Raw genomic sequence first — 54862 nt, 5'->3', positions numbered from 1 at the left:
CCCTTCGCCGCCGGAGCTCCGGCGGCGAAGGGCAGCAGCGCGTGATGTCCCGCTCGCATGTTCGGCCTCATGCCCGGCGGCCCGCCTCACGCCCGTACGGCACGGAAGCGGAACCTGCCCTTTCCGACGGTGATGTCGGCCGGGCCGAACCCGGCGGCACGCAGCCGCCCCGGCAGGGTTTCCGGCGGTACGGGTACGTACGTGTCGCCCAGGTGCAGCAGACGGAAGGCCGGCCCCGCGCAGCCGTCGCAGCCCGCGAAGACACCGCCGGGGCGCAGTACCCGGCGGGCCTCCGCGAAGAGGCGGTCCTGCTGTGCCGGGGACGGCACGTGATGCAGCATGGTGAAGCACACGACGGCGTCGAAACCGCCGTCCGGGAACGGCATCGACGTCCCGTCGCCGTGCACGACGTCGACCCGTCCCGCGTACACGTCCTGAAGGTTCTTGGCGAACTCCGCGTCGACTTCGAGGACACTGAGACGACCCGGCGCGCGCCGGGCGAGTACGCGCGTGGTGGCACCGTAGCCGGGGCCGATCTCCAGGGTCTCGGGGCCGAGTTCGACCCCGTCGAGGGCCCAGGGGAGCAGCTTCTGCTCGACTCCCCGCGCCCACTTGTCGGAACTGCAGATCCACTGGTGCAAGCGATTCATGGAGGCCATGTCGCGATGCTAGGAAGCGGGACAGGTGTCCACCACGAGGTCACGGGACACATCTTGTCGCAATACGGACACCTGGCTCCTCGGAGCGCGTACCCGCAAGCCGCGGTCGTCGTCGGCACCTTCGCGCTCGGCAAGGGCCAGTGGTTCGGGCGGCACCTGCACGCGACGCACCAACTGGCCTGGGCGGCGGAGGGCGTTCTCGCCGTACGCGCCCACGGGAACACCTGGGTGCTGCCGCCCTCCATGGCGCTCTGGATACCGGCCGGCACCGAGCACGCCGCGGGGGCGTCCGGCCCGGCGCTGTTCCGGAGCCTGTACTACGTGCCCGACCGCTGCCCGGTGGACTGGCCGGCGCCCACCGTCGTGCGGGTCTCGCCCCTGTTGCGCGAGCTGATCGGATATCTCGCGGGCGACGACCTCCCGACGGACGCCCGGGAGCGTGCGGAGGCCGTCCTGCTCGACCAGTTGCGCCCGGTGTCGGTGACGACGGTGCTGGCGCCGTTCCCCCGGGACGACCGGGCGTGCCGCGTGGCGCGCGCCCTGCGCGCACACCCGGCGGACGACCGGACGCTGGCGGAGTGGGGCCGGGAGGTGGGCGCGAGCGCGCGGACGCTGGCCCGCGCGTTCGCCGCGGAGACGGGGATGCCGTTCGGGCAGTGGCGCACCCGGGTACGCCTCCAGGCCGCGATGCCGCTGCTGGCGGGCGGCGCGACGGTGGCGGCGGTGGCCGCGCGGGTCGGGTACGCGTCACCGAGCGCGTTCGTGGCGGCGTTCCGGCGCGTGGTCGGGGTGCCGCCGGGGACGTACTTCTCGCCGTGAGGGTGAGGCAGCGGGAGCGGTTCGGTATTCGGGGCGGACGGCGTTCGCCCCAAATACCGGGCGACGCCGCCCGCGCGCGAAACGGCGACGCCGCCGCGCCCCTCACTCCCGCGGCACCGGACGGAACGCGAGCAGGGCGATGTCGTCGGCGCTGTCGGCGCTCAGGGCGATGAGCAGTTCGTCGCAGAAGACGTCGAGGGGTTCGCGTGCCAGGGCGGCGGCGTGCCGTCGGAGCCGGTCCATGGCGTGGTCGAGGGGTTCGTCGCGACGCTCGATGAGGCCGTCGGTGTACAGCAAAACGGTCGCGTGGGCCGGGATCGGGTCGGCGGCACTGGGCCGGGGCATGTCCGGTTCCATGCCGAGCAGGAGCCCGGAACCGTTCTCCAGATAGCGCGCGTCGCCTTCCTTCGTCGTCAGCAGCGGCGGCAGGTGTCCGGCCGAGGAGTGCTTCAGCTCCCAGGGGCCCTGCTCGGAGCCCGTGACCAGGCCGTAGATGCAGGTGGCGGTGGCCTCGTGCGACAGGCTGTGGTTCGCGATGTCCAGGCGGCGCAGCACCTCTTCGGGCGGTTCCTGGCGGTCGATGGCGATACCGCGCAACATGCTGCGCAGCTGGCTCATGGCGACGGCCGCCTCCAGGTCGTGACCGGTGACGTCGCCGATGACCACGGCGGTCCGCCCGTTGGGGACGACGAAGCTGTCGTACCAGTCGCCGCCGATCTGCGCGGTGGTGGAGGACGGCGCGTAGCGGGCGGCCATCAGCAGGTGTTCGATGTCGGGCAGTACGGGCAGCAGGGAGCGCTGGAGACGCTCGGCGATGTGCCGGGTCTCCTGGTACAGGCGGGCGTGCTCCACGCCCAGGGCGAGGCTGCGGACCAGGTCGCCGATCAGGGGCAGCGATGCCTCGGTGAACGGCCGCTCCTTGCCCGTACGGATCAGGGTCAGGGCGCCGAAGACCGCTCCGCGGGTGCGCAGCGGAGCGATGACGGCGCTGTTCGCCTCCACCCGTTCGAACAGTTCGCGGTCGTGGGCGTCGAGTGAGCTCCTGACCTGGTTCGACGGCGTGCCCTCGGTGAGCAGCAGCGGTCCGGCGCCGCGCAGCACCCGGGCCAGGGGCCCCCGCGCGGCCCCGGTCACCGGCGGGAGCCGGCCCGCGTACGCTTCGGCGGGCAGTTCCGAGGAGCTGTGGTGCGCGACGCAGAACCGCTCCAGCTGCTCGGTGTCGTCGAGCAGGTCCACCACGCACCAGTCGGCCAGTCGCTGCGTGAGGATCTTGCAGACCCGCTGCAGGCCCTCGTCCAGGTTCGGGGTGCTGCTCAGCGACTCCCCGATGTCGGCCAGCAGCCGACGCTCCCGTGCCGACCCGTCCGTGTCGTCGCCGCCCGCGCCCGTCACGCGCTCCGGATCGTCGCCTCCCTCGCCCGTGGCGCGTCCCGGATCGCCGCCTCCCGCGCCCGTGACCCGCTCCGGGTCGTCGGGCAGCTCCGGTCCGCCGGGCCGCTGCGGCGAGACGGCCCGGCTGTCTCCGGGCGGAATCGGCGCGGGTACAGGCGGGGCGGTCCTGGGGGCGAGCTGGGCGACGAAGACGGTACGGCCGTCCGACGTCACCTGGGTCTGGATGAACAGCCGGACGGGCACCAGCCGGCCGTCCCGGTGCAGCGCCGGAAGCGGAACCGAACGCCCCAGGATGCGGGGCTCGCCGGAGAGCAGGAGGCGGGTGAACGCCGCCGAGTGACGGTCCCGCAGGTGTTCCGGGATCAGTACGGTGAGGCGTCGGCCGACCAGCTCGCCCGTCTGCCAGCCGAGCATGTCCGCGGCCGGTCCGTTCGCCACGACGATGCGGTTCCCGTCGTCGGCGGCGATGGTGGGCACCCTGCTGGCCCACACGTGGCTGGCGTCCCAGGGCACCAGCTCCGAGGGACTGGCGCTCGGCTCGCGGGGGACCATGGTCCAGGCGGTGGGTGATCTGCCGGTGATCTGGCCGGTGATCTGGCCGAACAGCCACCTACGGAAGACGCGGTTCTGCGGCAGCGACGGCCAGGTGAGCAGGCGTTCGTCCCGGGCCGCCTCCTCGGCCACGTCGAGTACGTGGTCCAAGGTCCGTACCGCCCGTGCGACGTCCGCGGGCAGGGACACGCTCAGCGAGTGGACCTGGGCCGCCGAGGGCTGTCCCTCCAGCGCCGCCGACACACCGTCACTGATCATGTTGTGCACGTCGTGTGCGGCGGTCAGGTCGTCCGGGTGTACGCCGGTGTCGTTCCCGGCGAACGCGGCGAGGGTCAGTTCGCGCAGCAGGGCGTGCTGGTGCTGCTGGGAGGCCGCGTACAGCGTGCTCGGCAGGTCGACCAGCGTCACCGTACGGGCCGGGTCACAAGGCGGCGCGGCGGTCGGCCATCCGGAGGGCGGGGGCGGCCGCCCGTCGAGCCACAGCTCGAACCACACCGCCTTGCGGTCGTCCCCGGTGTCGACCCCGTACCGGGAGGCCAGCTGCTCGACGACGGCCAGTCCCTGTTCCGGACCCGCGTGCGGAACGGGTCCCCGCGGCACCAGCCGGCGGCACGGCCGGCGATCACCGACCCGTACGTGGACCTTGTGGTCAAATGCCCGGGCCCACACCTCGACCTCCGTGCGCGCGTGCAGCACCGCGTTGGTCACCAGCTCACTGACCAGCAGCTCGGCGGTCTCCACCAGGTCCGGAGCCCGGTCGGCCAACGTGGTCCGCACAAAGCGCCGGGCCTGCGCCACGCTGCCGGGCCGCGGCGGGAACCTCCGTGAGGGCGCCGCCCCCGGCTGACTGATGTGGTCCATGCCGTCAGTGTGCTGCACACGCCTTCCCGCGGCTCAGTGCTCGCAAGGTGTCTCGCCGACGCGCTCACCGGAATCGGCCAACCGGGTGAGGGGCGCGCGGTGGGGAGCTTCGCTCCGGGCCGTGCTTCACCTACCTGCCGCTGCCCGCGCCCCGGCAGCCCCACCCCGAAACCGCGTCAGCACCCCTTCGGCCTGGCCCATCATCTCCTGGATGATCTCCCGGGCCGGCCGGATGCCGTGGACAAGGCCCACGCCCTGCCCCATCAGCCAGGGCATCTCCTCCCAGTCGGCCTCGGTCTCGGGCACCGGCGGCAGCACGCCGAACTTGCGCAGGACGGTTTCCTCTCCCTCGAAGACCGTCGTGCCGACCTGTTCGAGCGCGTCCCGCTCGGCCGGTACGTCGCCGAGGCGGTCGTGCCACTCGGACACCACACGGTCGCGCTGCACCCGCATCGGGTTGAACCGCGGCCACTCGGGACCGAAGACCGACGTGAGCACCGTGTCCTCCCCCTGGGAGGAGATCAGCCGACGGTGGTGCTCAGGATGCACCCGGGCCTCCCGCGAGGCGACCAGCCGGGTTCCCACCCACACGCCGTCGGCCCCCAGGCACAGAGCCGCGGCGACCTGACGTCCGTCGGTGATCCCGCCCGCGGCGAGGACCAACGCGCGGTCCCCCACCGCGTCCACGACGGAGGGCACGCCGACCATGGTGGGCAGTCCCCCGTAGTTGTGCCCGCCCGCCTCCCAGCCCTGGGCGACGACGACCTCCACGCCGTCGTCGACGGCCCGCCCGGCCGCCGCTGCCGAGCCGACCTGCTCCCACACCGACACCCCGGCCTCGCGCAGGCACTTGAGCTGGTCGGCCGGCGGATGACCCCAGTGGAAGGAGACGATCGGCACCCGCTCTTCGGCACAGACGCGGACGTGTTCGGCGGTGTCGAAGTACGTGATCAGGTTGATGTTGAACGGCGCCGCTCCGACACCTTCCCGGACCTCCCGGACGACCTGCCGGAGCCGGTCGGCGGGCATGAGCGCGGCCCCCACCGCGCCGATGCCGCCCGCGTTGCCGACGGCCACCGCCAGTGCGGGGGTCCCGCCCACGATGCCCATGCCGGCACCGGCGAACGGGTACGGGACGGCGAACCTCTCGGTGAGCCTGGTGGACAGCACGCTCATGACGGCTCCCTCCTGAGCGTGGGCGGGTTTGCGGAGGTTTTCGGGAGTGCGGGTGTGCGGGAGGGGGTGTGGGCGTGCGGGACGGTGGTCCCGCCTTCCGGCAGGCCGGTCCGGCGACGGACGGCTTCTCGCCCCTTCCGCAGGTTCCCACCGGACGGCCGTACGCGGCCAGGGTCCGGCGTGGATACACACTGGGCTGACGGTACGGGGTACCAGGGACGCCATCTGCCCTGCACCGCCGGAGCACTTCGCCCGGGCTGCCGCCCCGGTTCTCTAACGGGTGCTACACCACTCGCTCCCCCGTACCGGCAGCACCGACAGCACCGGCCTGGACGGCGGCCGCGCCCGGCTCCGCCGGGGGCGCCTGACGCTCCGGGGACGCCTGACGCTCCGGGACCGCTGACGTCTCCGGTGCCGCCTTCGCCTTGGCGACCGCGGCCCCCAACTGCCCCTGCACCGCCTCGGGCAGCGCGGCCCCCTGGACGCTGTTCACCAGGTCCTGGGCCAGGCGGTGGAGCTTGGTGTTGGTGTTCTGGGAGGCCGTGACCAGTACGGCCCAGGCGGCCTCGGGGCTCAGGCTGAAAGTGGCCATCAGGATGCCGCGGGCCAGGTCGATGGCCGGGCGGGTCTGCATGGCGCGGCGCAGTTGGGCGATTTCGGTGGGCAGGTCCTGACGGGTGCTCTCGTGCGGGGCCGGGCCGTTGGCGGTGGAGAGCGCATCGTGCCCGCTTCCCGGGTCCGGGAAGATGAACAATTTTCGCGCCTCGGTCAGGCCCAACAGCCGCTCGACCGCACGGCCGCAGGAGCGGACGACGACGGTCTTGCCCTGTGCGAAGGCCCGTTGCCGCAGCCTCAGCAGCATGTTGAGGCAGGCACAGTCGCAGAACGACACCGCGTCCAGGTACAGATCGACTCCCCAAGTCGAGCAGCGCAGGGCTTCGTCGAGCTCGTGCTCGATCCGCTCGCAGGCGTCCAGGTCCAGTTCGCCCCGTACGGCCACGCCCGTCCGGCCGCCGTCCCGGGCGGCGATCCACGACAGGTACGGCGTGGGCCCGTCCGGCGCGCCGCCGTTCGCGTTGCTCTCGGCGGCGCTCCCGGGGAGAGCCGAGGTCCAGCGCACAGCTTCCGGCATGGCCATCCTCTCCCGTCGTGGGCTCGCCCGCCTCATATCTCAGGCTTGCCCATCGGCAGACACACGTCAACCAATACACGAAACCGGTTACGTGTATCGGGACACGGGAATGCCAGGTCGTTAGAGTTGGAGCATGGATGGACTGCCCGAGCCGCACAGCGGGGTTCCCGAGCCCCACACCGGATGGACATTTGTGACCAACCACGCCAGGGTGCTGGCGGCCATCGCCGACAACCACAACGCCCGCATCCGCGACATCGCCGCGCACTGCCGGCTGACCGAGCGCGCCGTCCAGAAGATCATCTCGGATCTGGAGCACGACGGTTACCTCTCCCACACCCGCGAGGGGCGGACCAACACCTACCGGATCGACCCCGGCAAGGTGCTGCGTCACCCGGCCGAGGCCGGTCTGACCGTGGCGTCGCTGCTCTCCCTGCTCGTCCAGGACGAAGCGGACCGCACCACGCTCCCCGGCGACGGACGCCGGCACAGCACGGCTTGAGCGCGGGACGCTCGGACGCCGCGGTTGGTTGTACGGAAATCGGCTGATTGCCCAGGGCGTAAGAGGCCTCTTGGATGAGCGGGCTCCGTAGGACGGGGTGAACGTGACGCGCGCTTCGAGAGGGAACCATGGGACGGCTCTTACGCACGAGACGCACAGGGCACGCAGGGCACGCAGAACGCTCAGGACGCACAAGGCACGCCGGGCACACAGGACGCACAGAGCCCACAGGACGCGGGGGACGTACGAAACGTACATCCTCCGCGAAGCGCATGGCCGTTGTCGCCGCCATCGCCACCGCGTGCGCCGCCGCCGTACTGCCGCCGGTTACGGCGCAGGCGCGATCCGCACCGGGCGCGGCGAGCACGGTACGGGTGAGCACCACTTCGGACGGGACGCAGGCCGACGGCCTGTCCGACGGGGCGTCGATCAGCGCCGACGGGCAGTACGTCGCCTTCTGGTCGGCCGCGCCGAACCTGGGCGCGGACCACTTCCGCGCACTGCTGATCAAGGACTTGGCGTCCGGTCAGGTCACGCGGGTGCCGGGCGCCAGGACATACGGCGGCAGCTATACGGCGATCAGCGCCGACGGCCGGTACGTCGGCTACGCGTCGGGCACCCGCTACCCGTCGGCCTACGTCTACGACCGCCTCACCGGCCGGAGCAGCGAGGCCAGTCGCTCCGAGCTGAGCAGCGTGGACTCGCTCAGCGCCGACGGCCGGTTCGCCGCCGTCACCGTCGGCAACCGCAACCCGAGCCGGCCCGCCCAACTGCGCGTACGGGACCTGGTGGACGGCACCGACGAGCAGATCGACCCGCAGCAGACCCCGACGGGCCATCCGTCCGTCGGCAACGGTTCGCTCAGCGGCGACGGCCGGCTGCTGGCCTTCGCCACCGGCCCGCGCAGCGGTGCGTACGACATCTTCGTCAAGGACCGGACGAGCGGGGCCGTCCAGCAGGTGGATGTGCCGCTCGACGGGGTGCAGGACGAGAAGCGGAGTTCGCTGGTGGCCATCAGCCGCGACGGCCGCTATGTGCTCTTCCAGTCCGAATCCGCGAACCTGGTCCCCGGAACCACCGGGCCCGGCCTGCACAGTTACCTCCGCGACCTGCGTACCGGCAGCACCGTGCGGCTCGCCCCGGCCGGCGTCACGGCAGCGGCCGTCAGCGGCGACGGACGCAAGGTGCTGCTGTCCGAGGACGGACGGCTCTCGCTGCTGGACGTGTGCACCGGCGACCGTGCCGAGGTCGGCCCGGCGGCACGGGCCCTTCCCGGCTCGGTCACCGGCAGCGGCGAAGCGGTGGCCTTCACCTCCGAGTCGGCCGTTCTCGTTCCCGGCGACACGAACGCGGTTGCCGATGTCTTCGTACACCGCCCGCCTCGGTGACCTGGCTCCGGTACGGCGGTCCGCCGGGCCGCGGCGGGTGCCACCGCGGCGAGGCCCGACAGCACCCGGACAAGATCCGGACAAGGCTCTGACCAGCTCGGACATCCCTCGACTGTCCGGGACAGCCGAACGCCGTTGCCTTGGGCCCCCGGCAGCCAGCAAGGTCGGTGACGCCCGGTCGGCGAAACGATCGCCCACCGCGGTTCACCCACAAGTCGAGGAGAGACCATGCGTTTTCGTCATGCCCTGGTGACGGCTGCCGTCAGCGGCGCGCTTGCCGCCGGTGCCTTCGCCACGCCCGCCCAGGCGGGCACCAGCTCCGCCCAGGGCATCCCGTCCTACTGCAAGCCCGGCAACGACAGCAACTACTTCGGCGTGAAGTGCCAGACCGCACGGGTCTATTACGTGAAGGCGGTCTGCGACAACCCCGACGGCAGACACAAGACGCTCACGGGGAACGACGCCGCGAACAACGGGTGGTCCACCATCCACTGCAACACCCTGGGTTCCGGGTGGTACTACCGTCCGGCGAGCGGGCAGTTGAAGTTCCGCTAGGCATCGACGCCCGGGAACGCCAGGCATCGACGCCCGAGGAAACAAAGCGAGGACAACGAAGCCGGACACGAGGTCGCCCGGCGGCTGTTGACGCGGGCCGCTGCTGGGGACGCCCCCGGCAGCGGCCCGGCGGATGCGGGTCGGCACCCCGGTACTGGGCGTTCGATCCCAGCCTGCGCCGCGTCGGAGTCGGCTGGCGCACCGGTGGCTGTCCGTCGGCCGCGCCGGCCCCGCCGGACCGTGATCCGGTCACGTACGGCCTTGATCCGGCCACCCCGGCTTGATCCGGCCGCCCCCGGGCCGGGGTTTTCGCAGCCCGTTTTTTGATGCACGGGCCCCTCACCTGGGATGAATCAAAAAGCGCTCCCGGGCCCTGTGCGCAAGGGGGTTGGCCGACGGGCGTCTTCTGCCGCGGAGGCGGGCCGTGCTGGTGTGGTAGAGCTGTGATCCCGATGGCGATGGGGTGGTGAATGGGACGCCGTGAGTCTGCGCTGGACCCGACAGCGGGCCCGGTGGCGCGGTTCGCCGCGGAGTTGCGGAGGCTGCGCCGGGACGCGGGCGGGATCACCTATCGGGTGATGGCGCAGCGGGTCCCGTGCTCGGCTGCGACGCTGTCGCGGGCCGCGTCCGGCGAGCAGCTCCCCTCGCTGGCCACGGCGCTGGCGTACGCCCGGGCCTGCGACGGCGACGCGGACGAGTGGGAGGAGCGCTGGCACCGGGCCGCGCGGGAGGCGGCGGCGGTGCCTCCGGCGCGGGAGGAGGACGGGGCGGAGGCGCCGTACCGCGGGCTGGCCCGGTTCGAGGCGGCGGACGGGGACCGTTTCTTCGGCCGGGAAGCTCTCGTCGACAGGCTGGTGGAGTGCGCGCTCTCCCACCGGTTCACGGCCGTGGTGGGCCCGTCCGGCAGCGGCAAGTCGTCGCTGCTGCGGGCCGGCCTGATCCCCCGGTTGCAGCAGGCCGCCGCCCCGGACGCCCGGCCCGGGGCGCTGCGCATCCTCACCCCAGGCCCCCGGCCGCTGCACACGCACCGCGCGATCTGTGTCCCGGCCGACGAGGAAGGCGGTACGGGCGAAACATGGCTGATCGTGGACCAGTTCGAGGAACTGTTCACCCTCTGCCACGACCCGCGCGAACGGACCGGCTTCATCAAGCTGCTGCTCGCCGCCCGGAAGGCGGACAGCCGTCTGCGCGTGGTGCTGGGGTTACGGGCGGACTTCTACGGCCGCATCCTGGAACTGCCCGACCTGACCGCCGCCGTACGCGACGCGACGGTGCCGGTCGCACCGATGGGCCCGGCCGAGTTGCGCCGGGCGATCGTGAAGCCCGCCGCGGTCGCGGGGCTGTTCGTGGAACGTACCCTGACCGCCCGCCTGGTGCAGGAGGTGGGCCACGAGCCCGGCGGGCTGCCGCTGCTCTCGCACGTCCTGCTGGAGACCTGGCGGCGGCGCCGCGGCCGTACCCTCACCTTCGACGCCTACGAGGCCGCCGGCGGTATCCACGGCGCCATCGCCCAGAGCGCGGAGCACCTCTACACCCGCCTCACACCGCACCAGGCGCGGGCGGCCCGCCGTATCCTGCTGCGCCTGATCACCCCGGGCGAGGGGCGTCCGGACACACGCCGCCCCGCGCCCCGTGACGAGCTGGACGCGGCCGACCTCACCCATGCCGGGGTGCTGGAACTCCTGGCGCGCGCCCGCCTGGTGACCACGGAGGAGGACACCGTCCACCTGGTGCACGAGGCGCTGATCACCTCATGGCCCCGGCTCCAGCACTGGGTCGACGAAGACCGCGAACGGCTGCTCGCGCACCGCCGTCTGACCGAAGCGGCCGACGCGTGGGCCGCACTCGACCGCGATCCGGGGGCGCTGTACCGCGGAACCCGCCTGGCCACGGCCCGCGAGGCGTTCGCCACCTCCGCCACCCGCAGGGATCTCACCCCGCTGGAACGGGACTTCCTCACCGCCGCCACCACCGCACACCAGCAGGAGCTGCGCGCGGCGGCCCGCACCGCCCGCCGCCTGCGTCAGGCAGCCGCCTCGCTGGCCGCCTTGCTGGCCCTCGCCCTGGTCGCCGGGATCACCGCCTTCGTCCAGTACCGCAGCAGTGAGGACCAGCGCCGCACCGCGCTGTCACGGCAGTTGGCCGCGCAGTCCTCCACGCTGCTCAACGGCCACCCCGACCTGGCGTCGCTGCTCGCCGTCCACGCCTACCGCATCCGCCCCACCGCGGAGGCCACCGCCGGCGTTTTCGCCGCTGCCGCCCTGCCCCTGCGGCAGCGTCTGAGCGGCCACACCAAGGACGTGCGGGCGGTCGCGTTCAGCCCCGACCGCCGCACCCTCGCCTCCGGAAGCAACGACGGCACCGTACGGCTGTGGGACGCGGACACCGGCAGGACCCGCACCGTCTTCAGGGCCGAGACAGTAACCGGCGAGCAGATCAGCGTGCACGCGGTGGTCTTCAGCCCCGACGGACGTACCCTCGCCACCAGCGGCGGGGACGGCACGGTGCACCTGCGGGATGCCGCCACCGGCGCCCTACGGGCCGCGCTCCCCGGCCACGCCAGTGCCGCGACGACGATGGCGTTCAGCCCCGACGGGCGGACCCTGGCCACCGGCAGCTGGGACACCACGGTACGGCTGTGGGACACGCTGCGGCACACCACCCGCACCGTGCTGACCGACCACAGCGACCGCATGAAGGCGGTGGCGTTCAGCCCCGACGGACGCACCCTCGCCACGGCCGGCGACGACGGCGTGGTGAAGCTGCGCGACGCGGCCACCGGCAGTCCTCGCACCGCCCTCACCGACCGCACCGACACCGTGACGACACTCGCGTTCAGCCCCGACGGGCACACCCTGGCCACCGGCAGCGACGACGGCACCGTACGGCTGCGGGACCCGGCCGGCGGAGCGACCCGTACGGTGCTCAGCGGCCACACCGACGCCGTGACGTCGGTGGCGTTCAGCCCCGACGGGCGCACCCTCGCCTCCAGCAGCGACGACGGCACCGTACGACTGTGGGAGACACGGAGCGGCAAGTCCGGCGCGACCCTGATCGGCCACACCGGCGGGGCGGCGGCGATCGCCTTCGCCCCCGGCGGACGCACCCTGGCCACCGGCAGTGCCGACGGCGCGCTGTGGCTGTGGGACGTCCACCGGCACCGGCCCGGCAGGACCCTGGCCGGGCACACCGGCGACGTGACCTCGGTGGCCTTCGGCCCCGACGGCCGCACCCTCGTCACCGGCAGCGACGAGGGCACCGCGCGGCTGTGGGACACCCGCACCGGACGCTCCCGGGCCGTTCTGGGCGGCCACAGCCGTGCGGTGCTGTCCGTGGCGTTCGCTCCGGACGGCCGTACGGTGGCCACCGGCAGCGAGGACGGCGCGGTCCGGCTGTGGGACGCCCGCACCGGACGCAGGCAGGCGGCATTCGGCGCCGATGGCGCGGTGTTCGCCGTGGCGTTCAGCCCCGACGGCAGCACCCTGGCCGTCGGCGACGACACCGGCCGGATACGGCTGTGGGACACGGCTCGTGGCCGCCCGCGCACGACTCTCCGAGGGTCCTCCGAGGCCGTGCTGGCGGTGGCCTTCAGCCCGGACGGGCGCACCGTGGCGGCCGGCGGTTCGGACAAGGTCAGACGGCTGTGGGACACCACGACCGGTAGGCTTCGGGCGGCCCTGCCCGGACACCGGGACTCGGTGCTGGCGGTGGCCTTCAGCCCGGACGGGCAGACCCTGGCCTCCGGCGGCTTCGACGGCCCGGTCCGGCTGTGGGACACGACCACCGGCAGGGCCCGCACCGTGCTCACCGGCCACACCGGCGCCGTACGGGCCGTGGTCTTCAGCCCCGACGGCCGCACCCTCGCGACCGGCGGCGACGACCGCACGGTGCGTCTGTGGGACCTCGCCTCGGCCCGGCCCCGCCTGACCCTGCCCGGCCGGGGCTGGCGGGTGACCTCGATGGCCGTCAGCCCCGACGGGCGTACCCTCGCCATCGGCCAGTCGGACAACAAGGCGCACCTGTGGCATCTGGACCTGCCCGCCCCTGAAGAGGCCATCGACCGGATCTGCCGCGCCGTCAACCGCGCCCTCACCAAGCAGGAGCGCACCACGTACCTGCCGGACCCACCGCGTCATGCCGCTTGCCCGGGGTGATCTGGGCAACCGGACCGGCCGGGCGTCCGGGGTGTTTCGGTCATCGCCGCTGTCGCAAACTCCGGTTGAGGCGGCGGAGTTCGGGTACATAGCGTGCCCTCATGCGCAGACGAGGAACGGTCGTGGCATTGCTGGGCGCCGGCGCTCTGGTGCTGTCGGCGTGTGGTGGCGGCGCGACGGAGCCGCCCAGCCACCCGTCGGCGTCGGCGCGGCCGTCGCATTCCTCCGGGCCGCCGGGCTCGGCCGCCTCTCCGTCCGTGCGGCCGGAGGCGGTACGCGGGGACGGGGCCGAACTGCTCCACCGGGAGCGGGGCAAAGGCAGCGCGCAGAACCCGGCGTTCGCGCCCGACGGGAAGTCCATGCTGTTCACGGTCTTCCACGGCGGTTACAACGAGGGGGCCGCGGCGCTGCGCGTGCTTCCGCTGGAGAGCCGGAACGGCGGCGGGAGGGGCCCCGGCGGCCGGGGCGTGCGCGAGGCCCGTGACCTGCTGGACGAGGACGACCGGTCCGCGGTGAACCTGCCCGGTTCGAGCTGGCGGCCGTCGGCGGGGGTGACCTTCGCCTCCGACCGCTCCGGAAAGGAGGAGATCTGGGTGCTCAAGCCGGGCGGGCGGCCGGAGCGGGTGACCGATCACCGCGGCGCTTCGGGTTATCTGGAGCCGAGTTTCTCGCCGGACGGAAAGTGGATCGTCTTCCAGGAGAGCGTGCAGCGGGAGAATCCGGACGAGGGCGCGGCGCTCGCGGACCGGTCGGCGCTCGGTTCCCTGTGGAAGGTCAGGCGGGACGGTACGGGGCGGACGCGGCTGGTGAACGGACCCGCGAGCCGTACGGACAACCGTGAGCCCAACTGGTCGCCGCGCGGCGACCGGCTCGTCTTCCAGCGGCGGGAACTGGGCAGCGATGCCTGGGCGTTGTACGTGATGAACGCCGACGGGAGCGGCGTACGCAGACTGACGACCCTGGAGGGGGAGCACACGGACGCCAGCTGGTCGCCGGACGGCCGTTCGGTGGTCTTCTCCTCCACCACGGGCGGGCTCGACCTGCCGAAGATCTTCGTCATGCCGGTGACGGGCGGCGGCGGGCCGGTGCAGGTGACGCGGGAGCGCGGTACGTACGACGGGGCGCCGAGCTGGTCCCCCGACGGCCGCTGGATCGCCTTCGAGTCGCATCCGGGGAGCGAGGACCGGTCCACGTCGTTGTGGCGGGTCCCCGCTCCCGGGAAGCAGTGACGCACATCGGCGGGCCGGGCCCGGGAGCACCGGTCCGCCGCCCCTGGGTCAGCTGATGGTGACGTTGAGCAGTGCGTACTGCACCACGGTCAGTTCGACGCTCACCTTGTCGCCGTCCGTCTTCCAGGCCACCGGCTGCGGCCCGGGGCCGGAGTTGTCGGGCGAGCTGACGGTGGCCGCCCGTACCTGCCGGCCCGCGGGGACGGTGAGTCCGACGGTGCAGGTGGTGGGCTTGGTCTTGAAGGCCGCGGGGGTCTCGCCGAAGGCCGTGAAGTTGACCAGCTGCACGATGGTGGCGTCGCCGAGGTGGCTCAGTTCCAGGTGGACACGCGGATCACCGGTCAGGGTGACGGCGGGCGGGGCGGCCGTGCGGACCGGTCCCAGGAGGGTGTCGGCGGTGGGCTGATCGGTGCGCGAGAGGTATTTCAGGCCGAGCAGGTCCTTGAAGAACCAGCAGGTGCCCTGGCCGAACGCGTTCCGCTTGGTGGCGGGCACCGGGTCCGCCTTGCGGAAGCCGAGGACGTCGGCGAGCGTGTACTCCGTACGGGCGCCGCCCCGCTCGTCGAGGCCGGTGGGCGCGGGGCCGGTGATCACGACGGTGCCGCCGCCCGCCACGTACGAGCGCAGGACGTCCGCCTCCGCGGCCGAGACCGCCTGGAGGTTGGGCAGGTACAGGACGCGGTAGCCGGCCAGGTCGTCGGCGCCGACGCCGGGGCTGGGCACGGTGTTGAAAGGAATGTGCGCGAGCACCAGGGACTTGACCGTGCCGCGGAACTCGCCCAGCCACTTCTGGTCGGTGCAGCTCTCCTCCGATGTGTCGAAGCTCCACCAGTCCTTGACCCCGGCGGGCGGCTTGGTGTTGACGTACATGCCGCTGCCCTCGACCGGGCTGACGAAGTCGCGTGACGACGAGGAGTGGTAGACGCCGACCGTGGCCCCGGAGGCGGCGGCGAACAGCTCCTCCTGGTGGGCCGCGACGAAGCCGTACATCCGGGTCCGCATGGCGGTGTCCGTGCTGTCGGTCTTGAACGGGCTCTTGACCTCGTACGGGTTGCAGCCCGCCGCCAGGGTCTCGGCCATCACCAGCGACGCGTCGTCGGCCTTCCAGCCGTAGGAGAACGCCCAGGCGGGCTTGGTGCCGCTGGCCGCGCGGGCGTACTTGTACATCGAGATCAGACAGGTCCAGTCGGACAGCGTGGCGTGGCGCATCCCGTCGTAGTTGCCGAGGACGTCCACCTCCCAGACGTGGCTGACGCCCTCCGCCCGGCGCAGGTAGGCGCCGTCCAGGCCCACGGTGGTGGCGTACTTGTAGTCCATGGTCACGGTTTCGACGAAGGTGACCAGGTCGGGGTTGACCGAGCGGCCGGCGGCGGCGATGTCGAGCTGGAACTGGTTGAGGTTGCTGTGGCGCCACTCGACATAGCGGCGGAAGGCGGGCTTGGAGAAGTCGACGGCGGTGGGCAGCGCCAGCCCGGTGTCGGCCTTGAAGGCGCTCGCCGCCCAGGTGGAGGCGTCGCACCAGCTGAGCGCGCCGTCGAAGTAGATCGGTACGTCCGGCCAGATCGCGTCCACACCGGTACGTGCCAGGGCCTTGATGCGGGTGAGGTAGTAGTCGCGCCAGGGGGAGTTGGGACTGACCCAGCAGCTCTCGTCGCCCGGGTCGACCCAGACGACCAGGCTGCCGTAGAAGACGTTGGGTTTGCCGTCGAGGCCGCGCTGCACCCAGTTCTTGCCGTCGCTGTCCTTGTAGAAGGACTTGCCCTTCTCCCCGCCGACGCTGATCACCTCCAGCGACGGGTAGTAGACGATCACCCGTATCCCGGCGGCGTGTGCCAGATCGGAGAAGCGTTTCATCTGTGCCATGTGCGCGGTGAACTCGGCGTCCGGCAGCCAGTTGGACAAGATCGTGTCGACCTCGATGACGCTGACGTTCTGCGCCTTGAGCTTGGCGATCACCGGCTTCATGTCGCGCGCCGGGTCGGCGTCGTCGTCGAACGTACCGTCCGCGACGCGGGCGAACCTGGCCCAGTCGGGGAACGCCGCGGCGGCTCCTGGGGCGTTCCCCGGTGAGCCGAGCGGTACGGCGGCCGGGGAAGCCGAAGGGGACGCCGCCGGGGAGGCGGCCCACGCCGCGCCCGGAGTACGTCCCCACAGCCCGGGCAACAGGCTGGTGGTCACGGCCAGTCCGCCCGCCCCCAGCCCGCTGCGTAACAGAGATCTGCGGCTCAGTCTGCGACTTTCGTTCATACGCCTCACACCCTCACCTCGGGTACCGACTCCGGTACGCCGCCCCGGAAACGTTCTCGATTCAACTCCGGTCCCGCCCGGTCATGCCCCCGTCACAACCAGAACGGCCGGAAGTAGCCGTAGGCGTGGCCACAGGGGCAACAGGGCGGGGCCGGGGCCCCCGGGGTGAGGGCAGCCGCGGCGGTGCTAGGCGGCGAAGAGCGACAGAACCCGCCGGACCGCTTCGACCACGGGAACGCCCACCTCGCCGACCATGGTGGCCACTCCGGCGACGGCGTTGAGGGCTCGGCGTACGGTGCCTGGCTCCGCGTTCTCGCCCGCGCCCAGGGCTTGCAGCGAATGATCGATGACTTGGCGGTCCTCCGGTGACACCCGCTCCCGCAGAATCCGGATCTCCCGGAGCATCTCCTGGAAGGAGGGATGCGAGTTTCCAGGGGACCGGCTCTTGTCGATGCCGATGTTGCCGATCCCCCCGTTCTGGATCACCGAGTCGCCATAGTGGTAGTACCCGCCGGTATTCAATTCCCCACCCTCTTTCCGATGTTGCCGTTGCCGCCGATCTGACTGATCCGGTCGCCGATGTGCTGGTTGAAGTGGTTGACGACGGTGGTTTTGTACGCCGCGTGGGGATTGGAGATCGCGTCCATGATCTGTCCGACGAGACGGCTCACCTCCCGCACGCTCACGCTGACCAGGACGGCGTGCGGGGCTCCCGCGGTCTCGATGACGAGCGCGTAGTACGTCGGTGTCGACAGTCCCGATACCAGCCGTACGACGAAAATCAGGACCAGGGCCACGAGCAGGGCGACCACGATGCGCTGGGCGTTCTCACGGTCGCTGTCGGACAGCTCAAGGTTCTTGATCACGGCGAGTGCGGCGGCCGCCGGGACGACCACCACGACGAGAGACGAAAGAAATCGCCAGAACGTCTCCCAGTGGTCGGGGACGAATTCCTCGACTTTCGCTCTGGCGATGTTGCGCAACGGATAGGCCCCGGCACCGATCCAGAGAACCTGCCGGTCGATCTCTACCGTGATGATGTCACGTCTGTCCATGGCGGATCCTTCCCCCGACCGCCCGACGCGGGGCGTACCCGCGTCGGGGTTCATGCTCCGCTCACCCGCTGCGCGAGGCCCTTACGGCCACGCCTTTTCTGTACGCCCCGGAGTGTCCGGGGCGCTCTCATCCCCGTGCCGCTTTGCCGAGCTCGTAGACGACCCCGCCCACGATGCCGAGGCCGAACCACTTGAACATGTTCGGCGGGAAGTTCCGGGGGTGGCCGCCGGTCTCCATCGACGACTGCACAACCCCCACCAGATCCAGACCGAACATCCCCAGACCCGTCACCATAAGGACGAGTCCCACCGTCATCACGAAACCACCAAAACCATGCAAGGCCCAACGCCCCCGTTCCATGCAGGCTGCTTTTGCACCACATCTCGTGAAGTGCGGCATTCCTCTCGGGCCGGCTTCCGGGAGCGCATTCGAGGTTGATTTTGTGTCGGGCCTTGCGAATCCGTGCGCCATCAGCCCCCGAAGCGCCCGCCTCGGCGCGGCTACTTCGCCATGGAGACGCGCCGCATCCGATCCAAGTTCCCGCGGGGCGCAATTCGGGGCGTGATTTTTCCGGCAGGATTCCGGGCGCTCACCGCACACCGCGCGTCGTCACTTCCCGGTGGCATTCCCGGAGCGCGGCACAAAGACAGGAGCGTACTGCTCGAATGGACCGATGTCCGGTACGTGCGGGTGCTCCGCGGAGCACCCGCACCACCGTTCACACCCCGTCCATCAACCGGAACAGGTCCTCGTCGCTGGCCGACGTCAGATCCAGCGCCTCGCCGGAGCCGGAGCCGGTGCCCGTGCCGCCGGCCGGTCCTGCCGCCACCGCCGCCTTCAGCCGGGCCATCGTCTCCTCCGAGACCTCCGCCCCGGCCGTGAGCAGGGCTTCCAGTTCCCGCACGACGGAGTTCACGTCACGTGCGGGACCGGCCGGGCGCGCGAGGCGTTCGCGGACGAGACCGACGACGGCGTTCGGCGTCGGGTAGTCGTACACGAGTGTGGCGGGGAGCCGCATGTCCAGGGCCGCGATGAGGCGGTTGCGGAGTTCGACGGCGTTCACGGAGTTGATGCCCATCTCCTTGAACGTGTGGGTGCCCTCCTCGTCGACTCGCTCCTGGCCGCCGAGCACGGCCGACGTCTCGGCGAGGACCAGGGCCAGTACGTGCGCGTCCGCGGCGACGTCGTCGAGGCCGGACAGCCGGGCCTCCAGCCCCGGCGGCTCCTCGTCCGCCGCCGTCGCATCCGTGGCAGCCGCGAGCCCCGCGCCGACGGCCGGACCGGCCGCGCCCACCGGGCCCGGGGCCGACGCCAGCCAGAACCGCCGCCGCTGGAACGCGTACGTCGGCAGGGCGACGGGCCGGGCCCCGGGAAGCACCGCGTCCCAGTCCACCGGAGCGCCGTGGGCGTGCACCCGGGCGACCGCGGTGAGCAGCGCGTGCCGCTCCGGCGCTCCGGCGCGCAGGCTCGGTACCAGGGCGGCACCGGGCTGCGGGTCGCCCGCCTCCAGGCACTCGTCGATCATCGGCGTGAGGGCCGCCTCGGCGCCCAGCTCCAGGAACCCGGTGACCCCCTCGTCCCGGAGCCGTCCGACGGCGTCCTTGAAGCGAACGGCCTGCCGTACGTGCCGCACCCAGTAGTCCGGGTCGCGCACGGTCTCGGCGGTCAGCGGGAGGCCGGTCACCGTGGAGACGATGGGAACGGTGGGCGCGGCGTAGGACAGCGTACGGACGACCTCGCGGAACTCCTCCAGCATGGGGTCCATCAGCGGCGAGTGGGCCGCGACGCTCATCGTGATCCGCCGGGTCTTGTGGCCGGCGGCGGCGAGCCGCTCCGTGAGCGCGATGAGCGGGGCCTCGACGCCGGAGAGGACGAGGGAGTGCGGACCGTTGACGGCCGCGATCGACACCGAGTCCGTCAGCTCCGTCAGCCACGGGGCCACTTCCGCCTCGGTGATGCGCACCGCCACCATCGCGCCGCCGAGCGGCAGCTCGCCCATCAGCCTGCTCCGGGCCGCCACCAGGGTGCACGCGTCCTGGAGGCCGAGTACGCCGGTCACATGGGCGGCGGCGATCTCGCCGACCGAGTGCCCCACCAGCTGGTCGGGGACCACGCCCCAGGACTCGAACAGCCGGTACAGGGCGACTTCGACGGCGAACAGCGCGGGCTGTGTGTAGGTGGTGTCGTCGAGGAGGGCCGCCTCCTCGGAGTCGGGAGCCGCCCACATCACCGACTTCAGCGGCCGCGGCAGCAGCGGATCGAGCGCGGCGCACACCTCGTCCAGCGCCCGCCCGAAGACGGGGAACTTGCCGGCCGCCTCGCGCCCCATGCCGTTGCGCTGGCTGCCCTGTCCGGGGAAGACGACGGCCAGCCCGCCCGGTACGGAGTCGTGCGGGGTGACGGCCGCGGTCCGCTCACCGCGTCCGAACTCGGCCGTCGCGGACAGCAGATGCGCCCGGTCGAAGCCGCTGACGACGGCCCGGTGCGGGTGCAGGGCGCGGGTGGTGGCGAGGGCGTGGGCGACGTCCTGGGCGCTCAGGCCGGGGTCGGCGCCCACGTGCTCGGCCAGGCGCCGGGCCTGCGCGCGCAGCGCCGCCCGGCTCCGGGCGGACAGCACCCAGGGCGCGGCCGTGTCATCGGCGGCTTCCGGGGCCGGAGCCGTCCCGGACGCGTTCCGTTCCGCCTCCGGGGCCGCGCTCGGCGCCCCTTCCGTTCCCCCGACCTCGTCGGGCGCCTCTTCGAGGATCACGTGCGCGTTGGTGCCGGTGAGTCCGAACGAGGACACCCCCGCGCGGCGTGTGGGTCCGCTCCCCTGCGGCCAGGCCTGTGCCTCGGTCAGCAGCCGTACCGATCCGGCGGACCAGTCCACCTTGGCCGTGGGGGTGTCCACGTGCAGCGTCCGCGGCAGGACGTGGTGGCGCAGCGCGAGCACGGTCTTGATGACCCCGACGACTCCGGCGGCGGCCTGCGTGTGCCCGATGTTCGACTTGACCGACCCCAGCCACAGCGGCCGGCTCTCCGGCCGCTCCTGGCCGTAGGTGGCCAGGAGGGCCTGGGCCTCGATGGGGTCGCCGAGCGGAGTGCCGGTGCCGTGGCCCTCCACGGCGTCCACGTCCGCGGGCGTCAGCCCGGCGTCGGCCAGGGCCTGGCGGATGACGCGCTGCTGCGCGGGTCCGCTCGGCGCGGTGAGCCCGTTGGAGGCGCCGTCCTGGTTCACGGCGGAGCCGCGTACGACTGCCAGGACGCGGTGTCCGTTGCGCCGGGCGTCGCTCAGCCGCTCCAGCAGCAGCAGTCCCGCTCCCTCCGACCACGCGGAGCCGTTCGCGGCGTCCGCGTACGCCATGGAGCGGGAGTCGGGGGACAGCGCGCGCAGGCGGGAGAAGTGCGCGAAGGGGGTCGGGTTCGCCATGACGGTGACGCCGCCGGCCAGCGCCAGGCTGCTCTCGCCCGACCGCAGGGACCGGCAGGCCAGGTGGAGGGCGACCAGCGAGGACGAGGAGGCGGTGTCGACCGTCAGCGCGGGGCCTTCGAGCCCGTACGTGTAGGCGATACGCCCCGAGATCGCGCTGCCGGAGGCCCCGGTGATGAGCATGCTCTCCCACGCGCTGGGCGTGGCGGACGCGTTGGCGCCGTAGCCGCGGTCCATCGCGCCGGTGAAGACGCCCGTGCGGGTGCCCTTCAGGGTCCTCGGGTCGATGCCCGCGCGTTCGAAGGTCTCCCAGGCCGCTTCCAGGAGCAGCCGCTGCTGCGGGTCGGTGGCCGTCGCCTCCTGGTCGGACAGGCCGAAGAAGCCCGCGTCGAAGTCGCCCGCCTCGTGCAGGAAGCCGCCTTCGCGCGCGTAGGAGGTGCCCGGCCGGTCGGGGTCCTCGTCGAAGAGCCGTTCCAGGTCCCAGCCGCGGTCGTCCGGGAAGCCGGACATCGCGTCGGTCCCGTCGGCGAGCAGGGCCCACAGGGCGTCGGGCGAGTCGACGCCGCCCGGCAGCCGGCAGGCCATGCCGATGATCGCCACCGGGTCGGCATCGTCGGCCGGGGTCTGCGGCGGCTCCTCCGGGGACGCGTTCTCCTGTTCGGCCAGTACGTGCGCGACGGCCCGCGGGTCGGGGAAGTCGAAGGCCAGGGTGACCGGGAGGGCGAGCCCGGTCTCCTCCCGCAGCAGGTTGCGCAGCCGCACCGCGTGGACGGAGTCGAGGCCGAGCCGGCGGAAGTCCGTGTCGGGGGCGAAGGGGACGGCTGTGCCGCCGTCGCCGAGCACCTGGCCGACGCAGTCGCGTACGAGTTCCAGCGCTTCCTGGACCGTGCACGGCGGGGCCGCGCCGGGGCGGGCCGGTACGGGTATCGCCGCAGGGTCGGCGAGCAGGCTGCCGAGCGCCCGGCGGTCGAGCTTTCCGGCGGGAGAGAGGGGCAGTTCGCGTACGGTGAGCAGTTCGAGGGGGATCTTGTGGTCGGCGAGCCCCAGCCGGCGCAGGAACGCGGTGACCTCGGTCAGGCCGATCGTGCGGTCCGCCCGGCCGGTCACGACCAGGCACGGGTACTCCCCGAGCCGGTCGTCCGGTGCGCCCACGACGGCCAGCGGGCCCAGGCCCGCCAGGTCCGCGAGCAGGTCCTCGACCTCGGTGGCGAGGAACGTCCGGCCGCCGGTGTCGATGACCTCGGCCGCCCGGCCGTGCAGGATCACCACGCCGTCCGCGTCGACGGCCGCGATGTCGCCGGTCCGCAGCCAGCCGTCGTCGGTGAGGGCCGAGCGCGTCGGCTCCGGCTCGCGGAAGTAGCCGCGGAACAGTCCGGGCCCGCGGTACTGGAGCTCTCCCGTGCCGCCCGCCGCGCACACCTCACCGGCCTCGTCGACGACCCGGACGGCCACGCCGGCGACCGGCTCTCCCACACTGCCGTCGGGGTGGTGGGCCCGGGTGCGGGTACCGGTGCCGATCTCGGACATCCCCCACACGACGACCAGTTCGCAGTCGAGGGCGGCGCGTATCCGTACGGCGAGGGCGGGCGCGACGGCGGCTCCCGCGGTACGCACCTGGTGCGGCGCGAAGCCCGCCGGCCCGTCCGTCCCGGCCAGCCGCGCGACGACGTCCCGCAGCTGGGCGGGCACGGCGAAGACGACGCGGGGGTCGTGCTCCCGCGCCAGTTCCAGGAAGCGGTCCGGGTCCCAGGCGGTGAGCAGGACCTGCCGGCCGGCGGCGAACAGCGCGGAGTGCATGGCCTGGAGGCCGAACAGGTGGGTCATCGGGCAGGCCGTGAGGACCGTACCGCCGAAGGCGTCGGCGGCCTCCGCGGTCACGGCCGCGGTGTTCGACAGCAGGCCGTCGTGGCTGTGCACGCACAGCTTGGGCCGCGCCGAGGTCGTCCCGGACGAGGGGATCAGGGCGAGCGGCATGTCGGGGGTGACATCCACCGGCCGGGGCCCGTTGCCCGCCCAGGCCGCCAGCAGCCCGTCCAGCGACGCGACGCCGGGCTCCTCGCTCTCCGTCTCCGGCTCCCCGGCCAGCAGCACGCCGCGCAGCGACGGCACGCTCTCCAGAAGCGAACGGCCCGTCGCCGCGCTCTCGCTCCCGGAGGCCGACAGGACGAGCAGTACGGGTTCCGCCCGGGTCAGCAGCGCACGGACCTCCGCAGTCGTGGTGCCCTGGTGGACGGGCAGCAGCACCGCCCCCACGGCCGCGACGGCCAGGTGCAGGGTCTGGAGCTGCCAGCAGTTCGGCAGCCGCGCCGCGACCACGTCGCCGGGCGCGACCCCCGTCTCCTGGAGGCCTCGCGCCAGCGCGTCGACGTCCGCCCGCCACTGCGTCCACGTCCACGAGCGGTCCCCGTCGACGACGGCCACCGCGTCGGGGGCGGTCCCCACGGCGGCCTCGAACACCTTGGGCAGCGTGTGGCCGCCCAGTACTTCCGCCGCTTCGGCCGGCGGCTGGATCACGTAGTCATCTGTGTGGAGGGGCACAGCACCATCACTCCCGGATCGCTCTCGACACTCTCGTCAGTTGTGGGGCGGGCCGGGGTTCGGACACGAGCTCCTGCCCGGGTCGGACGTCAGCCCTCTTGCACGGAGATGGCCCCCGACGGACACAGGGCGCCCGCCAGCCGGGCGGCGGCGGTCTCCTGGTCGGTGCCGGGCTCGGTGAGGAGGGTGACGAGCCCGTCGTCGTCCTGGTCGAAGATCGCGGGTGCGTTCAGCACACACTGGCCCGCCCCGACACAGCGGTCGGGGTCAACGGTGATACGCATGTCGGTGTCTCTTCCTGCGGTGGATGGGGGCCGCCCGGCGGCCGGTGGTACGGGCCGCCGGGCGGGTGGGGCCGAGCGGGTCACCAGCGGACGGGCAGCTCGTTCAGGCCGTAGAGGACGCCGTCGTACTTGATGTCCAGGCCGTCGGCGGGAACGGCGAGTTCGAGGTTCGGAATGCGCTCGAACAGCTTGCGGTAGGCGACTTCCATCTCGATCCGTACCAGGTTCTGCCCCAGGCACTGGTGTACGCCGTAGCCGAAGGCCACGTGGCCGCGGGCGGAGCGGGACGGGTCGAAGGCGTGCGGGCAGGCGAAGAGGTTCTCGTCGTGGTTGGCCGCGGCGACCAGCGGCACGATGCCCTCGCCCGCCTTGATGAGCTGTCCGCCGATCTCGACGTCCTCGACGGCCACGCGCAGGGACACCAGGTCGGCGACCGAGTGGAAGCGCAGGGTCTCCTCGACGGCCCGCTCGTCACCGATCCACTGGGGGTTCTGCAGAAGGGTGACCACGCCGAGCGCGATGTTGTTCGCCGTGGTCTCGTGGCCGGCGATCAGGAGCAGCATCAGCACGCCGGACATCTCGTGCGTGGCGATGGCGCCGGTGGCCAGCAGCCGGGTGATGAGGTCGTCGCGGCCCCACTTCTGCTTGATCTCGACCAGCCGGTTGATGTAGCGCAGCAGGTCCTTGGCGGCCGTCATCCGGTCGTCGTCGCCGGAGGAGCTGAGGGAGACCAGGACGCGGGTCCTGGACTCGAAGAACTCGCGGTCGGCGGGCGGCACGCCGAGCAGCGCGGAGATCACCAGGGAGGGGATGGGCAGGGCGAAGTCGGCGACGAGGTCGGCGGTGTTGCCCGCGGCCAGCATGGCGTCCAGCTGCGCGTCCACCGTGCTCTCGATCGCGGACTTCATCGCGCGTACACGCCGGACGGTGAACTCCGGGATGAGGGCCTTGCGGAACCGGTCGTGGTCCGGGGAGTCCATGCCCACGAACCAGCCGGGGATCTGGTCCTGGCTGGGCACGCCCAGGTTCCCGACGTTGGGGAACCCCTCGTGCTGGGGGTTGGAGCTGATGCTCGGGCTGGTCAGTACGGTGCGTACGTCCTCGTGCCGGGTGACCAGCCACACCCGCTTGCCGTCGGACAGGCGCGAGAGGACCAGTCCCTTGCGGTCGCGGAAGCCGGCGTAGTCCGGCGGCGGGAAGGGTACGCCGGGTTGGCGCTGCGGGAAGTCGACGATCAGCTGGTCCGTGGCGGCGGCCGAACCGGCCGCGTCCGTGGCCGTCTGTCCCGTGACCGGGCAGGTCTGGGGCGCGGCCGGGTCGTTGTGCGTCATGGGTGGATGTCCCCTTTCGAACGGCCCGGTCAGCCGGCGCCGTAGAACGCGCGGACCCGGTCGATCACGAACTCCTGGTCGCTGGCGGTCAGTCCGGTGTGGGTGGGCAGATACAGGCCGTCCTCGGCGAAGGTGTTCGCCTTGAGCGAGGGCCAGACGGGGTCGAGGTACATCGGCTGGCGGCTCATCGGCTTGAAGAACAGCCGGGTCTCGATGGACTCCCCCGCCAGGAACTCCCGCAGCTCCTCGCGGCGTTCGGCCCGCAGGTCGTACATCCACAGCACGTCCCGCCGCGGCATCAGCGTGATGCCGGGGATGCCGGCCAGGCCCTCGTCGTAGCGCCGCTCGATCTCGCTCCGCGTCGCGAGGATCTCGTCCAGGCGCTCGGTCTGGGCGAGCGCGACGGCGGCCTGCATGGCCGTCATACGGAAGTTGTAGGCGACCTTCTTGTGCAGGAAGCTGTGGTCCTTGGTGAAGGCCATGGCCCGCAGGTGCGCCACCTGCCCGGCCAGCTGGGGGTCGTCGGTGAGGCAGATACCGCCCTCGCCCGCCGTGATGATCTTGTTGGCGAACAGCGAGTAGCACGCGATGTCACCGACCGGGCGGATGCCGTGGGCCTCGGCGCTGTCCTCCACGACCCGCAGGTTGTACTGGTACGCGATGTCCATGATCGCGTCCATGTCACAGCGACGGCCGTAGATGTGGACGGGCATGATGGCCTTGGTCCGCGCGGTGATCTTCTCCTCGATGCGGGTGACATCGATGTTGAGGTCGTCACCGCAGTCGACGAACACGGGCGTCGCGCCGGTGTACGTGACCGCCCACGCCGAGGCGATCATGGTGAACTCCGGGACGATCACCTCGTCGCCGGGGCCGATGCCCAGGGCCCGCAGGGCCAGCGTGAGGGCCGCCGTCCCGGACGAGCAGGACACGCCGTGCGCGACGCCGTTGTAGTCCGCGAAGGCGCGCTCGAAACGCTGCACCATCGGGCCCTGGGACGATATCCAGCCGTCACCGACGGCACCGGTCACATACTCCAGCTCTCTACCGTCCAGAGCGGGCTTGGAGACGGGATACTTGAACGACATCCGCTGCTTCTTCCTTGTCTTCCTCGTGGTCCTCGAACGTCGGTGAATACTCGTGCGGCCTTACGCCAGGGCCGGGTGTCCGAGGACCAGCTCGGCAGCGGCCTCACGGCCGCCCGCCGCATGCTGCAGGGCGCTGAGCCGCTCGGCGTTCTCGCGGAAGGAAGGGGTCTCGATCACTCGCGTGAGCTTGTCGATCACGTCGTCGACGTCCATGTCCCGCGGCCGGTCGAGGGTCAGGCTGATGCCGAAGTCCCGGCCCCGGGTGGCCTGGTCGTAGCAGTCCACCCACAGCGGACGCACCACGAGCGGCTTTCCGAAGTACACGCCCTCGTTGTAGCCGTTGCCGCCGGCGTGGGTGAAGAAGACCTTCACGTTGGGGTGGGCGAGCACGTCCAGCTGCGACGGAACCCAGCTCTCGACCCGGAGGTTGGCCGGCAGCGACTCCTTCGGCGGCAGCATGTGCTGCTGTTCCGAGGGCAGCTTCCACAGCACCTGGTGCTTTCCTTCGAGGCGGCGGGTGACCTCCACCATGGAATGGACCTGGTCCCGGGTGAGCCGGGTGATCGTTCCGAATCCCGCGTAGATGACCGAGGACTGCTCGTCCAGCCATCGCGAGAGATCGTCGTCCTGCGAGGACTCCGGCAGCGGCGGCACCATCGCGCCGACCAGCCGCATCTTCTCCGGAATGTCGAAGGGATAGTCCAGCTCGGCGATGGAATTGCACAGCACCAGATCGGCACGGTCGATCCGCGTCATCAGGCTGGGCTTGCCGACGCCGTGCTCCATGCGCCGCCGGTTGTCCTCCTTGACCACCTTCATCATCTTCGGCGTCATGAACATCGCCAGGTTCCGCCACTTGAAGAGCGCGTTGCTGATCCGCTGGGTGAACGTCATCGGATACGGCAGGCCCGTGTGCGGCACCGGGAAGTCCCGCGGGGTGTAGGCCTTGGCGAAGGGCATGAACGCGGTCAGCACATTGCTCGGCGTGAACGGCACGCTCAGCACGAACGGAATATTGCGGGAGACCGCGACCTCGATCGCGAAGGCGCTGACACAGTCGATGATCATCAGTGCCGGCCGCACCTCCTCGACCACGGCCACCAGCTTGTGGAACTTCTCCTCGTGCCGTCCGGGCTTGTAGGTGTGCTGGACGACCGCGCGGTGCGCCTTGAAACGCGAGTTCTGGGTGACCTTGCGGTAGATCTCGTCGTCCCAGGTCACCGCCGACAGCTCGGTGACCACCTCGCCCAGCGAGGCGAACTCCACCGGGGAACCCACCCCGATCTTCTTCACATCCCCGCGCCGCGGCTCGTCGGTGGCGAACCAGAGGTCCGGCACGTTCTGGCGGGACAGCTCCTCGGCGAGTACGAGCAGCGGATTGGCCAGCCCGCTCTCCGGGAGAGTGACGAAGAGGATCGGCCGTCGGGCGGAGTCCATTGTTTTCCTTTCAGCAATGACAAACAGGGTCCGGCAAGCACACCCCCGTGCGGATCGACCAGCCGCACCCCCCTTTGATCTCACGCCGGCAGCCGGAAAATCCTTAGACCCGGTGCGACGGCATTCGGGGCAGGAACGAACCGGCCCTCCGCACTGGGGGGAGGGCCGGAACCGGGCGGACGGCGGGCCGTCACCGGGGCGGTGCTACGCGGTCTTGACGTCCTCCGCGATGACCCGCTCGATGTTGCGCTCGGCCAGCGCCGTGATGGTCACGAAGGGGTTGACGCCGATGGACCCCGGTACGAGCGAGCCGTCCGTGACATAGAGGTTGCGGTAGCCCGCGACGCGGCCGTAGAGGTCGGTGGCCTTGCCCAGGACGCAGCCGCCGAGCGGGTGGTAGCTGAAGTCGTCGGAGAAGTTCTTCAGCTGCGACCCGAACAGGTCGTAGCGGTACATCGTCGTGTTGGCCTTGTTGATCCGGTCGAAGAGCGACTTCGCGGCCTCGACCGCGGGAGTGTTCTGGTCCCGGGTCCAGCGCAGCTTGGCCTTGTCGGTGGCCTTGTCGTAGACGAAGGTTCCGCGCTCGGGGTTCTTGGTGATCGCCAGGTAGAGGCTGACCCAGGTCTCCAGGCCGGCCGGCATCGGCGCGATCTCCGCGAAGACCGGGGCGGCGGGGTTGTCCCAGTCGTCGATGCCCAGGGCGGGGATCGACGACTGGTGGGCCCCGGTGGGGTTCCAGACGTGGTTGGCGCGGCCGGTCATGATGTTGCCGTTGGGGCCCCAGCCGGCGCCGACCTCGGCGTTGAGGTCGGGCAGCGCGCCGGTGTCCCGGGCGCGCACCAGCAGTTCGGTGGAGCCGAGGCTGCCCGCGCCGAGGAACAGGTGGCGGCAGGCGATCTCCTTGTGGGCGAGGACCTTGCCGTTGACGTCGCTCTGCTCCACCGACAGCACATAGCTGCCGTCCTTCTGCTGGTGGATCGCCTTGACCTGGTGAAGGGTCTCGATGGTGACCTTGCCGGTGCCGAGCGCGGCGGCCAGGTAGGTCTTGTCCAGGCTCTGCTTGCCGTGGTTGTTGCCGTAGATGACCTCGCCGGCCAGCGCCGACTTGGGGGCCGTACCGGCGTCCTCGCGCTGCATGTGGCCGAAGTCGTAGACGTTGGGGACGAAGGTGGTGCCCAGGCCCGCCTTGGCCGCCTGTTCGCGCGAGACCCGCGCGAACTTGTACCACTCGGTCTCCTCGAACCAGCCCTTGTCGATGTGGTTCACCTTGAGCATGGAGTTGGCGCGCGGGAAGTACCGGTCGTACATCGCGGCGGCGTCCACCCGCGGGAGGACCTCCTCGAAGTACGAGCGCTTCGGTACGACGGCCATGCCGCCGTTGACCAGCGAGCCACCGCCGACGCCCCGCCCGACGTACACCGACATCTCGTCGAAGTGCACCTTGTCCAGCACACCCGCGTACGGGTCGATGTTCCTGTTGATCACGTCCAGCCACAGGAACGAGCCGAGCGGGGCCTCGGTGCGCGTCTTGAACCAGCTGGACCGGCGGTCGGGCTTGAGCATTTCGCAGAAGACATTGCCGTCCTCGGCCGGCTTGTTCCACAGCTGGCCCATTTCGAGCATCAGCGTCGAGACGCCCGCCTCGCCGAGCCGCAGCGCGGAGACCGCCGCGCCGTAACCGGTGCCGATCACCACGGCCGGTACGAACGTGCCGCTGCCGGCCTGCGGGCCGCCCTTGGCCGCTGCCGCGGCGCGCGGGGCGGCGGAAATCGTGGTCATTCCGGCGACGGCGGCGCCGCTGAGGGCGGCCATTCCGAGCAGACGGCGCCGTGACAGATGCTGGTTCTCGAACACGCTGTAAGTACCCAACCTTCGCCGACAGAATTCTTCCCCACAGGGCTGTGGCACGACGCCGCCCCGGTGGGTGACACGGGCTGTGTCCACCGGCTCACGCCGCCGCGCCGCACCATCCTGATCGAGAAAAACTGGGGGAAAACCCAGAGTTGCGCCGCCTGTCGTCCGGCCGGAACGCGCAGCCAGGGCATGTGCGGCGGCAGCGGGGCGAAGACAAGACCTCGGCCTCACTCTAGGTGATTCCAGGCCGTTTCGAGCCCTACGGTCCGGCTATGAACACACATTCCACGGCGGCGGTGCTGACCGCCCGCCGCATCGCCGTGTCGTTCGTGGCCACCGTGTCGGCGGTGGGAGTCACCGCGCCCCTCACCCCGGCCGAGGCCGTCGGCGCGCCGACCGGAGCGGGCCGGCACGCGCCGCGGGCACCGATCGGCGCGCACGGAATTCTGTTCACCGACGCGACGGTGACCCAGCAGAAGGACGGTTCGTTCACCGTGTCCTGGAAGGCGCCGGGCGCCCGTTCGGTGACCGTCTACGCCGGTGCCAGGGCCGTGGCGCACGGCGGCGCCGAGGCCACCGTCGTCGTCCGCGGGCTGCCCGCCTCCGACCGGCGGTGGTTCCGTCTCGTGCCCGACCAGGGCGATCCGCTGACCCTCGCCGACCGCTCGCTGCAGCTGGCGGGAGCGGCCAACTTCCGCGACGCGGGCGGCCATCGGACCGCCGACGGCCGGTGGGTGAAGATGGGTGTGCTGTACCGCGCCGACGCGCTGCACACGCTCACCGACGCCGACCTGGCCAAGCTCAAGCGCCTGGGCATCCGTACGGTCCTGGACCTGCGTATGGCGCGCGAGCGTGCCAAGGCCCCGGACCGGGTGCCCGCGGGCGCGCGCCACGTCGTCGCCGGTGTGTCCGGCGCGAAGGCCGAGGGCGAACTGCCCGCCACGGCCAAGGCGTCCGCGCACCTGATGGCCGGCTCCTACCAGAGGTTCGTCTCCAAGCCCTCGTCGGTCGACGCCTATCGCGCGCTGTTCAGACTTGCCAGGGACCCCGGCTCCTACGCGCTGGCCTACCACGGCGAGAGCGGCAAGGACCGTACGGGCTGGGCCACCGCCGCCCTGCTCACGGCCCTCGGCGTGGACCGCGGCACGGTCCTGCGCGACTACCTGGCCACCGGCGACCACCTCGCCGCGGCCGACGCCGCCGAACTCGCCAAGCGGCCGCCCAGGACCGCCGCGCGCCTCAAGCCGGTCCTGGACACCAGGGCCGAGTACCTGAACGCGGCCTTCGACGAGGTCGAGGCCCGCTTCGGTACCTTCGACGCCTATCTGCGGTCCGGCCTGGGGCTGAGCGACCGGGACCTGGAGCGGCTGCGTGAGGCGCTGCTGACCGGTTGACCGGGCCCGCTTGAAGGAAAGAACGCCCCCTCCCGGGTTTCGGGAGGGGGCGTTCTCGTGGGCCCACCGCGCCGCGGTGGCTGCCGCTCGGGCCGGGTCGGCCGGTACCGGTGTCACCGGTACCGGCCGATGTGCCGGGTCAGGACAGGCCGAGTTCGTTGTCGAGGAGGTCGAAGACCTCGTCGTCGGAGGCGGACTCGAAGTCGAAGTCCTCGTCGGACCGGGACTTGTCCTGTTCGGCGGTCCCGGCGGTGTCGCGCAGGGCGTTCCACTTCGCCCTGAGGACTTCCAGCCGTCCCGCTATCTGCTCGTGGATCTCCTCCGTGATGTCGAGCCCGCCGAAACTCTTCTCCAGCTTTTCGAGTTCGCCCAGGAGTGCGGCCGGGCCGGTGGACGGCTCGGGTGCGATCCGGGCGTGGAGGTGGTCGACGAGTTCCGCCGGCGTCGGGTAGTCGAAGAGCAGGGTCGCCGGCAGGCGGATTCCGGTGAGGGTGCTCAGGCCGTTGCGGAGCTCGACCGCGGTGAGCGAGTCGAAGCCGATGTCCAGGAAGGCCCGGTCCTCGTCGATCTCCGTGGCTCCGGCGTGACCGAGGACGGCCGCGGCCTGGCCGCGTACGGCGTCGAGTACGATCTCGCGCCCCTCGGCCGCTGACAGCCCGGTCAGGCGCCGGGCGAACGCGTCCGCGGCGTCGCCGCCCGTCGGGGCCGCCGCGGTGCGTCGGCCCGGGGTACGGATCAGGCCGCGCATCAGCGGCTGGGGCTCGCCCTGCTGCCGCAGCGCCGCCAGGTCCAGGCGGACGGGGAGGGCCATGGGCTCGGTGCTGCCGAGCGCGGCGTCGAAGAGCGCCACGCCCTCCTCGGCCGACAGCGGCGGCATGCCCGAGCGGGCCATGCGCTGCACATCGGTTTCGGTGAGGGTGCCGGTCATGCCGCTGTCCTGCGACCACGGACCCCACGCCAGCGACACGGCAGGCAGACCCGCCGCACGACGGTGGTGCGCCAGCGCGTCCAGGAAGGCGTTGCCCGCCGCGTAGTTGGCCTGACCGGGGCTGCCGATCGTGCCCGCCACCGACGAGAACACCACGAACGCGTCCAGATCGAGATCCTGCGTCGCCTCGTGCAGGTTCCACGCCGCGTCCACCTTCGGACGCAGCACCGCCGCCAGCCGCTCCGGCGTCAGCGACTCCACCACACCGTCGTCAAGAACACCCGCCGTGTGCACCACGGCGGCAGGCGCATGACGCGCGACCAGGTCGGCCACGGCAGCCCCATCGGTGACATCGCACGCCTCGACGACGGCTTCAGCACCGTTGCTCCGGAGTTCGGCCACCAGCTCCTGTACGCCCTCGGCATCCGGGCCCCGCCGGCTGACCAGCAGCAGGTTCCGTACGCCGTGCTCGGTCACGAGATGCCGGGCGATCGTACGGCCCAGGCCACCGGTACCACCGGTGATCAGAACAGTGCCGTCCTCACTCCAGGCGAACTCCCGCTGCGTCTGCGCACGGGCCAGCCGCGCCGCCAGCACCTCACCACCACGCACCAGCAGCTGCGGCTCGTCCGACGCCAGCGCCGCTCGCAAGGGCCTCGGGTCCACGTCGCCGTCCGCGTCCGCGGCCACGTCCACCAGGCCGAAGCGATCCGGGTTCTCGGCCTGCGCCGAGCGCACCAGGCCCCACACCGCCGCGCCCGCGAGGTCCGCGCCGGACACCGCGCCACGCGTCACGAACACCAGACGCGAGGACGCGAACCGCTCGTCGGCCAGCCACGACTGGATCACATCCAGCGCCGCGGCCGTCGCGGCGTGGACGGACCGCACCGTTCCGTCGGCCTCCGTCAGCGGCGGGACGAGCACGGTGCCGTGTCCGCCGGTCTCCGCGAGGTCGTCGAGATCCGCGTGGGGGCGCAGCGAGAGACCGTCGAGGATGCCCTCGGTGTCCTTGCCGAGCATGGCGAGGGTGTCCCCCGGCTCCCCGGCGGGCCGGATGCCGGTCCAGTCGACCTTGAAGAGGGAATCGCGGTCGCCGGTCTGCAACTGCCCGGCGGTGATCGGACGCGCGGTCAGGGACCGTACGGAGGCCACCGGCGCGCCGGCGGTGTCCGCGACGGCGATCGACGTGCCGTCCTCGGTGGGACGCAGGTGTACCCGCACCTGGGAAGCGCCGGTGGCGTGGAGGGTCACTCCGTTCCAGGCGAAGGGGACGGCTCCCTCGTCCGCTCCCCCGGCCAGCAGCGCCGCGTGCAGCGCGGCGTCGAAGAGCGCGGGGTGCAGGCCGTAGGCGCTGCCGTCGGTGCCCTCGGGGAGCGTCACCTCGGCGTAGACGTCGTCGCCCGACTTCCAGGCCGCCCGCAGGCCCTGGAACACCGGGCCGTACTCGAACCCGGCGTCGGCGAACCGTTCGTAGCAGTCCGTCGCGTCGAGCGGCTCGGCTCCCTGCGGGGGCCATACGGCCGTATCGAACGGCACCGCCTCGGCGGCCGGGGCCAGGACGCCGCCGGCGTGCTGTGTCCACGGCCCCTCGCCCTCACGGGCGTGTACCGACACCGGCCGGCGGCCCCCTTCATCGGGCTCGCCCACCCACACCTGCACCTGCACGGCGCCGCCCGAGGCGGGCAACACCAGGGGCGCGGCGAGCGTCAGCTCCTCCACGGCGCCGCAGTCCGCCTCGTCGGCCGCCCGCAGCACCAGTTCCACCAGGGCCGTGCCGGGAACCAGCACCGACCCCAGGACCACATGGTCCGCCAGCCACGGATGCGAGGACACCGACAGCCGCCCGGTGAAGAGCAAGCCGTCCGAGCCCGCCAGTTCCACGGCGGCGCCCAGCAGCGGGTGTCCCGCCAGGCCGAGGCCCGCGGACCGCACATCGCCCGCACGCGCCGCCCCGCCCGACGGCCAGAACCGCTCGTGCTGGAACGCGTACGTCGGCAGGTCCACCCACCGCGCACCCGAACCGGCGAACACGGCGGACCAGTCGACCGACGTGCCGTGGGCGTGCAGCTGTGCCAGGGCCGTGAGCAGTGCCGGCGCCTCGGGCCGGTTCTTGCGCAGGACGGGGGCCAGGACCGAGCCGTCCGCGGCGGACTCCGCGGCGAGCGCGGAGAGGGCACCGTCGGGGCCGATCTCCAGGAAGGACACGACGCCCTGTGCGCCCAGTGCGCCGACGCCGTCGGCGAACCGTACGGCCTCGCGGACGTGGCCGACCCAGTACTCCGCGGAGCACAGCTGTTCCGCGGTGGCGGGCTCGCCGGTGACGTTGGAGACCACGGGGATGCGCGGCGCCGTGTACGTCATGCTCTCGGCGATGACGCGGAAGTCGGCCAGCATCGGTTCCATGAGCGGGGAGTGGAAGGCGTGCGAGACCCGCAGCCTGCTGGTCTTGCGGCCCTCCTCCTCGAAGTGGGCAGCGATCGCGAGCACCGCGTCCTCGACGCCGGAGACCACGACCGACGACGGCCCGTTGACCGCCGCGATCGAAACCCCCTGCGTCAAGTGAGGAAGGACCTCGTCCTCCGTCGCCCGCACCGCGACCATCGCCCCACCGGCCGGCAGGGCCTGCATCAGCCGGCCACGGGCCGCCACCAGCGCACACGCATCCGGCAGCGAGAAGACACCCGCCACATGCGCGGCCGCGATTTCTCCGACGGAGTGGCCCAGCAGCTGGTCCGGGCGCACGTTCCACGACTCCAGCAGGCGGTACAGCGCCACCTCGATCGCGAACAGGGACGCCTGGGTGTAGGCGGTCTGGTTCAGCGGCTCCGGGTCCTCGCCCCAGACGACGTCCAGCAGCGGACGGTCCAGGTGCTCGTCCAGGGCCGCGCACACCGCGTCGAACGCCTCCGCGAACGCCGGGTAGTGCCCGTACAGCTCACGCCCCATGCCGAGACGCTGCGAGCCCTGGCCCGAGAACAGGAAGGCCAGCTTGCCGGAGCGGGCCCGGTCCTGCGCCACGACGGCCGACTCGACGCGGCCTTCGGCCAGGGCGGCCAGCGAACGCAGCAGGTCCTGCCGGTCCGCGGCCAGTACCACCGCGCGGTGCTGGAACGCCGAGCGGCCCGTGGCCAGGGAGAAGGCGACATCCGTGACCCGTGTCCCCGGCGCACCCTCCAGACGGGACAGCAGCCGTGCCGCCTGGGACCGCAACGCCGGCTCGCTCCGGCCCGACAGCGATACGGGAACCGGCACCTCGAAGGCGGCCGTCTCGACCTCGGCGGCGGCCGGTTCGGCGTCGGCCGCGACCGGCTCGGGCTGCTCCAGGATGACGTGCGCGTTCGTACCGCCGATTCCGAAGGAGGAGACACCCGCACGGCGCGGCCCGTCCCCCTGCGGCCACTCGGCCTCGGAGGTCAGCAGCCGCACGGCGCCCGCGCTCCAGTCCACGTGCGTCGACGGCTCGTCGACATGCAGCGTCCGCGGCAGCACACCGTGGCGCATGGCCTGCACCATCTTGATGACACCCGCGACACCGGCAGCCGCCTGCGCGTGGCCGATGTTGGACTTCACCGAGCCCAGCAGCAGCGGACGGTCCTCCGGCCGCTCCTGGCCGTAGGTGGCCAGCAGCGCCTGGGCCTCGATCGGGTCACCGAGCGTCGTACCCGTACCGTGCGCCTCGACGGCATCGACATCGGCCGTCGACAGACCGGCACTGGCCAGCGCCTGCCGGATCACCCGCTGCTGCGACGGGCCGTTCGGCGCCGTCAGGCCATTGGACGCGCCGTCCTGGTTCACCGCGCTGCCACGCACCGTCGCCAGCACCCGGTGCCCGTTGCGACGCGCGTCAGACAAGCGCTCCAGCACCAGGATTCCGGCGCCTTCGGCCCAGCCGACGCCGTCGGCACTGTCGGAGAACGCCTTGCAGCGCCCGTCCTGGGAGAGCCCGCCCTGGCGGGAGAACTCCACGAAGGTCAGCGGCGTCGACATCACCGTCACACCGCCCGCGAGCGCCAGCGAGCACTCACCGGACCGCAGCGCCTGCGCCGCCAGGTGCAGTGACACCAGCGACGACGAGCACGCCGTGTCCACCGTGACCGCCGGGCCCTCGAAACCGAAGGTGTACGAGACGCGGCCGGAAGCGATGCTGCCCGCGCTGCCGCTGCCCTGGTAGCCCTCGAACTCGCGCCCGGAGAGCAGCGTCGAGTAGTCGCTGTACATGACGCCTGCGAAGACGCCCGTCCGGCTGCCGCGCAGCGTGGCCGGGTCCATACCGGCGCGCTCCAGCGCCTCCCAGGACGTCTCCAGCAGCAGCCGCTGCTGGGCGTCGGTGGTCAGGGCCTCCCGGGGGCTCATCCCGAAGAACTCGGGGTCGAACTCCGCCGCGTCGTGCAGGAATCCACCGGAGCGCGTGGCGATGGCGCCCTCGCGCTCGGGGTCGTAGGTGTCGTCGATCTCCCAGCCCCGGTCGGTGGGGAAGGCCGAGACGGCGTCCACACCGTCGGACACCAGGCGCCACAGGTCCTCGGGCGAGGCCACGCCGCCGGGGAAGCGGCAGCTCATGCCGACGATCACGACCGGGTCGTCCGTCAGGGACGGAAGGGCGGACACCGGGAGCGGCGTCTCGGTCTCCGTGCCGAACAGCTCGTCGAGGAAGTGGTCCGCCAGGGCGCCGGCCGTCGGATAGTCGAACACGGTCGTCGCCGGGAGCCGCAGTCCGGTGGCCTTGCCCAGCAGGTTGCGGAGTTCGATCGCGGTGAGCGAGTCGAAGCCGAGGTCCTGGAAGGCCCGGTCCGGGTCGATCGTCCCCGGGCTCGCGTGGCCCAGGACCGCCGCGACCTGGGTGCGTACGACGTCGAGCAGCGCCTCGCGCCGCTCCGCCGTGGACAGCCCCGTCAGGCGCTGCGCGATGCCGGATGCCGCGGCGGCGCCGGTCCGGCGGGCCCGCGTACGGATCAGGCCGCGCATCAGCGGGGCCACCTCGCCCTGTTCGCGCAGGGCCGCCAGGTCCAGGCGGACGGGGAGGGCCATGGCCTCGGCGCTGCCGAGCGCGGCGTCGAAGAGCGCCACGCCCTCCTCGGCCGACAGCGGCGGCATACCCGAGCGGGCGATGCGCTGGATGTCGGCTTCGGTGAGGGTGCCGGTCATGCCGCTGTCCTGCGACCACGGGCCCCAGGCCAGGGATACGGCAGGCAGACCCGCCGCACGACGGTGGTGCGCCAGCGCGTCCAGGAAGGCGTTGCCCGCCGCGTAGTTGGCCTGACCGGGGCTGCCGATCGTGCCCGCCACCGACGAGAACACCACGAAGGCGCTCAGGTTCAGATCCTGCGTCGCCTCGTGCAGGTTCCAGGCCGCGTCCACCTTCGGACGCAGCACCCCTGCCAGCCGCTCCGGCGTCAGCGACTCCACCACACCGTCATCCAGAACACCCGCCGTGTGCACCACAGAACCGATCCCGTGCCGGGCCACCAGATCCGTCACGGCCACGGCGTCGGTCACATCGCATGCCTCGACGACGGCTTCAGCGCCGTTGCTCCGGAGTTCGGCCACCAGCTCCTGTACGCCCTCGGCATCCGGGCCCCGCCGGCTGACCAGCAGCAGGTTCCGTACGCCGTGCTCGGTCACGAGATGCCGGGCGATCGTACGGCCCAGACCACCCGTACCACCGGTGATCAGAACAGTGCCGTCCTCACTCCAGGCGAAAGCCTGCTGCGTCTGCGCACGGGCCAGCCGCGCCGCCAGCACCTCACCACCACGGACCAGCAGTTCCGGCTCGTCGGTCGCCAGGCCCTGCGGCAGCACCGTCACATCGGCGTCGCCGTCCAGGTCCACCAGGCCGAAGCGGCCCGGGTTCTCGGCCTGCGCCGAGCGCACCAGGCCCCACACCGCCGCGCCCGCGAGGTCCGCGCCGGACACCGCACCACGCGTCACGAACACCAGACGCGAGGACGCGAACCGCTCGTCGGCCAGCCACGACTGGGCCATCTCCAACGCCCAGGCGGCCGTGGCGTGCACGGAGTCCACCGTCCCCGACGTGTCGGCGGGCGGCGCGACCAGGACGGTCCCGGGCACTTCAGCGCCCGTCAGGGACTCCAGCTCCGCGTACGTCCGCAGCGGCTCGCCCTCCGGACCGGTACCGAGCTCGACGCGCTCGTCCGTGAGCGGGACGGGGGTCCAGTCGACCGTGAAGAGCGCGTCCCGGTCGGCGGTCCGCACCTGTCCGGCCGAGAGGGGGCGTATCACCAGCGACTCGACGGAGGCGACCGGCGCACCGGACGTGTCCGCGATCGCGACCGACATCGCGCTGCCCGCGCCGCGGATACGGACGCGGAGGTGCGAGGCGCCGGAGGCGTGCAGGGACACTCCGGTCCAGGAGAACGGGACGCCGCCCGCTTCGACGCCGTTCAAGGCCGCCGCGTGCAGCGCGGCGTCGAAGAGCGCGGGGTGCAGGCCGTAGGCGCTGCCGTCGGTGCCCTCGGGGAGCGTCACCTCGGCGTAGACGTCGTCGCCCGACTTCCAGGCCGCCCGCAGGCCCTGGAACACCGGGCCGTAGGTGAGCCCGGCATCGGCGAGGTCGTCGTAGCAGCCCGCCACGTCCACGGGCTCCGCGCCCTGCGGGGGCCATACGGCGGCGTCGAAGGAGGCCGCTGCTGCTCCGGTGGTCACAGCGCCACTGGCGTGCTGCGTCCAGTGGCCCTCTCCTTCCCGTGCGTGCACCGACACCGGCCGGCGGCCTCCGTCGTCGGGCTCGCCCACCCACACCTGCACCTGCACGGCTCCGCCCGAGGCGGGCAGCACCAGGGGTGCGGCGAGGGTCAGCTCCTCCAGCAGGTCGCAGCCGACCTCGTCGGCCGCCCGCAGCACCAGTTCCACCAGGGCCGTGCCGGGCACCAGCACCGACCCCAGCACCACGTGATCCGCCAGCCAGGGGTACGAGGAGACCGACAGGCGCCCGGTGAACAGCAGTCCGCCCGAGCCCGCCAGTTCCACGGCCGCGCCCAGCAGCGGGTGTCCGGCCGAGCCCAGGCCCGCGGACCGCACGTCACCGGATCGCGCCACCCCGCCCGACGGCCAGAACCGCTCGTGCTGGAACGCGTACGTCGGCAGGTCCACCCACCGCGCACCCGAACCGGCGGTCAGCACCGTCCAGTCGACGCCTGCGCCCCGGACGTACAGCTGTGCCAGGGCGCCCAGCAGCGTCGATTCCTCGGGCCGGTCCTTGCGCAGTACGGGTACGAGCACGGCCTCGTCCGGTGCCGATTCCCGGGCCATCGCGGTCAGCACACTGTCCGGGCCGAGTTCCAGGAACCGCGTCACCCCTTCCGCGCCCAGGGCCGCGATCCCGTCCGCGAAGCGCACCGCTTCGCGGACGTGCCGGACCCAGTAGTCGGGGTGGGTGAGCTGTTCGGGCTCGGCGAGCCGGCCCGTGAGGTTCGATACGACGGGGATCGTCGGCGTGCCGAACGACAGCCGGGCCACCACCGCGCGGAATTCCTCCAGCATCGGTTCCATGAGCGGGGAGTGGAAGGCGTGCGAGACCCGCAGCCTGCTGGTCTTGCGGCCCTCCTCCTCGAAGTGGGCAGCGATCGCAAGCACCGCGTCCTCGACGCCGGACACCACGACCGACGACGGCCCGTTGACCGCCGCGATCGAAACCCCCTGCGTCAAGTGAGGAAGGACCTCGTCCTCCGTCGCCCGCACCGCGACCATCGCCCCACCGGAAGGCAGCGCCTGCATCAGCCGGCCACGGGCCGCCACCAGCGCACACGCATCCGGCAGCGAGAAGACACCCGCCACATGCGCGGCCGCGACCTCGCCGATCGAATGGCCCTCGGCGACGTCCGCACGTACGCCCCACGACTCCGCCAGCCGGTAGAGCGCGACCTCGATCGCGAACAGCCCGGCCTGGGCGTAGGCGGTCTGGTTGAGCAGTTCGGCGTCCTCGCCCCAGACCACGTCGCGCAGGGGGTGGTCCAGGTGCTCGTCCAGGGCGGCGCACACCGCGTCGAACGCCTCCGCGAAGACGGGGTAGCGGCCGTACAGCTCACGCCCCATGCCGAGGCGCTGCGATCCCTGGCCCGAGAACAGGAAGGCCAGCTTGCCCGTACCGGTCGAGCCCTCCGCCAGGCCGGGGTCGGTCTCGCCCTGCGCGAGTGCGGACAGGGCGCGTACCAGTGCGTCGCGGTCCTGGCCCCACACCACCGCGCGGTGGGCGAACCTCGACCGTCCTGTCACCAGCGAGTGGCCGATGTCCCGCGCGGACGGCGCGTCGTCGGCCATGGCCAGGGGCAGCAGGCGTGCTGCCTGGTCGCGCAGCGCGGCCTCGTTCCTGCCGGAGAGCACCCACGCCAGCGCGCCGGGCCCGGTCTCCGGAACGTCCGGTTCGGCGTCGGCCGCGACCGGCTCGGGCTGCTCCAGGATGACGTGCGCGTTCGTACCGCTGACGCCGAACGAGGAGACGCCGGCGCGGCGCGGGCGGTCGCCCTGGGGCCACCGGGCCTCGGAGGTCAGCAGCTCTACGGCGCCCGCGCTCCAGTCCACGTGCGTCGACGGCTCGTCGACATGCAGGGTCCGGGGCAGCACGCCGTGGCGCATGGCCAGCACCATCTTGATGACACCCGCCACACCTGACGCGGCCTGCGCGTGGCCGATGTTGGACTTCACCGAGCCCAGCAGCAGCGGACGGTCATCCGGCCGTGCCTGACCGTAGGTGGCCAGCAGCGCCTGGGCCTCGATCGGGTCACCGAGCGTCGTACCCGTACCGTGCGCCTCGACCGCGTCGACATCGGCGGCCGACAGACCGGCACTGGCCAGGGCCTGCCGGATCACCCGCTGCTGCGACGGACCGTTCGGCGCCGTCAGACCGTTCGACGCGCCGTCCTGGTTCACCGCACTGCCACGCACCGTCGCCAGCACCCGGTGCCCGTTGCGACGCGCGTCCGACAAGCGCTCCAGCACGAGCATGCCGACGCCCTCGCCCCAGCCGACACCGTCGGCCGCATCGGCGAAGGACTTGCACCGGCCGTCCGCCGACAGGCCCCGCTGCCGCGAGAAGTCCACGAACGTCGTCGGCGTCGACATCACCGTCACACCGCCCGCCATGGCCAGCGAGCACTCACCGGACCGCAGGGCCTGCGCCGCCAGGTGCAGGGCGACCAGCGACGACGAGCACGCCGTGTCCACCGTGACCGCCGGGCCCTCGAAACCGAAGGTGTACGAGACGCGGCCGGAAGCGATGCTGGCCGCGCTGCCGTTGCTCCGGTAGCCCTCGTACTGGTCACCGACCATGATCTCGCTGTAGTCGGTGTACATCATGCCCGCGAAGACGCCCGTACGGCTGCCGCGCAGCGTGGCCGGGTCGATGCCCGCCCGTTCGAGGGCCTCCCAGGTCGTCTCCAGCAGCAGCCGCTGCTGCGAGTCCGTCGCCAGGGCCTCCCGGGGGCTCATCCCGAAGAACTCGGGGTCGAAGTCCCCTGCCTCGTGCAGGAATCCACCGGAGCGAGTGTACGAGGTGCCGAGCGTCTCGGGGTCGGGGCTGTAGAGCGACTCCACGTCCCAGCCGCGGTCGGCCGGGAAGTCCGAGACGGCGTCCGTACCGTCCGACACCAGCCGCCACAGGTCCTCGGGCGAGGCCACGCCGCCCGGGTAGCGGCAGCTCATGCCGACGATCACCACGGGGTCGTCGGCCGCGGCCACCCGCACCGGCGCCGGCAGCGCTTCTTCCGCCGCGGCCTCCGAGCTGAACAGCTCGTCCAGCAGGTGGCCGACCATCGTGCCGGCCGTGGGGTAGTCGAAGACGGCGGTGGCCGACAGGCGCATGCCCGTCGCCTTGTTGAGCCGGTTGCGCAGCTCGACCGCGGTGAGCGAGTCGAAGCCGAGGTCCTGGAAGGCCCGGTCCGGGTCGACCGTCTCGGGGCTCGCGTGGCCCAGGACCACCGCTATCTGGGCGCGTACCAGGTCCAGCAGCGCTTCGCGCCGTTCCACCGTGCCCAGGCCGGACAGGCGTCCCACCAGGCCGGCGACCGCGGCCGACCCGGCGACCGCCGAGCGCCGGGAGCGGGTCCTGATCAGGCCGCGCAGCAGCGAGGGGATGTCGCCCTGTTCGCGCAGGGACGCCAGGTCGAAGCGGACGGGGAGGGCCGTGGGCTCGGCGCTGCCGAGTGCGGCGTCGAAGAGCGCCAGGCCTTCCTCCGCGGACAGCGGCGGCATGCCCTGCCGGGCGATGCGCTGGATGTCGGCTTCGGTGAGGGTGCCGGTCATGCCGCTGTCCTGCGACCACGGACCCCACGCCAGCGATACGGCAGGCAGGCCCGCCGCCTGGCGGTGCTGCGCCAGCGCGTCCAGGAAGGCGTTGCCCGCCGCGTAGTTGGCCTGACCGGGGCTGCCGATCGTGCCCGCCACCGACGAGAACACCACGAACGCGCTCAGGTTCAGATCCTGCGTCGCCTCGTGCAGGTTCCACGCCGCGTCCACCTTCGGACGCAGCACCCCTGCCAGCCGCTCCGGCGTCAGCGACTCCACCACACCGTCGTCCAGGACACCCGCCGTGTGCACCACGGCACCGATCCCGTGCCGGGCCACCAGGTCCGTCACGGCCGCGGCGTCGGTGACATCGCATGCCTCGACGACGGCCCGCGCTCCGAACTGCTCAAGCTCGGCGACAAGTTCCCCGGCGCCCGCGGCTCCCGGGCCGCGGCGGCTGACCAGCAGCAGATTGCGCACACCGTGCTCGGTCACGAGATGCCGGGCGATCGTACGGCCCAGACCACCCGTACCACCGGTGATCAGAACAGTGCCGTCCTCATCCCAGGCAAAAGCCTGCTGCGACTGCGCACGGGCCAGCCGCGCCGCCAGCACCTCACCACCACGCACCAACAGCTGCGGCTCGTCCGACGCCAGCGCCCTCGGCACCAGTGCCGTGTCGGCGTCGCCGTCCAGGTCCACCAGGCCGAAGCGGCCGGGGTGTTCCGACTGCGCCGAACGCGCCAGGCCCCACACCGCCGCGCCCGCGAGGTCCGCGCCGGACACCGCACCACGCGTCACGAACACCAGACGCGAGGACGCGAACCGCTCGTCGGCCAGCCACGACTGGGCCATCTCCAACGCCCAGGCGGCCGTGGCGTGCACGGAGTCCACCGTCCCCGGCGTGTCGGCGGGCGGCGCGACCAGGACGGTCCCGGGCACAGGGCCGGAGGCGGCCAGGGTTTCCAGGTCCGCGAAGTGCTCGATCAGGTCCCCGCGCCAGTCGGACGACGCGTCCGCGGCGAAGCCGACCGCCGCGACGGTCTCCGCGGCCCCGGCCTGGGGCAGGCGGACGGGGTCCCACTGGAGGCGGAACAGCGCGTCGCGGCCGACCGGGTTCGTGCCGCTCTCCCACTGGTCGGCGGAGACCGTCCGCAGGACGAGGGCGCCGATGGTGGCGACGGGCTCGCCCGTGGTGTCGGCGATGTCCACGGACACGGTGTCGCCGCTGTGCCGGGTGACCCGGACGCGTACCGCCGCGGCGCCGGAGGCGTGCAGCGAGACGCCCTCCCAGGAGAAGGGCACGACCTGCTGGTCGATTCCGTTGAAGGTGACGACGTGCAGGGCGGCGTCGAACAGCGCCGGGTGCAGGCCGTAGGCCGCCGCGTCGCCTTCGGCCGCGGCGGGCAGGGCGACCTCGGCGAAGACCTCGTCGCCCCGGCGCCATGCGGTGTGCAGGCCCTGGAAGTGCGGGCCGTAGTCGAAGCCGCGGTCGGCCAGGCGCGGGTAGAGGCCGGTCAGATCGACGGGCTCGGCGTCGGCGGGCGGCCAGGAAGCGGCGCCGAAGTCGACGTCGGTGGCGGCCGGCTGCGGGCCGGTGGCGAGTACGCCGGTGGCGTGCTGCACCCACGGGTGGTCGCCTTCGCCCTCCGTCCTGGAGCGCGCGCTGACGGTGCGGCGGCCCGCCTCGTCGGCGGGGCCCACGCGCAGCTGGAGCTGCACGCCGCCGCGCTCGGGCAGGACGAGCGGTGCGGCCAGGGTCAGTTCCTCGACGCGGTCGCAGCCCACCTCGTCGGCGGCGCGGATGGCGAGTTCGGCGAACGCCGTGCCCGGCAGGAGGACCGAGCCCATGATGGTGTGCCCGGCCAGCCAGGGGTGGGAGGCGAGCGACAGGCGCGTGGTGAAGAGCAGGCCGTCGCCGTCGGGCAGTTCCAGGGCGGCGCTCAGCAGGGGGTGTCCGGTCGCCGCTAGACCGACGGCGCCGATGTCCCCGGTACGGGTGTGGTCGGGGGTCGGCCAGAACCGCTGGTGCTGGAAGGCGTACGTCGGCAGATCGACGGCGCGTGCGTCGCGGCCGGCGAGGAACGCCGTCCAGTCGATGTCGGCGCCGTGCACGTGCAGGTGCGTCAGGGCCGCGAGCAGGGTCGTTCCCTCGGGGCGGTCCTTGCGCAGCACGGGGACGAGGAGCGTCTCCTCGGGGGCGCTCCGGTCGGCGGCGCCGTCCGGGAGCGACTCGCGCGCCATGGCCGACAGCGTGCCGTCGGGGCCCAGCTCCAGGAAGCGCGTCACGCCCTGCGCGGACAGGGCGCGGATTCCGTCGGAGAACCGCACCGCGGCGCGGACGTGGGTCACCCAGTATTCGGGGGTGCGCAGTTGGCCGGGGGCGGCGAGGCCGCCGGTGACGTTCGATACGACGGCGAGGTCCGGCTCGCCGTAGGACAGGCCCTCGGCGACGGCGCGGAAGTCGGCCAGCATCGGGTCCATCAGGGGCGAGTGGAAGGCGTGCGAGACGCGCAGCCGGGTGGTCTTGCGGCCCTCGGCCTCGAAGTGCCGCGCGATCGCGAGAACCGCGTCCTCGGTGCCGGACACCACCATGGCCCGGGGGCCGTTGACGGCGGCGAGCGCGACGTCCTCGGTCAGGAGCGGGAGCACCTCCTCCTCGGTGGCCTGGACGGCCGCCATGGCTCCGCCGGCGGGCAGCGCCTGCATCAGCCGGCCGCGGGCCGCCACCAGCGCACAGGCGTCGGCCAGCGAGAACACCCCGGCGACATGCGCGGCGGCGATCTCGCCGACGCTGTGCCCGGCCACGTACTGCGGCCGTACGCCCCAGGACTGCACGAGCCGGAACAGGGCCACCTCGATGGCGAACAGCCCGGCCTGGGCGTACGCCGTCTGGTTCAGCAGCTCCGCGTCCTCGCCCCATACGACGTCCCGCAGGGGGCGGTCCAGGTGCTCGTCCAGGGCGGCGCACACCGCGTCGAACGCCTCCGCGAAGACCGGGTGGCGGGCGTGCAGCTCGCGGCCCATGCCCAGGCGCTGTGATCCCTGGCCGGAGAAGAGGACGGCGTCCGGGCCGGTGTGGGCGAGGCCCGTGTCCACGGCGGGGTCGGACGCGCCCTCGGCCAGTGCGGCCAGGGCGCGCAGCGCGGCGTCGTGGTCGTCGGCGCGGACGGCCGCGCGGTGGGCGAACGCCGTGCGGCGCGTCACCAGCGCGTGGGCGACGTCCGTGAGCCGGGGCGCGGGCTCGCGATCGAGGTGGGAGCGCAGTCGGGCCGCCTGGGCGCGCAGGGCGCTCTCGCTCTTGGCGGAGAGCAGCAGCGGCGCCGTCCCCTCGGAGGCGGCGGTCGTGCCGTCGTTCTCGCCGGGGGTGGCGGCGGGTGCTTCGGAGTCCGTGGCCGCGGGCAGTTCCAGGACGACGTGGGCGTTGGTGCCGCTGATGCCGAACGCGGAGACGGCGCTTCGCCTGGGGTGGTCGGTCTCGGGCCAGGCCGTGTGCTCGGTGAGCAGCTCGACGGCGCCCGCGGTCCAGTCGACGTGCTCGGTGGGCTCGTCGACGTGCAGGGTGCGCGGCAGCACACCGTGGCGCATCGCCAGCACCATCTTCATCACGCCCGCCACACCGGCGGCGGCCTGGGTGTGGCCGAGGTTGGACTTGACGGCGCCCAGCAGCAGCGGCTGCTGCGGCGACCGCTCCTGGCCGTAGGTGGCCAGCAGCGCCTGGGCCTCGATCGGGTCGCCGAGCGTGGTGCCCGTGCCGTGGGCCTCCACGGCGTCGACTTCGGCGGCGGTCAGCTGGGCGTTGGCCAGGGCCTGCCGGATCACGCGTTGCTGGGACGGGCCGCTGGGCGCGCTCAGGCCGTTGGACGCGCCGTCCTGGTTGACGGCCGAGCCGCGGACCACGGCGAGCACCTGGTGGCCGTTGCGGCGCGCGTCGCTGAGCCGCTCGACGAGCAGCAGGCCGACGCCCTCGCTCCAGCCGGTGCCGTCGGCCGCGGACGCGAACGGCTTGCAGCGGCCGTCGGGGGCCAGGCCGCGCTGGCGCGCGAACTCCACGAAGGAGGCCGGGGTGGACATCACCGTCACGCCGCCCGCGACGGCCAGGGAGCACTCGCCCTGGCGCAGCGCCTGCGCCGCCATGTGCAGGGCCACCAGCGAGGAGGAGCACGCCGTGTCCACCGTGACGGCCGGTCCTTCGAAGCCGAAGGTGTAGGAGACGCGGCCGGAGACGACGCTCATCGCGTTGCCGGTGAGGCGGTGCCCGCCGGATTCGTCCTGGGCCGTGTCCAGGACGGCACCGTAGTCCTGGGTGTTGGTGCCCGCGAAGACACCGGTGCTGCTGCCCCGCAGGGTCTCCGGGTCGATGCCCGCCTGTTCCAGGACCTCCCAGGTGGTCTCCAGGAGCAGCCGCTGCTGCGGGTCCATGACGAGGGCCTCGCGCGGCGAGATGCCGAAGAAGTCCGCGTCGAAGCCGGCCACGCCGTCCAGGAAGCCGCCGCCGCGGGCGTAGCTGGTGCCCTGGTGGTCGGGGTCGGGGTGGTAGAGCCGGTCCAGGTCCCAGCCGCGGTCGGCGGGCATGGGGGTGATGGCGTCGCCGCCCTCGGCCAGCAGGCGCCACAGGGCCTCGGGCGAGTGCACTCCGCCGGGGAAGCGGCAGGCCATGCCGACGATCGCCACCGGTTCGTCGAGGGCGGCGGCCGAGGCCTGTACGACCGTGGCGGGTCCCGCGGCGCCCAGGACCTCGGAGCGCAGGTATGCGGCGACCGCGACGGAGGAGGGGTGGTCGAACAGCAGGGTGGCGGGCAGCCGCAGGCCCGTCGCGGCGGAGAGCCGGTTGCGCAGGTCGACCGACATCAGCGAGTCGAAGCCCTGCTCGCGGAAGGCGCGTTGGGCGTCGACGGTGTCCGGCGAGGGGTGTCCGAGAACCTTCGCGGCCTCTTCTCTGACCATGGTCAGGAAGGCCTGTTCCTGTTCGGCGGGCGGCAGTGCGCCGATCCGGTCGCGCAGCGGGGAGCGTTCCCGGCGCGGGCCGTCCGCGGGCCCGAGCGCGCGGCGGGCCTCGGGCAGGTCGCCGATCAGGGGGCTGGGGCGGACGGCGGTCAGGGCGGGGGCGTACGCGCTCCAGTCGATGTCGGCCACGGTCACATGCGTCATGCCCTGGGCGAGGGCCTGGCGCAGGGCGGCGAGCGCGGGGACCGCGGCCATGGGCAGCAGCCCGTCGCGGCTCATCCGGTCGGCCGCGTCGCTGTCGGTGGCCATGCCCTGGCCGGCCCAGGGGCCCCAGGACACGGAGGTCGCCGGGAGGCCCTGCCGGTGGCGGTGTTCGGCAAGCGCGTCCAGGTAGGCGTTGGCGGCGGCGTAACTGGCCTGTCCGGCGTTGCCCAGGACGCCGACGATCGAGGAGAACAGCACGAAGTGGTCCAGGTCCAGGCCCTGGGTGAGATCGTGCAGGTTCCGTGCGGCTCTCGCCTTGGGGCTCAGTACGGTCTCGAAGCGCTCGGGGGTGAGCGCCTCCAGTACGCCGTCGTCCAGTACGCCCGCGGCGTGGATGACGGCGGTCAGCGGCAGGTCCTCGGGGATGTCCGCGAGGACGGCCGCCAGCGCGTCGCGGTCGGCGGCGTCACAGGCGGCGAGGGTGACCCGGACGCCCCGGTCGGTGAGGGCGGCCGCGAGTTCCGGCGCGCCGGGGGCCGCGGCGCCGCGGCGGCCGGTGAGCACGAGGTGTTCGGCTCCGGCGTCGGCCAGCCAGTGGGCGACGTGTGCGCCGAGGGCTCCGGTACCGCCGGTGACCAGGACGGTGCCGTGGGCGCTCCACCGGTCACCGGTGTCGCCGCCGGGGGTGATCCGTTCCAGGCGGCGGGTGAAGACCCCGGCCGGGCGGACGGCGACCTGGTCCTCTTCCGAGGCGAGGGCGCTCAGCAGCGCGGGGACGGTCCGGCCGTCCAGGTTCTCGGGGAGGTCGACGAGCCCGCCCCAGTTCTGCGGGGACTCAAGGGCGGCCACCCGGCCCAGGCCCCAGATCTGTGCCTGTACGGGGTGGTCGAGCGCCTCGTGCCGGTCGACGGCGACGGCGCCGCGGGTCACGCACCACAGCGGTGCCTGGATGCCCGCGCCCTCCAGGGCGTGCAGCAGCGTGGTCGTGGCGGCCAGGCCGCGTGGTACGGAGGGCAGCTGCGGGTGGGGGCGCTCGTCGAAGGCCAGCAGGGAGAGCACGCCGTCGACGGGGGTGTCGGGCAGGGCGAGGGTGGCACCGGGCTCGTCGGCGGCGGGCGCCTCGCGTACGTCGGTGTGCAGGCCCTGGTTGTGCAGGGCGTCCAGGAGGCCGGCGGTCCACGGGTCGTCGGTCGTGCCTTCGGGCAGGACGACGAGCCAGTTCCCGGTGGCGGCGGGGCCGTTGGACGCGGTGCGCGGGGTCCAGTGGGTGCGGTAGCTGAAGCGGTCCGCGGCGGCCTGGGTCCTGCGCTGTCTGCGCCAGGAGGAGAGGGTGGGCAGGAGGCTGCCGAGGGAGTCGGCTTCGCTGCCGTCGATGGCGAGGACGGCCGACAGTTCCTGGAGGTCCTCGCGTTCGACGGCCGCCCAGAATCCGGCCTCGCCGGCTTCTTCGCCGGCCGGCTCCCCCGCTTCGCGGTCGACCGGGCCCAGCCAGTACCACTGGCGCTGGAAGGGGTAGGTGGGCAGCTCCGCGCGGAAGGCGCCGGGCGCGCCCAGGCAGGCGGCCCAGTCGACGCGGACACCGTGCGCGAAGGCGGTGGCGACGCCCTCGGCGAGGGCGGGCGCTTCGGGACGGCCGGTGCGCAGGAGGGGGACGAGGACGGGGTCTTCGAGGGTGGTCAGGCAGTCCTGGACCATGGGGGTGAGGACGCCGCCGGGGCCGATCTCCACGAACGTGGTGACGCCCTCGGCTTCGAGGGTGCGTACGGCGGCGCAGAAGCGGACCGCCTCGCGGACCTGCCGTACCCAGTAGTCGGGCGAGCGCAGTTCCTCTTCGGCGGCGAGCTCGCCGGTCACCGTGGACACCACGGGGATACGGGGGGCGTGGAAGGTCAGGCCGTGCGCGACGCGGCCGAAGTCCGCCAGCATGGCGTCCATGTGCGGGGAGTGGAAGGCGTGGCTGACCCGCAGCCGCTTGGTGCGGCGGCCCTGCTGCGACCAGTGGGCCGCGATCTCGGTCACGGCCTGTTCGTCGCCCGAGATGACGGTGGAGTCGGGCCCGTTGGCGGCGGCGAGGGCGACATGGGCCTCGTGGCCCGCGAGGTGGCCGCGGATCTCCTCCTCGGTGGCCTGGACCGCGACCATGGCGCCGCCTTCGGGCAGCGCCTGCATCAGGGTGCCGCGCGCGGCGACCAGCCGTGCGGCGTCCTGGAGGGTCAGCACGCCGCTGACATGGGCGGCGGCGATCTCGCCGATCGAGTGTCCGGCGACGAACCGGGGCGCGGTGCCCCAGGATTCGACGAGCCGGAACAGGGCGGTCTCCAGGGCGAAGAGGGCGGCCTGGGTGTAGACGGTCCGGTCGAGCAGGGCGGCCTCGGGGCTGTCCTGCTCGGCGAAGACGATGTCGCGCAGCGGCCGGTCCAGGTGCGGGTCGAGTTCGGCGCACACGGCGTCGAAGGCCGTGGCGAACTCGGGGTACGCGGCGTACAGGTCGCGCCCCATGCCGGGGCGCTGGGAGCCCTGCCCGGCGAAGAGGAACGCGGTGGGGGCCTTGGCGGCGACACCGCTGACCAGGCCGCTCGCGGTGCGGCCGGCGGCCAGGGCGTCCAGGCCGCCCAGGAACGCTTCCCGGTCGTCCGCGACGACCACCGCGCGGTGCTCCATGCGGGCGCGGGTGCCGGCGAGGGCGTGGGCGACCGCGGCCGGTTCGAGGTCGGCGTGGTCCCGTATGTGGCGGGCCAGGCGTTCGGCCTGGGCGCGCAGGGCGTCTTCGGTGCGGGCGGACAGTATCCAGGGCAGCACGCCGGGCCGGGCGGCCGGTGCGGCTGGTTCGGGGGCCGCTCCGGTCTCGTCGGCGGGCGCCTGCTCCAGGATGACGTGGGCGTTGGTGCCGCTGATGCCGAAGGAGGAGACGGCGGCGCGGCGGGGCCGGTCGGCCTCGGGCCAGGGCTCGGGCGCCGCGAGGAGCCTGGCGTTGCCCTCGCTCCAGTCGACGTGCCCCGTGGGCTCGTCCAGGTGCAGCGTCCTGGGCAGCTGTCCGTGCCGCATCGCCAGGACCATCTTCATGACGCCCGCGATGCCGGCGGCGGCCTGGGTGTGCCCGATGTTGGACTTCATGGCGCCGATCAGCACCGGCCGGTCGGCGGGGCGCTGCTGACCGTAGGTGGCCAGCAGGGCGTGTGCCTCGACGGGGTCGCCGAGGGTGGTGCCGGTGCCGTGTGCCTCCACCGCGTCGATGTCCGCGGCGGCCAGGCCCGCGCCGGTCAGCGCCTGGCGGATGACGCGCTGCTGCGAGGGGCCGTTGGGGGCGGTCAGGCCGTTGGAGGCGCCGTCCTGGTTGACGGCCGAGCCCTTCAGCACGGCGAGTACGGGATGGCCGTTGCGTACGGCGTCGCTGAGCCGCTCGACGAGCAGCAGGCCGACGCCCTCGCTCCAGCCGGTGCCGTCGGCCGCGGACGCGAACGGCTTGCAGCGGCCGTCGGGGGCCAGGCCGCGCTGCCGCGCGAACTCCACGAACATCTTCGGCGTGGACATCACGGTCGCGCCGCCCACCAGGGCCATGCCGCACTCGCCGCGCCGCAGCGCGTGCGCGGCCAGGTGCAGGGCGACCAGCGACGAGGAGCAGGCCGTGTCCACGGTCAGCGCGGGGCCTTCCAGGCCCAGGAGGTAGGAGATCCGGCCGGAGGCGATGCTGATGTGGTTGCCGGTCAGCAGGTGTCCGCCGACCTCGTCGGCGCGCCGGCCGCCCTCGGCGTCGTACTCTCCGTGGCCGGTGCCGACGAAGACGCCGGTACGGCTGCCCGCGAGGGATTCCGGGTCGATTCCGGCGCGTTCGACGGCCTCCCACGCGGTCTCCAGGAGCAGCCGCTGCTGGGGGTCCATGGCGAGCGCCTCGCGCGGGGAGATCCCGAAGAAGCCGGGGTCGAACTCGCCCGCGTCGTGCAGGAACCCGCCCTCGCGCGCGTAGGAGGTGCCCTGGTGGGCCGGGTCGGGGTGGTAGAGCGCGTCCAGGTCCCAGCCGCGGTTGCGGGGGAAGGAGGAGATCGCGTCGACGCCGTCGCGCAGCAGGTCCCAGAGCTCTTCCGGCGAACGGACGCCTCCCGGGAAGCGGCAGGCCATCGAGACGATCGCGATGGGCTCCCGCTGCTTCGCCTCCGTCTCGTCCAATTGCTGACGAGTCTCGTGAAGGTCCGCGATCGCGCGCTTGAGGTAATCGCGCAGCTTCTCCTCGTTCGACATCAGGACGCCAATCGCTCGGTGGGATGCCGGACCCGGGGCGCTGCCCCGACACGTACGTCCGACCGTTTCTCCGCCATCCTCCTTGAGCTGGACTGCGGGTTTCCCTAGACCACGGACCTTTCGGCAGGGGCTTTGGACCGGCAGACCATGTATAGGGTTTTCCCGGTCCCGGTGCCGCTAGCGTCGCACCCCACGCGTCATGCCATGAAGCACACGTAAGGGACCCCCTATGACCGCAGCCTCCCAAGACCTGCCCTGCCTCAACCTCGAATCGCCCAAGACACTGGAGCTGAGCCCGCTCCTCAGCGAGCTGCAGGACCGGGGGCCGATCCACCGGGTGCGCACACCTGCAGGGGACGAGGCGTGGCTGGTGACCCGTCACGCCGAGCTCAAGCAGCTGCTGCACGACGAGCGCATCGGCCGTACGCACCCCGACCCGGCCTCGGCCGCGCGGTACGTGCGCAGCCCGTTCCTGGACCTGCTGATCAGCGACAGCGACGCCGAGACCGGGCGCCGGCAGCACGCCGAGACCCGCCGCCTGCTCACGCCGCTGTTCTCGGCCCGGCGGGTGCTGGAGATGCAGCCGAAGGTGGAGGCGGTCGCGGACGCCCTGCTGGACGCGTTCATCGCCCAGGGACCTCCCGGTGATCTGCACGGTGAGCTGTCCGTGCCGTTCGCCCTCACCGTGCTCTGCGAGGTCATCGGTGTGCCGCCGGAGCGCCGGGGCGACCTGATCTCGGTGCTGTCCGGCATCGCCAAGCTGGACGACCGGGCGGGCGCCGAGAGGGCACAGCAGGAGCTGTCCGCGTTCGTGGAGGGGCTGGTCCAGCTCAAGCGGGCCGAGCCCGGACCCGACATCATCTCCCGGCTGAGCGACGGCGAACTGCCCGATGCCCGTGTGGCGCACCTGTCCATGGGGCTGCTGTTCGCCGGGCTGGACAGCGTCGCGAGCATCCTGGACAACGGCGTGGCGCTGCTGGCCATCCACCCCGAACAGCGCAAGGCGGCGCTGGCCGACCCCGATGTGATGTCGCGTGCCGTGGAGGAGGTGCTGCGGACCGCGCGGGCCGGCGGATCGGTTCTGCCGCCGCGCTACGCCAGCGAGGACATGGAATTCGGCGGGGTGACCATACGGGCCGGGGACCTGGTCCTGTTCGACCTCGGTCTGCCCAACTTCGACGGGCGGGCGTTCGACGAGCCGGGCGAGTTCGACGTCAGCCGGGCCCCCAACCCGCACCTGAGCTTCGGCCACGGCATCTGGCACTGCATCGGCGCGCCCCTCGCGCGCATGGAGCTCAAGACGATGTTCACCAAGCTGTTCACCCGGCTGCCGGACCTGCGCCTGGAACTCCCGGTGGACGAGCTGCAGCAGAAGGAAGGCCAGTTGTCGGGCGGCTTCTCCGAGCTCCGGATCACCTGGTAGGGGCGGCTGCCGTCCGAGCGGCTCGTCCGGGCCCACGAAGAATGCGGCGCAACCCCGGTGCGTCAGCGTCTGTCCGACGACGCTGCCGCACCGGGGTTCTTTCACATGGTCCGACGGCTTCGGGAGGCGTCCACGCGTCACCTCCCGCGCGGTGCGGGCGCCCCGTCCTGCTTCAGGTCGCCGAGGAGGCCGTCCAGGGCCTTCTTGAGGGTCGCCGCGTTGGCCGGATCGAACCAGGTGGTGCGGATGCGCTCGTTGTTGCCCTTGGGTGTCTCGTGGTCGGCGGCGAGTCGGTGCAGGGGGCGGGTCCCGTCGCTCAGGGAGCGGCCGACGTTCTGGAAGAGGCCGCGCACATACCGGTCGGCGGCGTCGGAGGCGATGCCGTGGCCGGTGGCCCACGAGGTGAGCGTGGCGAGGTAGGCGTAGTGGGCGGTGAGCGTCCCGGTCAGTGCGGAGAAGACGTTGAAGGCGTCCTCGTCCGGGACGGGGAGCGCGCCGCCCAGCTCTTCGAAGAGAGCGTCCACCACCGGGTGCGAGGGGCAGGTCACGGTGACGGAGCGGCGCTCGCGCACGGCGGGCAGCGGGATGGCGCGGACGATCGGGGCGCCGGTGGCGAGGGTTCGGCGCAGGTCGTCGGTGGCGACGCCGGCCATCAGGTTGACCACGGTCCTGTCGTCGTCCACCGTCAGCCCGGCGAGTGCCTCGTGGTGGTCCTGGCGGCGTACGGCGATGATCACCACCTCGGAGCGGTCCAGCACCCCCTGGTTGTCGGCGCACACATGGACGCCCTCGAAGCGCTCGGACAGTTCGGCGGCGGTACGGGCTCCCCGGGGAGAGAGGAAGACCTCCGGCGACGCGCCGCCCCCGTCGCGCAGCCCCTCGACCATGGCCCGGCCGATCTCGCCCACTCCGATGATGCCGATGCTCTGCACGGTGTCTTCCTCCATGGTGTGCGGTGCGTTGTTCCTGCGTCACTTCGCCGGGGCCGCGCGGGGGAACGCGGGGATCTCATCCCCGGCGGCCTGCCCCGGGTGCTTCGCCGTGGCCGACCGGTCCGCCCCCACGCATTATGCACGCGGTGCGTGCATCAGCAAGCGCTCAGGTTAGGCTGAGTCCGGACGAGAGGGGCGAGATGACGGGCCGAAGGCGATGGTCGACCGAGGAAATCCTCGACACGGCGGCGGAACTGCTGCGCACGGGCGACGCCGAGTCGTTCAGCGTGCGCAGACTCGCCGCGGCGCTCGGGACCGATTCCTCCAGTCTCTACCGGCACTTCCGCAACAAGACCGAACTGCTGCGCGCGGTCGCCGACCGCGTCCTGCTGGCCGCCATGGACGGCCACCGCCCCGAGGGCGACTGGAAGCAGCGCGTCACCGCCCTCGCCCTGCGCCTGCGCGAGGCCTTCGGTGAGCAGCCCCAACTCGCCGTGGTGTGGGGACGCTACGCGTCCGGCGGCACCGGCTCCCGGCTGGTCATGGAGGAGCTGCTACAGGCCCTGCGCGCCTCCGGCCTGCCCGACGAGGAGATCCCGGCGCAATACCACCGCATCGCGGTCCTCCTCGCCGCGCTGATCGCCTCCGAGGCCGGAATCAGCACCATCACGCCCAAGGAGTACGAACAGGGCATGGAACAGTTCCGTGTCGCGGTGCTCGGCGCCGACCCCGAACGCTTCCCCGCCCTGGCCCACTTCGCCCGCGACGTCCGCCCCCTCGGAGCGGACCGCCGCGCCGCGTTCGAAGAACTCCTCGCCGCCCAGCTCGCCCCCATCGAGGCCCGGCTCCCCTGACGTGCCGGCGGGAACGCGCCAGGGCGGGCGGCCCGGGGGCCG

General features: G+C 72.5%; 25 protein-coding genes. 9 read left to right on the top strand and 16 right to left on the bottom strand.

Translation table 11 applies throughout. The features are described from left to right. Positions 1-86 precede the first annotated feature (86 nt). The gene (locus ACFV57_RS31615) at positions 87-659 is read right to left on the bottom strand and encodes a class I SAM-dependent methyltransferase (protein WP_385239232.1); all 573 of its coding nucleotides are present in this window, start codon (positions 657-659) and stop codon (positions 87-89) included. Positions 660-713: 54 nt separating this feature from the next. On the opposite strand from ACFV57_RS31615, the gene ACFV57_RS31610 reads away from it, so the two are divergent. Further along, positions 714-1478: an AraC family transcriptional regulator gene (locus ACFV57_RS31610; RefSeq protein ID WP_385239230.1), complete on the top strand. Its 765-nt coding sequence runs from the start codon at positions 714-716 to the stop codon at positions 1476-1478. A gap of 102 nt (positions 1479-1580) precedes the next feature. Here the strand turns inward: ACFV57_RS31610 and ACFV57_RS31605 are convergent, their stop codons facing one another. The 3 genes from ACFV57_RS31605 to ACFV57_RS31595 form a co-directional block, all read right to left on the bottom strand. Further along, a complete protein-coding gene (locus ACFV57_RS31605; RefSeq protein WP_385239228.1) occupies positions 1581-4283 on the bottom strand; it encodes a SpoIIE family protein phosphatase in 2703 nt (900 codons plus the stop codon). 126 nt (positions 4284-4409) lie between these two features. Further along, the gene (locus ACFV57_RS31600; RefSeq protein ID WP_385239226.1) at positions 4410-5459 is read right to left on the bottom strand and encodes an NAD(P)H-dependent flavin oxidoreductase; all 1050 of its coding nucleotides are present in this window, start codon (positions 5457-5459) and stop codon (positions 4410-4412) included. A gap of 283 nt (positions 5460-5742) precedes the next feature. Continuing rightward, positions 5743-6591 carry an ANTAR domain-containing protein gene (locus tag ACFV57_RS31595; protein ID WP_385239224.1) on the bottom strand — a complete coding sequence of 283 codons (849 nt, stop codon included), beginning with the start codon at positions 6589-6591 and terminating at the stop codon, positions 5743-5745. 133 nt (positions 6592-6724) lie between these two features. Here ACFV57_RS31595 and ACFV57_RS31590 point away from each other — a divergent pair, with 133 nt between their 5' ends. The 5 genes from ACFV57_RS31590 to ACFV57_RS31570 all read left to right on the top strand — a co-directional run bounded on the left by ACFV57_RS31590 (position 6725) and on the right by ACFV57_RS31570 (position 14419). Beyond that, the gene (locus ACFV57_RS31590) at positions 6725-7093 is read left to right on the top strand and encodes a helix-turn-helix transcriptional regulator (protein WP_385239222.1); all 369 of its coding nucleotides are present in this window, start codon (positions 6725-6727) and stop codon (positions 7091-7093) included. A gap of 272 nt (positions 7094-7365) precedes the next feature. Continuing rightward, complete coding sequence (locus ACFV57_RS31585) at positions 7366-8481, top strand: WD40 repeat domain-containing protein (protein WP_385239220.1); 1116 nt, start codon at positions 7366-7368, stop codon at positions 8479-8481. A gap of 228 nt (positions 8482-8709) precedes the next feature. Further along, a complete protein-coding gene (locus tag ACFV57_RS31580; protein ID WP_385239218.1) occupies positions 8710-9036 on the top strand; it encodes a hypothetical protein in 327 nt (108 codons plus the stop codon). A 470-nt stretch (positions 9037-9506) separates the two neighbouring features. Continuing rightward, entirely contained in the window at positions 9507-13190 is a 3684-nt protein-coding gene (locus ACFV57_RS31575) for a hypothetical protein (protein WP_385239216.1), read from the top strand. Between the two features lie 101 nt (positions 13191-13291). Further along, complete coding sequence (locus ACFV57_RS31570; protein ID WP_385239214.1) at positions 13292-14419, top strand: hypothetical protein; 1128 nt, start codon at positions 13292-13294, stop codon at positions 14417-14419. Positions 14420-14467: 48 nt separating this feature from the next. Here the strand turns inward: ACFV57_RS31570 and ACFV57_RS31565 are convergent, their stop codons facing one another. From ACFV57_RS31565 to ACFV57_RS31520, 10 genes are all read right to left on the bottom strand, one after another. Next, positions 14468-16666, bottom strand: coding sequence for a hypothetical protein (locus ACFV57_RS31565; protein ID WP_385239212.1), 2199 nt, complete (start codon positions 16664-16666; stop codon positions 14468-14470). A 186-nt stretch (positions 16667-16852) separates the two neighbouring features. Then, positions 16853-17152: a hypothetical protein gene (locus tag ACFV57_RS31560; protein ID WP_385239210.1), complete on the bottom strand. Its 300-nt coding sequence runs from the start codon at positions 17150-17152 to the stop codon at positions 16853-16855. Positions 17153-17184: 32 nt separating this feature from the next. Beyond that, a complete protein-coding gene (locus ACFV57_RS31555; protein ID WP_385239208.1) occupies positions 17185-17721 on the bottom strand; it encodes a DUF6232 family protein in 537 nt (178 codons plus the stop codon). Between the two features lie 127 nt (positions 17722-17848). Beyond that, positions 17849-18031 (bottom strand): hypothetical protein, encoded by a 183-nt coding sequence (locus ACFV57_RS31550; protein WP_385239206.1) that lies wholly within the window; start codon positions 18029-18031, stop codon positions 17849-17851. Between the two features lie 409 nt (positions 18032-18440). Further along, complete coding sequence (locus tag ACFV57_RS31545; protein ID WP_385239204.1) at positions 18441-23645, bottom strand: beta-ketoacyl synthase N-terminal-like domain-containing protein; 5205 nt, start codon at positions 23643-23645, stop codon at positions 18441-18443. Between the two features lie 113 nt (positions 23646-23758). Further along, on the bottom strand, positions 23759-23953 hold the full coding sequence (locus ACFV57_RS31540; RefSeq protein WP_385239202.1) for a ferredoxin: 195 nt from the start codon (positions 23951-23953) through the stop codon (positions 23759-23761). Positions 23954-24033: 80 nt separating this feature from the next. Further along, complete coding sequence (locus ACFV57_RS31535) at positions 24034-25284, bottom strand: cytochrome P450 (RefSeq protein ID WP_385239201.1); 1251 nt, start codon at positions 25282-25284, stop codon at positions 24034-24036. Positions 25285-25313: 29 nt separating this feature from the next. Beyond that, positions 25314-26372 (bottom strand): DegT/DnrJ/EryC1/StrS family aminotransferase, encoded by a 1059-nt coding sequence (locus tag ACFV57_RS31530; protein WP_385239200.1) that lies wholly within the window; start codon positions 26370-26372, stop codon positions 25314-25316. 60 nt (positions 26373-26432) lie between these two features. Next, a complete protein-coding gene (locus ACFV57_RS31525; RefSeq protein ID WP_385239199.1) occupies positions 26433-27809 on the bottom strand; it encodes a glycosyltransferase in 1377 nt (458 codons plus the stop codon). A 204-nt stretch (positions 27810-28013) separates the two neighbouring features. Next, positions 28014-29621, bottom strand: a complete 1608-nt coding sequence (locus tag ACFV57_RS31520; RefSeq protein ID WP_385239236.1) for a GMC oxidoreductase — start codon at positions 29619-29621, stop codon at positions 28014-28016. Positions 29622-29935: 314 nt separating this feature from the next. Between ACFV57_RS31520 and ACFV57_RS31515 the strand changes: the two genes are divergently transcribed. Then, entirely contained in the window at positions 29936-31057 is a 1122-nt protein-coding gene (locus tag ACFV57_RS31515) for a tyrosine-protein phosphatase (protein ID WP_385239198.1), read from the top strand. A gap of 139 nt (positions 31058-31196) precedes the next feature. Here ACFV57_RS31515 and ACFV57_RS31510 read toward each other — a convergent pair whose 3' ends face one another. Further along, entirely contained in the window at positions 31197-51614 is a 20418-nt protein-coding gene (locus tag ACFV57_RS31510; protein ID WP_385239234.1) for a type I polyketide synthase, read from the bottom strand. 226 nt (positions 51615-51840) lie between these two features. On the opposite strand from ACFV57_RS31510, the gene ACFV57_RS31505 reads away from it, so the two are divergent. Beyond that, positions 51841-53034, top strand: a complete 1194-nt coding sequence (locus ACFV57_RS31505) for a cytochrome P450 (RefSeq protein WP_385239196.1) — start codon at positions 51841-51843, stop codon at positions 53032-53034. A gap of 137 nt (positions 53035-53171) precedes the next feature. Here the strand turns inward: ACFV57_RS31505 and ACFV57_RS31500 are convergent, their stop codons facing one another. Then, complete coding sequence (locus tag ACFV57_RS31500) at positions 53172-53966, bottom strand: NAD(P)-binding domain-containing protein (RefSeq protein WP_385239194.1); 795 nt, start codon at positions 53964-53966, stop codon at positions 53172-53174. A gap of 200 nt (positions 53967-54166) precedes the next feature. On the opposite strand from ACFV57_RS31500, the gene ACFV57_RS31495 reads away from it, so the two are divergent. Then, positions 54167-54820, top strand: a complete 654-nt coding sequence (locus ACFV57_RS31495; protein ID WP_385239192.1) for a TetR/AcrR family transcriptional regulator — start codon at positions 54167-54169, stop codon at positions 54818-54820. The last annotated feature ends 42 nt before the right edge of the window (positions 54821-54862 follow it).

The organism is Streptomyces sp. NPDC059788 (assembly GCF_042732265.1).
Classification (GTDB): Bacteria; Actinomycetota; Actinomycetes; order Streptomycetales; family Streptomycetaceae; genus Streptomyces.
Note: the sequence above shows the minus strand (reverse complement) of the source record. Positions and strands in the feature narration are given on the sequence as shown.

Bases quoted from the DNA above. Each gene is read 5' to 3' on its own strand.
- ACFV57_RS31515 (WP_385239198.1), top strand. From the start codon at position 29,936: ATGAACACACATTCCACGGCGGCGGTGCTGACCGCCCGCCGCATCGCC.
- ACFV57_RS31585 (WP_385239220.1), top strand. From the start codon at position 7,366: ATGGCCGTTGTCGCCGCCATCGCCACCGCGTGCGCCGCCGCCGTACTG.
- ACFV57_RS31505 (WP_385239196.1), top strand. From the start codon at position 51,841: ATGACCGCAGCCTCCCAAGACCTGCCCTGCCTCAACCTCGAATCGCCC.
- ACFV57_RS31595 (WP_385239224.1), bottom strand. From the start codon at position 6,591: ATGCCGGAAGCTGTGCGCTGGACCTCGGCTCTCCCCGGGAGCGCCGCC.
- ACFV57_RS31555 (WP_385239208.1), bottom strand. From the start codon at position 17,721: ATGGACAGACGTGACATCATCACGGTAGAGATCGACCGGCAGGTTCTC.
- ACFV57_RS31540 (WP_385239202.1), bottom strand. From the start codon at position 23,953: ATGCGTATCACCGTTGACCCCGACCGCTGTGTCGGGGCGGGCCAGTGT.
- ACFV57_RS31570 (WP_385239214.1), top strand. From the start codon at position 13,292: ATGCGCAGACGAGGAACGGTCGTGGCATTGCTGGGCGCCGGCGCTCTG.
- ACFV57_RS31495 (WP_385239192.1), top strand. From the start codon at position 54,167: ATGACGGGCCGAAGGCGATGGTCGACCGAGGAAATCCTCGACACGGCG.
- ACFV57_RS31600 (WP_385239226.1), bottom strand. From the start codon at position 5,459: ATGAGCGTGCTGTCCACCAGGCTCACCGAGAGGTTCGCCGTCCCGTAC.
- ACFV57_RS31525 (WP_385239199.1), bottom strand. From the start codon at position 27,809: ATGGACTCCGCCCGACGGCCGATCCTCTTCGTCACTCTCCCGGAGAGC.
- ACFV57_RS31590 (WP_385239222.1), top strand. From the start codon at position 6,725: ATGGATGGACTGCCCGAGCCGCACAGCGGGGTTCCCGAGCCCCACACC.
- ACFV57_RS31605 (WP_385239228.1), bottom strand. From the start codon at position 4,283: ATGGACCACATCAGTCAGCCGGGGGCGGCGCCCTCACGGAGGTTCCCG.
- ACFV57_RS31575 (WP_385239216.1), top strand. From the start codon at position 9,507: ATGGGACGCCGTGAGTCTGCGCTGGACCCGACAGCGGGCCCGGTGGCG.
- ACFV57_RS31535 (WP_385239201.1), bottom strand. From the start codon at position 25,284: ATGACGCACAACGACCCGGCCGCGCCCCAGACCTGCCCGGTCACGGGA.
- ACFV57_RS31565 (WP_385239212.1), bottom strand. From the start codon at position 16,666: ATGAACGAAAGTCGCAGACTGAGCCGCAGATCTCTGTTACGCAGCGGG.
- ACFV57_RS31520 (WP_385239236.1), bottom strand. From the start codon at position 29,621: ATGGCCGCCCTCAGCGGCGCCGCCGTCGCCGGAATGACCACGATTTCC.
- ACFV57_RS31615 (WP_385239232.1), bottom strand. From the start codon at position 659: ATGGCCTCCATGAATCGCTTGCACCAGTGGATCTGCAGTTCCGACAAG.
- ACFV57_RS31580 (WP_385239218.1), top strand. From the start codon at position 8,710: ATGCGTTTTCGTCATGCCCTGGTGACGGCTGCCGTCAGCGGCGCGCTT.
- ACFV57_RS31530 (WP_385239200.1), bottom strand. From the start codon at position 26,372: ATGTCGTTCAAGTATCCCGTCTCCAAGCCCGCTCTGGACGGTAGAGAG.